49 protein-coding genes and 1 tRNA gene (1 of these 50 running past the window's edge) are annotated in these 57,098 nt (G+C 67.3%); 21 read left to right on the top strand and 29 right to left on the bottom strand.

What is annotated here, in order from left to right; translation table 11 throughout:
* The 6 genes from clpA to AC1RRV_RS13360 all read right to left on the bottom strand — a co-directional run.
* On the bottom strand, positions 1–1,057 hold the start of the coding sequence (gene clpA / locus AC1RRV_RS13385; RefSeq protein WP_492860153.1) for an ATP-dependent Clp protease ATP-binding subunit ClpA. The gene continues 1,274 nt to the left of window position 1, outside the view; only the first 1,057 of its 2,331 coding nucleotides appear in the window; it begins with the start codon at positions 1,055–1,057; the stop codon falls past the left edge of the window.
* A 10-nt stretch (positions 1,058–1,067) separates the two neighbouring features.
* Positions 1,068–1,397: an ATP-dependent Clp protease adapter ClpS gene (clpS, locus tag AC1RRV_RS13380; protein WP_013079900.1), complete on the bottom strand. Its 330-nt coding sequence runs from the start codon at positions 1,395–1,397 to the stop codon at positions 1,068–1,070.
* 273 nt (positions 1,398–1,670) lie between these two features.
* The gene (locus AC1RRV_RS13375; protein WP_492860152.1) at positions 1,671–2,174 is read right to left on the bottom strand and encodes a DUF3224 domain-containing protein; all 504 of its coding nucleotides are present in this window, start codon (positions 2,172–2,174) and stop codon (positions 1,671–1,673) included.
* Between the two features lie 51 nt (positions 2,175–2,225).
* Positions 2,226–3,482 carry a DNA polymerase IV gene (locus AC1RRV_RS13370; RefSeq protein ID WP_492860151.1) on the bottom strand — a complete coding sequence of 419 codons (1,257 nt, stop codon included), beginning with the start codon at positions 3,480–3,482 and terminating at the stop codon, positions 2,226–2,228.
* Positions 3,483–3,492: 10 nt separating this feature from the next.
* Positions 3,493–4,383, bottom strand: coding sequence for an ROK family protein (locus AC1RRV_RS13365; protein ID WP_492860150.1), 891 nt, complete (start codon positions 4,381–4,383; stop codon positions 3,493–3,495).
* On the bottom strand, positions 4,380–5,027 hold the full coding sequence (locus AC1RRV_RS13360; RefSeq protein ID WP_492860149.1) for a hypothetical protein: 648 nt from the start codon (positions 5,025–5,027) through the stop codon (positions 4,380–4,382). Before AC1RRV_RS13360 ends, AC1RRV_RS13365 begins: the two co-directional genes overlap by 4 nt.
* Before the next feature lie 121 nt (positions 5,028–5,148).
* Here AC1RRV_RS13360 and divK point away from each other — a divergent pair, with 121 nt between their 5' ends.
* The 5 genes from divK to AC1RRV_RS13335 all read left to right on the top strand — a co-directional run bounded on the left by divK (position 5,149) and on the right by AC1RRV_RS13335 (position 10,477).
* Positions 5,149–5,529, top strand: a complete 381-nt coding sequence (gene divK, locus AC1RRV_RS13355) for a cell-cycle response regulator DivK (RefSeq protein WP_125159340.1) — start codon at positions 5,149–5,151, stop codon at positions 5,527–5,529.
* Positions 5,526–6,890, top strand: coding sequence for a PleD family two-component system response regulator (locus AC1RRV_RS13350; RefSeq protein WP_492860148.1), 1,365 nt, complete (start codon positions 5,526–5,528; stop codon positions 6,888–6,890). The genes divK and AC1RRV_RS13350 overlap by 4 nt, the downstream gene beginning before the upstream one ends.
* Before the next feature lie 110 nt (positions 6,891–7,000).
* Entirely contained in the window at positions 7,001–8,395 is a 1,395-nt protein-coding gene (locus AC1RRV_RS13345; protein WP_492860147.1) for a glycoside hydrolase family 28 protein, read from the top strand.
* Positions 8,396–8,471: 76 nt separating this feature from the next.
* Entirely contained in the window at positions 8,472–10,133 is a 1,662-nt protein-coding gene (phoY, locus tag AC1RRV_RS13340) for an alkaline phosphatase PhoY (protein WP_492860511.1), read from the top strand.
* Positions 10,134–10,351: 218 nt separating this feature from the next.
* Positions 10,352–10,477, top strand: coding sequence for a hypothetical protein (locus tag AC1RRV_RS13335; RefSeq protein WP_492860146.1), 126 nt, complete (start codon positions 10,352–10,354; stop codon positions 10,475–10,477).
* 100 nt (positions 10,478–10,577) lie between these two features.
* Here AC1RRV_RS13335 and rpmG read toward each other — a convergent pair whose 3' ends face one another.
* The 3 genes from rpmG to AC1RRV_RS13320 form a co-directional block, all read right to left on the bottom strand.
* On the bottom strand, positions 10,578–10,745 hold the full coding sequence (gene rpmG, locus AC1RRV_RS13330; RefSeq protein ID WP_010920317.1) for a 50S ribosomal protein L33: 168 nt from the start codon (positions 10,743–10,745) through the stop codon (positions 10,578–10,580).
* A gap of 95 nt (positions 10,746–10,840) precedes the next feature.
* Entirely contained in the window at positions 10,841–11,305 is a 465-nt protein-coding gene (locus AC1RRV_RS13325) for a DUF6265 family protein (protein ID WP_492860145.1), read from the bottom strand.
* Between the two features lie 12 nt (positions 11,306–11,317).
* Entirely contained in the window at positions 11,318–12,046 is a 729-nt protein-coding gene (locus tag AC1RRV_RS13320) for an NUDIX hydrolase (RefSeq protein ID WP_492860144.1), read from the bottom strand.
* A 120-nt stretch (positions 12,047–12,166) separates the two neighbouring features.
* Here AC1RRV_RS13320 and AC1RRV_RS13315 point away from each other — a divergent pair, with 120 nt between their 5' ends.
* Positions 12,167–13,486, top strand: a complete 1,320-nt coding sequence (locus AC1RRV_RS13315; protein WP_492860143.1) for an amidohydrolase — start codon at positions 12,167–12,169, stop codon at positions 13,484–13,486.
* Between the two features lie 122 nt (positions 13,487–13,608).
* Here the strand turns inward: AC1RRV_RS13315 and AC1RRV_RS13310 are convergent, their stop codons facing one another.
* Positions 13,609–14,757: a pyridoxal phosphate-dependent aminotransferase gene (locus AC1RRV_RS13310; RefSeq protein WP_492860142.1), complete on the bottom strand. Its 1,149-nt coding sequence runs from the start codon at positions 14,755–14,757 to the stop codon at positions 13,609–13,611.
* A gap of 54 nt (positions 14,758–14,811) precedes the next feature.
* On the opposite strand from AC1RRV_RS13310, the gene AC1RRV_RS13305 reads away from it, so the two are divergent.
* A complete protein-coding gene (locus tag AC1RRV_RS13305) occupies positions 14,812–15,828 on the top strand; it encodes an SGNH/GDSL hydrolase family protein (protein ID WP_492860141.1) in 1,017 nt (338 codons plus the stop codon).
* Here AC1RRV_RS13305 and rnr read toward each other — a convergent pair.
* The 3 genes from rnr to topA are packed head-to-tail and all read right to left on the bottom strand — an operon-like array spanning position 15,825 to position 21,293.
* Positions 15,825–18,122 (bottom strand): ribonuclease R, encoded by a 2,298-nt coding sequence (gene rnr / locus AC1RRV_RS13300; protein WP_492860140.1) that lies wholly within the window; start codon positions 18,120–18,122, stop codon positions 15,825–15,827. The two genes, AC1RRV_RS13305 and rnr, sit on opposite strands and share 4 nt — an antisense overlap.
* 52 nt (positions 18,123–18,174) lie before the next feature.
* On the bottom strand, positions 18,175–18,543 hold the full coding sequence (locus AC1RRV_RS13295; protein ID WP_492860139.1) for a hypothetical protein: 369 nt from the start codon (positions 18,541–18,543) through the stop codon (positions 18,175–18,177).
* Between the two features lie 38 nt (positions 18,544–18,581).
* Positions 18,582–21,293: a type I DNA topoisomerase gene (gene topA / locus AC1RRV_RS13290; RefSeq protein ID WP_492860138.1), complete on the bottom strand. Its 2,712-nt coding sequence runs from the start codon at positions 21,291–21,293 to the stop codon at positions 18,582–18,584.
* A gap of 179 nt (positions 21,294–21,472) precedes the next feature.
* Here topA and AC1RRV_RS13285 point away from each other — a divergent pair, with 179 nt between their 5' ends.
* Entirely contained in the window at positions 21,473–21,643 is a 171-nt protein-coding gene (locus AC1RRV_RS13285; RefSeq protein ID WP_492860137.1) for a hypothetical protein, read from the top strand.
* 98 nt (positions 21,644–21,741) lie between these two features.
* Entirely contained in the window at positions 21,742–22,536 is a 795-nt protein-coding gene (locus tag AC1RRV_RS13280; protein WP_492860136.1) for a hypothetical protein, read from the top strand.
* Here AC1RRV_RS13280 and dprA read toward each other — a convergent pair.
* The 5 genes from dprA to AC1RRV_RS13255 all read right to left on the bottom strand — a co-directional run bounded on the left by dprA (position 22,533) and on the right by AC1RRV_RS13255 (position 27,165).
* Positions 22,533–23,630 carry a DNA-processing protein DprA gene (gene dprA, locus AC1RRV_RS13275; RefSeq protein ID WP_492860134.1) on the bottom strand — a complete coding sequence of 366 codons (1,098 nt, stop codon included), beginning with the start codon at positions 23,628–23,630 and terminating at the stop codon, positions 22,533–22,535. The genes AC1RRV_RS13280 and dprA overlap by 4 nt on opposite strands.
* Positions 23,627–24,283, bottom strand: coding sequence for a glycerol-3-phosphate 1-O-acyltransferase PlsY (gene plsY / locus AC1RRV_RS13270; protein WP_492860133.1), 657 nt, complete (start codon positions 24,281–24,283; stop codon positions 23,627–23,629). Before plsY ends, dprA begins: the two co-directional genes overlap by 4 nt.
* A gap of 79 nt (positions 24,284–24,362) precedes the next feature.
* A complete protein-coding gene (locus AC1RRV_RS13265) occupies positions 24,363–24,797 on the bottom strand; it encodes a hypothetical protein (protein WP_492860132.1) in 435 nt (144 codons plus the stop codon).
* A gap of 74 nt (positions 24,798–24,871) precedes the next feature.
* Complete coding sequence (gene pyrC / locus AC1RRV_RS13260; RefSeq protein WP_492860131.1) at positions 24,872–26,173, bottom strand: dihydroorotase; 1,302 nt, start codon at positions 26,171–26,173, stop codon at positions 24,872–24,874.
* Positions 26,170–27,165, bottom strand: coding sequence for an aspartate carbamoyltransferase catalytic subunit (locus tag AC1RRV_RS13255; protein ID WP_492860130.1), 996 nt, complete (start codon positions 27,163–27,165; stop codon positions 26,170–26,172). The genes pyrC and AC1RRV_RS13255 overlap by 4 nt, the downstream gene beginning before the upstream one ends.
* Positions 27,166–27,297: 132 nt before the next feature.
* Here AC1RRV_RS13255 and AC1RRV_RS13250 point away from each other — a divergent pair, with 132 nt between their 5' ends.
* Positions 27,298–27,696 (top strand): nuclear transport factor 2 family protein, encoded by a 399-nt coding sequence (locus AC1RRV_RS13250; protein WP_492860129.1) that lies wholly within the window; start codon positions 27,298–27,300, stop codon positions 27,694–27,696.
* Here AC1RRV_RS13250 and ruvX read toward each other — a convergent pair.
* Positions 27,693–28,175 carry a Holliday junction resolvase RuvX gene (gene ruvX, locus AC1RRV_RS13245; RefSeq protein ID WP_492860128.1) on the bottom strand — a complete coding sequence of 161 codons (483 nt, stop codon included), beginning with the start codon at positions 28,173–28,175 and terminating at the stop codon, positions 27,693–27,695. The two genes, AC1RRV_RS13250 and ruvX, sit on opposite strands and share 4 nt — an antisense overlap.
* A gap of 82 nt (positions 28,176–28,257) precedes the next feature.
* Here ruvX and gatC point away from each other — a divergent pair, with 82 nt between their 5' ends.
* Positions 28,258–28,545: an Asp-tRNA(Asn)/Glu-tRNA(Gln) amidotransferase subunit GatC gene (gene gatC, locus AC1RRV_RS13240; RefSeq protein WP_492860127.1), complete on the top strand. Its 288-nt coding sequence runs from the start codon at positions 28,258–28,260 to the stop codon at positions 28,543–28,545.
* Positions 28,545–30,017 (top strand): Asp-tRNA(Asn)/Glu-tRNA(Gln) amidotransferase subunit GatA, encoded by a 1,473-nt coding sequence (gene gatA / locus AC1RRV_RS13235; RefSeq protein ID WP_492860126.1) that lies wholly within the window; start codon positions 28,545–28,547, stop codon positions 30,015–30,017. Before gatC ends, gatA begins: the two co-directional genes overlap by 1 nt.
* A gap of 105 nt (positions 30,018–30,122) precedes the next feature.
* Here gatA and AC1RRV_RS13230 read toward each other — a convergent pair whose 3' ends face one another.
* Entirely contained in the window at positions 30,123–30,716 is a 594-nt protein-coding gene (locus AC1RRV_RS13230) for a hypothetical protein (RefSeq protein ID WP_492860125.1), read from the bottom strand.
* Between the two features lie 250 nt (positions 30,717–30,966).
* Between AC1RRV_RS13230 and gatB the strand changes: the two genes are divergently transcribed.
* The gene (gene gatB / locus AC1RRV_RS13225; protein ID WP_492860124.1) at positions 30,967–32,466 is read left to right on the top strand and encodes an Asp-tRNA(Asn)/Glu-tRNA(Gln) amidotransferase subunit GatB; all 1,500 of its coding nucleotides are present in this window, start codon (positions 30,967–30,969) and stop codon (positions 32,464–32,466) included.
* A 75-nt stretch (positions 32,467–32,541) separates the two neighbouring features.
* Here gatB and AC1RRV_RS13220 read toward each other — a convergent pair whose 3' ends face one another.
* Complete coding sequence (locus tag AC1RRV_RS13220; RefSeq protein ID WP_492860123.1) at positions 32,542–32,892, bottom strand: proteophosphoglycan 5; 351 nt, start codon at positions 32,890–32,892, stop codon at positions 32,542–32,544.
* Positions 32,893–33,085: 193 nt separating this feature from the next.
* Positions 33,086–33,571 (bottom strand): RcnB family protein, encoded by a 486-nt coding sequence (locus AC1RRV_RS13215; protein WP_492860122.1) that lies wholly within the window; start codon positions 33,569–33,571, stop codon positions 33,086–33,088.
* 206 nt (positions 33,572–33,777) lie between these two features.
* On the opposite strand from AC1RRV_RS13215, the gene AC1RRV_RS13210 reads away from it, so the two are divergent.
* Together AC1RRV_RS13210 and AC1RRV_RS13205 are read left to right on the top strand one after the other, a co-directional pair.
* Entirely contained in the window at positions 33,778–34,503 is a 726-nt protein-coding gene (locus AC1RRV_RS13210; protein ID WP_492860121.1) for a glutathione S-transferase N-terminal domain-containing protein, read from the top strand.
* Positions 34,504–34,676: 173 nt separating this feature from the next.
* A complete protein-coding gene (locus AC1RRV_RS13205; protein ID WP_492860120.1) occupies positions 34,677–34,955 on the top strand; it encodes a sel1 repeat family protein in 279 nt (92 codons plus the stop codon).
* A gap of 42 nt (positions 34,956–34,997) precedes the next feature.
* Here the strand turns inward: AC1RRV_RS13205 and AC1RRV_RS13200 are convergent, their stop codons facing one another.
* Positions 34,998–35,738, bottom strand: a complete 741-nt coding sequence (locus tag AC1RRV_RS13200; RefSeq protein WP_492860119.1) for a polysaccharide biosynthesis/export family protein — start codon at positions 35,736–35,738, stop codon at positions 34,998–35,000.
* Positions 35,739–35,823: 85 nt separating this feature from the next.
* Between AC1RRV_RS13200 and AC1RRV_RS13195 the strand changes: the two genes are divergently transcribed.
* The 3 genes from AC1RRV_RS13195 (at position 35,824) to AC1RRV_RS13185 (ending at position 39,357) form a co-directional block, all read left to right on the top strand.
* Complete coding sequence (locus AC1RRV_RS13195) at positions 35,824–37,329, top strand: GumC family protein (RefSeq protein ID WP_492860118.1); 1,506 nt, start codon at positions 35,824–35,826, stop codon at positions 37,327–37,329.
* Between the two features lie 73 nt (positions 37,330–37,402).
* A complete protein-coding gene (locus AC1RRV_RS13190) occupies positions 37,403–38,104 on the top strand; it encodes a P-loop NTPase family protein (RefSeq protein WP_492860117.1) in 702 nt (233 codons plus the stop codon).
* A gap of 8 nt (positions 38,105–38,112) precedes the next feature.
* Entirely contained in the window at positions 38,113–39,357 is a 1,245-nt protein-coding gene (locus AC1RRV_RS13185; protein WP_492860510.1) for an O-antigen ligase family protein, read from the top strand.
* Here AC1RRV_RS13185 and hfsH read toward each other — a convergent pair.
* From hfsH to hfsE, 4 genes are read right to left on the bottom strand one after another with little or no spacing between them, the layout of a single operon-like run.
* Entirely contained in the window at positions 39,354–40,127 is a 774-nt protein-coding gene (hfsH, locus tag AC1RRV_RS13180; protein WP_492860116.1) for an oligosaccharide deacetylase HfsH, read from the bottom strand. The two genes, AC1RRV_RS13185 and hfsH, sit on opposite strands and share 4 nt — an antisense overlap.
* Positions 40,127–41,056 carry a polysaccharide biosynthesis protein HfsG gene (hfsG, locus tag AC1RRV_RS13175; protein ID WP_492860115.1) on the bottom strand — a complete coding sequence of 310 codons (930 nt, stop codon included), beginning with the start codon at positions 41,054–41,056 and terminating at the stop codon, positions 40,127–40,129. The genes hfsH and hfsG overlap by 1 nt, the downstream gene beginning before the upstream one ends.
* Entirely contained in the window at positions 41,053–42,492 is a 1,440-nt protein-coding gene (gene hfsF / locus AC1RRV_RS13170) for a polysaccharide biosynthesis protein HfsF (protein ID WP_492860114.1), read from the bottom strand. The genes hfsG and hfsF overlap by 4 nt, the downstream gene beginning before the upstream one ends.
* A gap of 10 nt (positions 42,493–42,502) precedes the next feature.
* Positions 42,503–44,011 carry a polysaccharide biosynthesis protein HfsE gene (gene hfsE, locus AC1RRV_RS13165; RefSeq protein ID WP_492860113.1) on the bottom strand — a complete coding sequence of 503 codons (1,509 nt, stop codon included), beginning with the start codon at positions 44,009–44,011 and terminating at the stop codon, positions 42,503–42,505.
* Between the two features lie 131 nt (positions 44,012–44,142).
* Here hfsE and AC1RRV_RS13160 point away from each other — a divergent pair.
* Together AC1RRV_RS13160 and AC1RRV_RS13155 are read left to right on the top strand one after the other, a co-directional pair.
* A tRNA-Ser gene (locus AC1RRV_RS13160) sits at positions 44,143–44,233 on the top strand.
* A 601-nt stretch (positions 44,234–44,834) separates the two neighbouring features.
* Entirely contained in the window at positions 44,835–47,882 is a 3,048-nt protein-coding gene (locus tag AC1RRV_RS13155; protein WP_492860112.1) for a TonB-dependent receptor, read from the top strand.
* An 89-nt stretch (positions 47,883–47,971) separates the two neighbouring features.
* Here the strand turns inward: AC1RRV_RS13155 and AC1RRV_RS13150 are convergent, their stop codons facing one another.
* Together AC1RRV_RS13150 and AC1RRV_RS13145 are read right to left on the bottom strand one after the other, a co-directional pair.
* On the bottom strand, positions 47,972–50,335 hold the full coding sequence (locus AC1RRV_RS13150; protein ID WP_492860111.1) for a glycosyl hydrolase 115 family protein: 2,364 nt from the start codon (positions 50,333–50,335) through the stop codon (positions 47,972–47,974).
* A 350-nt stretch (positions 50,336–50,685) separates the two neighbouring features.
* Positions 50,686–52,281, bottom strand: a complete 1,596-nt coding sequence (locus AC1RRV_RS13145; protein WP_492860110.1) for a pectate lyase — start codon at positions 52,279–52,281, stop codon at positions 50,686–50,688.
* 992 nt (positions 52,282–53,273) lie between these two features.
* Here AC1RRV_RS13145 and AC1RRV_RS13140 point away from each other — a divergent pair.
* A partial coding sequence (locus AC1RRV_RS13140; protein WP_492860109.1) for an Ig-like domain-containing protein occupies positions 53,274–57,098 on the top strand: 3,825 nt, incomplete at its 3' end.

The raw sequence follows: 57,098 nt of genomic DNA, 5'->3' as shown, positions 1-57,098 counted from the left end.
AGCGACGGACCAGGGCCCGATCCTTCTCGAAGTGCTGACGGAACTCCTTGTAGGTGGTCGAGCCCATGCAGCGCAGGGTGCCCGAGGCCAGAGCCGGCTTCAGCAGGTTGGAGGCGTCCATCGCCCCGCCGCTGGTCGCGCCGGCGCCGATCACGGTGTGGATCTCGTCGATGAACAGCACCGCGTTGGGGTGGTTCTCGAGTTCCTTGACCACCTGCTTGACGCGTTCCTCGAAGTCGCCGCGATAGCGGGTGCCGGCCAGCAGCGCGCCCATGTCCAGCGAGAAGATGGTGGCGCCTTCCAGGACCTCGGGGACCTGGTGCGTGACGATCTTGCGAGCCAGGCCCTCGGCGATGGCGGTCTTGCCGACGCCGGGGTCGCCGACGAGCAGCGGGTTGTTCTTGGTGCGGCGGCACAGGATCTGGATCGCGCGTTCCACTTCGTTCGCGCGGCCGATCAGGGGGTCGACCTTGCCCTGGCGGGCCTTTTCATTGAGGTCGACGCAATAGGCCTCAAGGGCCTCGCCGCCGGTCTTGGTGTTCGGCTTTTCGCCGTCCTCCTCGGTCGCGTTCGAGCCGGTGCTGGCGCCCTTGACGCTCTTGGCTTCCGAGGCGCCGGCCTTCTTGGCGATGCCATGGGCGATGAAGTTCACCGCGTCGTACCGCGTCATGTCCTGCTCCTGCAGGAAGTAGGCGGCATGGCTCTCGCGTTCGGAGAAGATGGCGACCAGCACGTTGGCGCCGGTGACTTCTTCGCGGCCGGACGACTGGACGTGGATCACCGCGCGCTGGATCACGCGCTGGAAGCCGGCGGTCGGCTTGGCGTCCTCGTCGTCGTCGACGACCAGCGAGGCCAGTTCGACGTCGAGATAGTTCGAGAGGCTCTTCTTCAGCGCGGCGAGGTCCACGTCGCACGCCCGCATAACGCCGGCGGCGTCCTCGTCATCGGTGAGGGAAAGCAGAAGATGCTCCAGCGTCGCGTACTCGTGCTTACGCTGGTTGGCGTAGGCGACGGCGCGATGCAGGGACTCTTCCAGGGGGCGCGAAAAAGAGGGCAAGGGGGGCTCCTCAGTCCTTTTCCATGGTGCACTGCAGGGGGTGCTGATGGCGTCGCGCCGAGTCGATGACCTGGGCGACCTTGGTTTCTGCGACTTCGTAAGTGTAGACACCGCACACACCCACGCCGTTCTGGTGGACATGCAACATGATGCGGGTCGCATCTTCGCGCGACTTATTGAAGAACCGTTCGAGCACGTAGACGACGAATTCCATCGGAGTGTAGTCGTCGTTGAGAATCAGAACTCGATAGAGCGAAGGCTTCTGTGTCTTCGGCTTCACTTCCGTGACGACCGACGACCCAGCGCCGTTGCTTTGTCCGCCTTGCTTCCGCTCGGCCATCGACTTGGTCTCTCCCGGCGGCAAATCACCCGCCTCAATGAATTAGATATGGAAACGCGACGGCATTGGAAGAGGCCGATGCGCCGCTGCGCCGCTTTAGCACAGGGGCGCCTCGGAAATCGGCTTCACGTTTGGGAGAGCGAAGACCGAGCGCGAACGGTTCCGGGGGCGAGAGGCCCAAATGGTGCGCGGTAGGGTGTCGCGCAAGAGGGGTGTTCGCGTGGGAATAGGCCCCGACCGAACGAATCGGGTAGAGCCGCTCAGCGTCGCCGGTTAGCGCCCGGGGAGGGTGTATTCGAGCTCGTAGTGATGCTTGCCCTCGACGACCGTGATGATCAGCCGGCCGGTGATGCCGGCCAACGCCCCCGCGCCGGAGTCCGGCACGATGTCGATGATCATGCTGACGTCCTTGCCGCGCATGGATCCGCGATGGACGAGGGCGAAGCTTCCCGTCTGGCCGTCCAGGGTTCCGACCACGCGCTCGGTGGCCACATAGGCGGCCGAGCCCGGAACCTCGGTCCCGACGGTCAGCATCTCGCCCTTCCCGGTGGCGTCCAGGGCGCCGTGATAGATTTTATCCAGGGAGAAGCGGCCCAGGGTCGAGCCCTGGCTCTTGTCCTGTTCGATCGGCTTGGTGCTGACGTCGAACAATCCCTTGGCGTGGCGCATGGCGGTCTCCCCGACGATAGGCGCCGTGGCGACGGGCGCCGCGATCGCGGTGGAGGCGACAGCCATCGCCGCCGCGACGGCGGGAACGATGATGCGCAGCGCGGCCATGGTGATGATCTCCCTCGAAGATGGAGATGAGAACATAACGAGAACTTTGCGTCAACGCCCCTTGAGCGCGCGTCCACTGACCACTGCGGCCGCGCCGAACTTGCCGCGCAGGGCGTCGATGGCGGTCTCGTTCTTCAGGGTGCGGCGCTCGTCGTCGGCGAACATGTCCGAATCGGCGGTCTCGGCATCGACGAATTCGGTCAGGCCCGCGCCGATCAAGCGATAGGACAGGCCCTTAGGCTCCGCGGCCAGCAGTTCGCGCGCCACCTGGAACAGGGTGCGGGCCGTCTGGGTCGGCACGGCCAGGGTGCGGCGGCGGGTGTGGATCTTGAAGTCCGGTGTGCGCAGCTTCAGCGTCGCCACCCGGCCGGCGACGCCTTCCTTGCGGGCCTGTTTGGCGACCTTCTCGCACAGCGGCCAGAGTTCGTCCTCCAGGTCCCCGCGCTTGTGCAGGTCGTCGTTGAAGGTGGTCTCGGAGCTGATCGTCTTACGCGACTGGTCGGGATCGACCATGCGACTGTCCTGGCCGTGCGCCAGGCGGTGCAGGCGCAGGCCGCCCGACCCCAGGCGGTTGGCCAGCAGCTTCAGGTCGGCGGCGGCGATGTCACCCACCGTGCGCAGGCCGATGTCGGCGAGGCTGGAGACGGTGGCTGGGCCCACGCCCGGCAGGATGCTGACCGGCTTGCTCGCGAGGAAGGTCTGGGCCTCGGTCGCCCCGATCGCGGAAAAGCCGCGCGGCTTGTCCAGTTCCGAGGCGATCTTGGCCAGGAACTTGTTGGGGGCCAGGCCGATGGAGACGGTCAGGCCGATGTCGCGTTCGATCTCGGCCTGCAGGCGGGCCAGCATTACCGCCGGCGTCGCGCCGTGCAGGCGCTCGGTGCCGGTCAGGTCGATCCACGCCTCGTCGAGCGACAGCGGCTGGATCAGCGGCGTCAGCTTGTCGAGCTTCTCGTGGATCCGCCGGCTCTCCTCCTTGTACTTGGCGAAGTTGGGCTTGATGACCACGGCCTGCGGACACAGCTTCAGGGCCTTGTACATCGGCATGGCCGAGCGGGGGCCGCTCATGCGGGCGATGTAGCAGGCGGTGGTCACCACACCCCGCTTGCCGCCGCCGACGATCACCGGCTTGTCGCGCAGGGATGGATCGTCGCGCTTCTCTACCGAGGCGTAGAAGGCGTCGCAGTCCAGGTGGGCGATCGAGAGCGTCCCGAGTTCCTCGTGAAAGAGCGTGCGCGGCGAGGCGCAGGACGGGCAGCGCGCGGCCTTGGCCTCGCCCGTCCATCCGCAGTCGCGGCACAGGGACTTCATCGGAGCGCTCTTAGGACTCTGGTGGCCACAGCCAGACCGCGCCGCGTACGCCGGAGCTGTCGCCGTGCCTGGCCTTGCGAACGGGTGTCTCGAACACGTCGGAGAAGACATGGGGGGCGATGGCGGCCGGTAGACGAGCGTATAGCGCCTCGACGTTCGACATGCCGCCGCCCAGAACGATCACATCGGGATCGATCAGGTCGCAGACCACGGCGAAGCCACGGCCCAGGCGGTCGATATAGCGATCCAGCGCCGCCAGGGCCGCCGCGTCGCCGGCCTCGACGGCGTCCATGGTCGCCTGGCCGGTCGCGAAGCCGGCGTCCTTCGAGAAGGCCGGACCGGCGATCCAGGTTTCCAGGCAGCCGCTCCGACCGCACCAGCAATCGTGGCCGGGATACTCCTCGGGCCGAGGCCAGGGCAGGGGAGAGTGCCCCCACTCGCCGCCGACCCCGTTGTGGCCCTCGACGATCTTGCCGTCGACCACCACCCCGCCGCCGCAACCGGTGCCGAGGATGGCGGCGAAGACCACGCCTTCTCCGGCTCCCGCGCCGTCCGCGGCCTCGGACAGAGCCAGGCAGTTGGCGTCGTTGGCCAAGCGCACGGGACGGGCCAGGCGCTTTTCCAGGTCCTCGCCGAACCGCTGGCCGTTCAGATAGACACTGTTGGCGTTGCGGATGAGGCCTGTTCGGGGCGAGATCGAGCCGGGGATGCCCATGCCGAGCTTGGCGCAGGTCGCGCCCGCCATGGCCTCGGCGTCGGCGACGAGGCCGGCCACGACATCCAAGGCCGCCTCATAGCTTCCGGGATTGGGTTTGCGCACCCGCGCCACGAACTCGCCGGCCTCATTGAGCGCGGCGGCCTCGATCTTGGTGCCGCCGAAATCGACGCCGAAACGGATCATGAAAAGAGGCGCTCCTGGATGGCGATCTTCAGCCCATCCCACTCGTCGATGCGAAGGTGGCGATCGGGGGCGGACGGGGCGAACGGGCGCAGGCGCTCGTCGCTGACCATCTGGAACCGCCCGACGGCCGGCGCCTTTTCGGCCACCGATTCCAGCTGTGGCAAAAGGTCGTCGATGAAGACGGCCGGTCCAGAGGTGCGGGCCGAAAGCTCAGCCGCCGGCGGGCCCTTGGGGCCGCTGTTGATGATCAGCGGATAGTCGAAGCCGTGAGTTTTCAACCATTTGATGCGCGCGAGACGCCCGTGCTCGGGCGCGTTCGTCAGGATGACCACCTCGGCGCGGGTCGAAAGGTCGGCCAGAGCGTCAGCGGCGCCGACCGCCGGAATCAGGTCATCGGCCCCATCGCGGAAGAAATCGTCGAACAGGGCCTTGCCCGCGATCAGATCGAGGTGTTCCGTTTCACCGGGGCGATAGATGTTTTGGAACAAGGCGAAGCGATCGATCCTCAGCTCGAAGCCATGGCGCTCGATGAAGGCGCCGAAGCCGCGCATGAACTGGGCCAGGACCTCGTCGACGTCGACGATGACCAGCGGCGCGGCGGGCGAGATGGCGCAGGCCTGGAGGTCGGACAAACGCGGTTCCATGAGTTCGGATCGTTGGGTCTTAACGCGATTAGCGCGGGCTTAAGGATATTCGTGGCATCTGGTTCTGGAAGACGGCGCGAATCCCTAGGCGTCGCCACGTGACCTTTTGGTCGGGGTAAGGATGACGAAGAAGGTCCTCATCGTGGAGGATAACGAGCTGAACATGAAGCTCTTTCATGATCTGCTCGAAGCCCAGGGTTACGAGACCCTGCAGACCCGTGAGGGTCTGTCTGCGCTGTCTATTGCCCGTGACAACAAGCCCGATCTGATTCTGATGGATATCCAGCTGCCCGAGATCTCGGGGCTGGAAGTCACCAAGTGGCTCAAGGAAGACGACGAGCTGGCTCACATCCCGGTGGTGGCCGTGACGGCCTTCGCCATGAAGGGCGATGAGGAGCGTATCCGCGAGGGCGGCTGCGAGGCCTACATCTCCAAGCCGATCTCGGTGGTCCACTTCCTCGACACCATCAAGCGGCTCCTGGACAAGGTCCCGGTCGCATGAGCGCGCGCATCCTCGTCGTCGACGACATCGAGGCCAATGTCCGCCTGCTCGAGGCCAAGCTGACGGCTGAGTATTACGAGGTCTCCAGCGCCATGGACGGGCCGACCGCCCTGGCCATGGCCGCCCGCGACCTGCCCGACATCATCCTGCTGGACGTCATGATGCCCGGCATGGACGGCTTCACCGTCTGCCGCAAGCTCAAGGAAGACCCGATCACTCGCCACATCCCCGTGGTGCTGATCACGGCCCTCGACGGCCGCGCTGATCGCATCCAGGGCCTGGAATCGGGCGCCTCGGACTTCCTGACCAAGCCCATCGACGACGTCATGCTGTTCGCTCGCGTGCGCAGCCTGACCCGCTTCAAGCTCGTCATCGACGAACTGCGCCAGCGCGAGGCCTCGGGCCGCCGCATGGGCGTGATCGCGGGCGCGGCCGCTCGCCTTGACGGCCTGGGCGGTCGGGTGCTGATCGTCGACGACAACGAACGCCAGGCCCAGCGCATCGCCGCCGAGCTGGGCGTCGAGCATCGCCCGGTCATCGAGAGCGACCCCGAGAAGGCCAAGATCAGCGCCAGTGGTCCGGTCGACCTGGTCATCGTCAACGGCGCGGCCAAGGGCTTCGATGGCCTGCGCTTCACCGCGACCCTGCGGTCCGAAGAGCGCACGCGTCAGCTGCCTGTCCTGGCCATGGTCGATCCCGATGATCGCAACCGCATGGTCAAGGCGCTGGAAATCGGGGTGAACGACATCCTGCCGCGTCCGGTGGACCCGCAAGAGCTGTCGGCTCGGGTCAAGACCCAGATCCAGCGCAAGCGCTACACCGACTATCTGCGAAACAACCTCGATCACAGCCTGGAACTGGCCGTCACCGACCAGCTCACGGGCCTGCATAACCGTCGCTACATGACTGGCCAACTCGACTCGCTGGTCAAGCGCGCGGCCATGGGCGGCGAGCCGGTCTCGGCCCTGCTGATCGACATCGATTTCTTCAAGAAGATCAACGACACCTTTGGACACGACATCGGCGACGAGGTGCTGCGCGAATTCGCCCTGCGCCTGGCCTCCAACGTCCGGGCCATCGACCTGCCTTGCCGCTACGGCGGTGAGGAGTTCGTGGTGATCATGCCCGACACCGCCCTGGCCGACGCCCTGCGCATCGCCGAGCGGATCCGCAACCACGTCTCGGGCTCGCCCTTCCGGGTGGCCCAGGGCAAGGAAATGCTGACGGTCACGATCTCGATCGGCGTCTCGGCCACGGCCGGCGAGCACGACACCCCCGAAGCCCTGCTCAAGCGGGCCGATGAGGGCGTCTACCAGGCCAAGGCCTCGGGCCGGAACGCGGTGGTCGGCAAGGCCGCCTAGGCCTTTCCAGCTTCGATATTTGTGGATTGGCGGAGCGCTCGCGCCCTGTGCATCCTCGACGACAGAAACCGGTGTCATGACCGGTCGAGTTCGTTGGGGAGTGTCCGCCGATGTCCGCCAATCGTCGCGCCGTCTTGGCCATCGCCGGCCTTGGAGCCCTGGCCGCCGCGTCTCCAGCAAGCGCCGCACAAGCCAAGCCCACCAAACCCGTCCAACCCGCCAAGCCGGCGTTGCGCGTCGATCCGCGTGACTTCGGCGCGGTTGGCGACGGCGTGGCCAAGGACACCGGCGCAATCCAGTTGGCCCTGGACCGTTGCGCCGTCCTCGGCGGCGGCGAGGTCGTGCTGGGCGCGGGAACCTGGCTGGTCGGGGCCATTCGCATCGGCTCGAACACCACCTTGCGGCTGGACGAGGGAGCCACCCTGCAGGGTTCGCCGGACCTGACCGACTATCCCGTCGTCCAGGTGCGCTGGGAGGGGCGCTGGATTCCCGGCTATATCGGCCTCGTCTGGGGCCAGGGCGCGCGAAATGTCGCCATCGCCGGCAAGGGGCGCATCGTCGCTTCCAAGACGATCAAGGGGCGGGTCCAGAAGGAGACGGGTCTGCGCCATCCGGCTCTGCTGGAGTTCGTCGACGTCCAGAACCTCGCCGTCACCGACGTGCGGACCGAGCAGAACGACATGTGGTCGATCCACCCGGTCTATTGTGACGACGTGGTCTTCCGGGGCGTCGAGGTGCGAGGCGGCGCCGACGGCATCGATGTCGACTCCTGCCGCCGCGTGCTGATCGACCGCTGCGATTTCGACACGGTCGATGACTGCATCTCGCTGAAATCAGGTCGGGGCATGGAAGGTAACGTGCTGGCGCGGCCGACCGAGGACGTGGTCATCACCGACTGCGTGTTCCGCGATCATCGCTGGGCCTGTATCGGCATCGGCAGCGAGACCTCGGGCGGCATCCGCCGGGTGCGGGTCGAGCGTTGCCGGATGCTCGCGGCCTATACCTTCGCCGTCTACATCAAGAGCCGGCCGGGGCGCGGGGCGTTCATCGAGGACATCGTCATGCGCGACCTGGAAGTCTCCGGAGCCCGGAATGGCTTCCTCCGCCTGAACTTCCTGGACAGCGGCAAACAGGACCAATTCCCGGTCGCCGGCCTCGACGGCATCCCAACGGTCCGCAACTTCACCTTCGAGCGGATCAAGGTCACCGACGTCCCGGTGCTGGTCGAGGCGGTGAACATTCATCCCGACAAGCCGCTCGACGGCTTCACGCTAAAGGACATCACGGGAACGGCCGGGAAGGGGATGAGCCTGGCCAACATGCGCAACGTCACGCTGAAGAACGTCGATGTGGCTATCGCCGAGGGGGCGAAGCTTGCGGTCAGCAACGTCACTGGCCGTGGCCTGGACGGTGCGACGGCGCTGAAGCCGACGGAGCGCCCCGCGCCGGTGGCGGCGACCGAGCCGCCGTATCGGCTTGGGATGACCAGCGGCAAGCCAAACTAGGCTTCATTTCAACGCTGAAACCCTTCCTTCCTTGCACGGAGCACCCGTTCGGGCGAAATCGCTTCGGATGAAGAAGATGCTTACCTGCGGCGTCCTCGCCGCCGCCTTTTCGTCCGCGTTTGTCGCCCAGGCGTCCACGATCTCGGTCAAGCCGGATCCGAAACTGGTCGTGGTCATCTCGATCGACCAGTTCAGCGCCAATCTCTACGCCCAGCACCGGCCGGAATATGTTGGCGGGCTCGGCACGCTGAGCCAGGGGATCGTCTATCCGAACGGCTACCAGTCGCACGCCTTCACCGAGACGTGCCCGGGCCACTCGACCCTGCTGACGGGCAAACATCCCAACAAGACCGGCATCAGCGCCAACGACTGGTACGACAAGGCCACGGGCAAGCAGGTCTACTGTCTGGCCGACGCCAGCGTCACCCTGGCCGACGACCCGAAGGGCAGGGCGGTCAGCGCCGCCAACATGGTCGCCACCACCTATGGCGACTGGCTGAAGGCCGTCTCACCGACCAGCCGTGTGTTCGGCGTGGCCGGCAAGGACCGCGGCGCGATCACCATGTCGGGCCATAACGCCGACGGACAGTTCTGGTACCAGCCGGGCTTCGGCTTCACGACCTTCGTGCGGGAGGGACAGATGGCGGAAGCCCGCCTGAAGCCCGTCGCGGCGGTCAACGCCAAGCTGGCGGCGGACCTGAAGAAGCATCCGTTCGTCTGGAACTACGCCCCGGCCTCGGCCAAGCGCTGCAAGGCGCTGGAGACCGACTACGAGACCGGCGGCCGCAAGTGGCGCGCCGCCCTGCCGATCGCCCCCGTGACCAGCGAGGCCGACCAGCGCCGTGACCTCTATGCCAGCCCCTATACCGACCAGGCGACCCTGGAACTGGCCCAGAACCTGCGCGAAACCTACGGCCTGGGCGACGGGCCGCAGGTCGACGTGCTGACGATCAGCCTGTCGGCCACCGACTTCATCGGCCACCGCTACGGCACGCGCGGCCCAGAGATGTGCGATCAGATCGCCCGTCTCGACGACCGTCTGGGCGTGTTCCTGAAGAGCCTCGACAAGGTGAAGGGCGGCGTCCTGGTCGTCCTGGCCGCCGACCATGGCGGCGGCGACTTCGCCGAGCGCCTGCACGACGAGGGCTACGGCACCGAGCGCGTGATCGGCAAGGCGTGGCTGGCCAAGCTGAACGCCCAGCTGCGCGCCGATCTGGGCCTGACCTGGGACCCGCTCGTCGCCGATGGCGGCATCGACCAGCTGTATGTCGTCGGTTCCGATCGCAAGACGCCCTCGATCGTCGACCGCGCTCGTATCGCCGCCGCGACCCTGGCCCTGGTCAAGCGCGACACGGCGGTGGCCGAGGCCGTCGACGGCAACGCCGTTCTGACCCTGGAGCCCGCGCCGGCCGACGCCTCGCCCGAGGAGCTGTCGGTGGCCGAACGCATGCGCCGTAGCGCCTATCCGGGCCGCGTCGGCGACATCCTGGTCGCCTTCAAGCCGTATCGCGTACCGGCGACCCCAGGCGCGACCTATGTCTCGACCCATGGCAGCCCCTGGGACTACGACCGCCGCGTGCCGATCCTGTTCTGGTGGAAGGGTTCGACCCCGCACGAACGAATCCTGCCGCTCGACACCGTCGACATCGCCCCGACCATCGCCGCCGTCACGGGCGTCAAGCCGCCGGCCGATGTCGATGGGGTGTGTCGCCCGCTGGTCTACGGCCAGCATTGCTAACGAGGGTTAGGGCGGCTTCTTAAGCTTTGATGCACGTATGGCGCGCACTCTCTGCATACATCCGATGCGCAGGGGGCGTGGTGATGCGTGCGAGAACCAGGGTCAAGAAGCGTCCATTCCCGGCCGGCTGGCTCCTATTGGGCCTTCTGGCGTGCGGAGTGCTGTTCTGGTGGGGCGCGCAAGCGGCACCTTCGAGTTTGGGGAACGCGTCCGACCCCGTGTCGGTCATCGCCGTCCTCAGCGCCTTCGCCGCCGTTTGCGTCGGGCCCGTGCTGCTGATCGTCACCGTGCTGTGGGGTAGTGTCGCCTTCTTCCGCTGGTTCTGGATCGGCGGGCGGGAGTGACTGCCTAGGTCCCCCGAACGGGCGGCCAACCCATCCCGGAATCAAAAACGCCCGGCTATCGCTAGCCGGGCGTTTTAGTGTCGTAGCGCGTAAAGCGATCTTACTTGATCTTGCCTTCGCGGAATTCGACGTGCTTGCGGATGACCGGGTCGTACTTCTTCAGCACCATCTTTTCGGTCTTGGTGCGGGCGTTCTTCTTGGTGACGTAGAAGAAGCCGGTGTCCGCCGTCGAATTCAGGCGGATCTTGATGGAAGCCGGTTTGGCCATAGTCGAATCCCTGCGGTGGTCGCGCAGGTTCCCGCGCGTTGGAAATGAGAGGCGCGGAACATACTCATCGGCAGCTCAAAGTCAATTGCCGGAAGTCAGTTACCGGCGGGGCAACGCTTGTACGGAAAATCCGCCGAACGGGCCTGGCCGTTGATCGAGCCCTCGATCCTGGCCGCCAGGGTCTCTTTGTCGACGAGGCGATAGCGGATGCGCTGGGGAAAGTCGTGCTCGGGCGCCTCGAAGACCGCTGAGTCGGCGGCGACCTCCTTCAGCGGGAAGGTCGTTTCGGCCTGGCCCGAGGGAATCACCACATAGCGCAGCTTGCCGTCATCGCCCGGGACGATGCGCATGAACTCGTATTCGCGCAGCTTGCCGTCGCGGACCGTGCGGCTCATGCCCACCATCGCGCCGCCGGCCGGGGCGAACCACTGCTCCTCGACCTTGGCCCCGTTGGCGCGGGTGAACGTCCAGCAGCCGGCCATGAAGCCCAGCTTGTCGATGTCGGTCGACGGCGGGGCGGGTGTCGCGGCCAGGGCCAAGGCCAGGATCGAGGCGATCATCGGCGGCTCCCGCTAGAGATGCGTCAGATGACGCTTGCCGTTCAGGAAGCGCATGAAGGGCGCCGGGCGTCCAGTCTCCGCGAGCCGTTGGCCTACCTCGTGAAGCACGAAGCGCGTGATGTTTGGCAGGTCCAAGGCCATGGCCTCCTTGAAGTCGACCCAGGCGATCTCGTCCAATTCGCCGCAATCGGGGCGGCGATCCAGGGACAGCAGCGCCTCCGCCGGCGCCATGAAGAAGCGGGCGTCGAAGCGGCGGGGGCGATAGGGCGGGGTGATGGCCCGGGCCACGAAGGCGAGCGGCGCCAAGTCAGGTAGGGCGCCCTGGGCCAGGAAGGGGCGCCAGGGGCCCGCGGCGGGGCGGTCCGGGGCCTCCTTGGCCAGGAGCAGGCCTGTCTCCTCGAAGGTCTCTCGCACGGCCGCCAGGGCCAGGGCGCGGGCCAGGCGAGCGGGGCGGGGGTGGCGAGCCTCCAGCGACAGTCGCGCGGCGACCTCGGGCGCGAGTTCGCTGGCGCTGGGGGCGTCGTAGTCGGTGCGGTCGACCCGGCCGCCGGGAAACACCCACTTGTCGGGCATGAAGGCGTGGCCGCCGTTGCGCCGGCCCATCAGCAGGCGCGGTTCCGGACCGTCGGTGCGGGCGATGATCACGGTCGCCGCGTGCCGGGGCTTCAGCGCCGCGCCGGTCTCGCGCACGGCGCCGTCGTTGATCGTGTCGAATTTCGCGTCAATCGGCGGCAGGGACATGGGAGCAGGTTAGACCCGTATGCACGCTTGCATAGGGCTACGCGGCGTCAAACGGGGGAGGCGCTTGACCCTCCGCCACGACGCATCCCAAGCTCGCGCCGCATTTGTGAGGGGCTCTCCATGATCGTACGGATTTCGACGCTGGCGCTGGCGCTGGCCGCCGGCCTGGCCTTGGGCGCGCCGGCCCTGAACTCGCGAGCCATGGCCGCGCCCGCCCCGACCAAGATCGAGGCGGCGGTCAAGGCCGTCCAGCCGAAGGTCATCGCCTGGCGGCGCGACATCCACGAGCATCCTGAACTGGGCAACCAGGAGGTCCGTACCTCGGCCCTGATCGCCAAGGAGCTGAAGGCCCTGGGCTTCGAGGTCCGCGAGAACGTCGGCAAGACCGGCGTGGTCGGGATCCTGAAGGGCGGCAAGCCCGGCAAGGTCGTCGCCCTGCGCGCCGACATGGACGCCCTGCCGGTCGAGGAGAAGACCGGCCTGCCGTTCGCCTCCAAGGTCAAGGCGACCTGGGAAGGCAAGACCGTGCCGGTCATGCACGCCTGCGGTCACGACACCCATGTGGCCATGCTGCTGGGGACCGCCACGGTGCTGGCCGGCATGAAGGCCGACATCAAGGGTACGGTCGTCCTGATCTTCCAGCCCGCGGAAGAAGGCCCGCAGGCCGGCGAGGAAGGCGGCGCCAAGCTGATGATCCGCGACGGCGCTCTGGACCAGCCCAAGGTCGACGCGATCTTCGGCCTGCACATCGGCCCGGGCGACGCGCACCTGCTGAACTATCGTCCCGAGGGCTTCTATGCCGGCTCGGACCGCCTCACGATCACGGTGAAAGGCAAGCAGACCCACGGCGCGAGGCCCTGGGCCGGGATCGACATGGCCAGCATCGCCGCCGACATCGTCCAGGCCACCAACCAGATCGCGGCCCGCCAGGTCGACGTCGGCGTCCAGCCCTCGGTCGTCACCATCGCCATGATCAACATGGGCATGCGCCAGAACATCATCCCCGAGGACCTGTCGATGCAGGGGACGATGCGGACCTATTCGCCCGAGCGTAAGGCTCAGCTGATCGACAAAATCACCAGCAGCGTCACCGCCATCGCCGACCGTTACGGCGCCAAGGCCGAGGTGGCGTTCACCCAGCCCTATCCGGTGACCTACAACAATCCTGAACTGTCCAAGTGGGTGAAGGCGTCCCTGCTCAAGGCCTCGCCGGGCAAGGTCGACGACAACGCCGCCCTGGTGACCGGGGCCGAGGACTTTTCGATGTACGCCCAGAAGGTCCCGGGCGTGTTCGTCCAGCTGGGCGGACGCAAGGCGGACGTGCCCGCCGCCACCGCGCCGGCCAACCACTCGCCGTTCTTCGATGTCGACGAGGCGGTGTTCGAGACCGGCGTGAAGGCCGAGGTCTTCATGGCGCTGGATTATCTGGAGAAGAAGTAGGGGCGACCGAACCTCTCCTCCCCCTTTGGGGGAGGTGGCCCGGAGGGCCGGAGGGGGCAGCTCGGCGTTGGCGGTGCTGCCCCCTCAGTCGCTCCGCGACAGCTCCCCCAGCGGGGGAGCATCTATACCCGCGTCGCCGCCGCCCGCGCCTCGAACCACGGTGTGATCCGCTTCAGCGCCTCCTCGACCTCCGCCGTCGAGACCGCGAAGCTGAAACGGATGAAGTGGTGGCCCTCGACTGGGTCGAAGTCGACACCCGGCGCGGTCGCCACGCCGGTGTCCTTCAGAAGCTGCTGGCAAAAGCCCAACGAGTCGTCGGTCAGGTGGCCGATGTCGGCCCAGATGTAGAAGGCCCCGTCCGGCGGAGCGATCTTGCGCAGGCCCAGGGCCGGCAGGGCGTCCAGCATCAGCTGGCGGTTGGCGCGGTAGACGTCGATGTGGGCTTCCAGCTCGTCGATGCAGTCCATGGCCGCCAGGCCGGCGTGCTGCGAGAGCGACGGCGCGGTCAGGAACAGGTTGCCGACATAGGCCCGCGCCCGCTCCAGGTCCTCACCCTTCGGCGCCAGCAGCCAGCCCAGCCGCCACCCGGCCATGCTGAAGTACTTGCTGAAGCTGTTGACGATCAGGGCGTCGGGCGCGAACTCCAGCATCGAGGGCGTGCGGCCCGCATAGCTGAGGCCGTGATAGATCTCGTCGCTGATGATGCGGATGCCGCGCTCGCGGCAGACCTGGGCGATGGCCTCCAGTTCCTCGGGCGCGATGATCGTGCCGGTCGGATTGGCCGGACTGGCGACGATGACGCCGGCCGGGGCGGGATCGAGCTCGGCCAGGTGCTTGGCGGTCAGCTGGAAACGATCCTCCGGCCCCGCCGCGATCTCGACGGGTTCGAGGTGCAGAGCCTTCAGGCTGTTGCGGTAGGCCACATAGCCGGGGCGGGCCAGGGCGATGCGGTCGCCGGGTGTGAACACGCTGGACAGGGCCAGCACCAGGGCCGGTGAAGCGCCACAGGTCAGGATGATCCGCTCGGGCTCGACCACGACGCCGTAGAGGGTGTGGTAGCGCGCGGCGATCCGTTCGCGCAGCAGCGGACTTTCCCAATAGCCCATGGCCTCTGCGTCGAGGATCTCGTGGGCCTTGGCCAGCGCCTTGCTCGGCGCGCCGGTCGACGGCTGGCCGAACTCCATGTGAATGATGGAGCGGCCCTCGGCCTTCAACTGGTGGGCCAGGCGGCTGATGGCGATGGCGTGAAAGGGTTCGAGCTCGGCGCGCATGATCGTTGCTTAGCCAGGTTTGACGCGCCGCGCATCCCGCATGAGAAGAGGGACATGCGTTTCCTCACCCTCGCCCTTGCTCTGGCTTTCGCCACGCCCGCGTTGGCCCAGACCGCCCTGCCGCTGAACATCGGCGGCCGCGTCGTTCCTGCTCCGGCCGGCGCCTACGACTTCGGCTGGCCGGGCGTCTATTTCGAGGGTCGCTTCACCGGTCCCTCGGTCGAGGTGGCGGTCGACACGGGCGCGGACCATCTCGCGATCAGCATCGACGGAGCGCGCAAGGCTGAGCTGACCAAGTCCGGCGAGACGCGCCTGGCGATCGACGACCTTGGCCCCGGCGAGCATGTCGTGCGCCTGGACAAGCTGACGGAGAGCCAGATGGGCTCGGCGCGGTTCGAAGGCTTCTTTGTCGGGCCGAAGGGCAGGGCGCTCCCGGCGCAGACCCGGCCGCGCCGCATCGAGTTCATTGGCGACTCTCACACGGTCGGCTATGGCGTCCGCTCGACCAGCCGAGATTGCACCGAGCAACAGGTTCACGATCTCACCGACACCAGCCAAGCCTTCGGTCCGATCCTGGCCGCCCGGCTCGACGCCGACTACCGCATCGTCGCCTTTTCGGGGCGAGGCGTGGTGCGGAACTACAACGGCGTCGCGCCGGGCCAGCCGCTGCCGGCGCTGTTTCCGCGCTTGATCCCGGGCCAGGACCGGCCCCGCGTCACGTCGAGCGATCCGTGGAGGCCGGACGTGGTGGTGATCGGTCTCGGTACGAACGACTTCTCGACGCCGCTGCATGCCGGCGAGGCTTGGGCCGACGAGGCGGGGCTACGCGCCGCCTATCGCGAGGCCTATGTCGCCTTCGTCCAAGATCTGAAGGCGAGCCGTCCTGGCGCGCGCGTCTTCCTGATCGCCGGGGATACGTTCGCGGACGATGTGGGCGACGTCGCCGGCCGCGCGGGCGCGACAGCGGTGCGGATCACCGGCATGGATCGCGGCGCCTGCCACTGGCACCCCTCGGCCGCCGATCAACGGATGACGGCCGATCGGCTGGAAGCGGCTATCCGGGCGAACTAGCGCCGCTTGCCGCGCCGTACGCCCTTGGGCAGACCGCCGCGCGGCTTCACCGCCGCCTGGCGACGCGCACCGAGCCGCGGGCGCGGGGCGTTCGGATCCGGCGCGACGGGATCGCTGAGCATCTCGAACAGCAGGCCGCCGGTCACGGGCGTGGCCTCGACCAGCTTGACCTCGACGCTCATGCCCAGCGGCCAGCGCTTGCCGGTCCGCTCGCCGACCAGGGCGTGCATCCTGTCGTCGTGGACGAAGAATTCCGCGCCCAAGGTCGAGACGGGCACGAGGCCGTCGGCGCCGGTGTCGGCCAGCTTGATGAACAGGCCAAAGCGGGTGACCCCGGTGATCCGGCCCGCGAACGTCGCGCCCACGCGGTCGGCCAGGAAGGCGGCGATGTAGCGGTCGGTGGCGTCGCGCTCGGCGGCCATGGCCCTGCGCTCGGCGTGGGTGATGACCTCGGCCGTGTCCTTGATCTGGGAAATGTCCTGGTCGGTGAGGCCGTCCATGCCCAGGCCCAGGGCCCGGATCAGGCCCCGGTGGACGATCAGGTCGGCATAGCGGCGGATCGGGCTGGTGAAGTGGGCGTACTTGGCCAGGTTCAGGCCGAAATGGCCGATGTTGTCGGCGCTGTAGTGGGCCTGCATCTGGGTGCGCAGGACCACCTCGTTGATGATCGTCGCATTGGGACCTTCGCGGGTCTCGTCCAGCAGCTTGTTGAAGCGCGCGGTCTGCGGGGCCTGGCCCTTGTCCCAGCGGATTTCCAGCGTCTGCAGGAAGTCTGCGAGGTTCTGCACCTTCTCCAGGCTGGGCGTGTCGTGGACCCGATAGATCAGGGGCGAGCGCTTGGCCTCGAGGCTCTCGGCGGCGCAGACATTGGCCTGCACCATCATCTCCTCGATCAGCTTGTGGGCTTCCAGGCTGGGGCGCTTGGTGATCGAGAGGATTTCGCCCTCTCGGATGATGATGCGGCGCTCGTCGCTCTCGATGGCGAGCGGAGACCGCGCGTCGCGGCCGATCTTCATCGTGCGATAGGCTTCCCACAGCGGCTGCAGGATCGGCTCCAGCAGCGGGCCGCTCTTGTCGTCGGGCTGGCCGTCGATGGCGGACTGAGCCTGCTCATAGCTGAGCTTGGCGGCCGAGCGCATCAGGCCGCGCACGAACTTGTGGCCCTTCTTGCGGCCCGACTTGTCGAACACCATCCGCACGGCCAGCGTGGCGCGGTTCTCGCTCTCACGCAGCGAGCACAGGCCGTTCGACAGGGTCTCGGGAAGCATCGGCTCCACCCGGTCGGGGAAGTAGACGCTGTTGCCCTTCTCGCGGGCGTCGCGGTCCAGGGCCGAGCCGGGGCGGACATAGGCGGCTACATCGGCGATGGCCACCCAGACCACCCAGCCGCCCTTATTGGTCTCGTCCTCGTCGGGATGGGCGTAGACGGCGTCGTCGTGGTCGCGGGCGTCCACCGGGTCGATCGTCACGAACGGCAGGTCGCGCAGGTCCTCGCGGCCCGCCAGGGTCGGCTCGACGGCGGCCTTGGCCTCTTCCTCGGCCGCTTCCGAGAAGCCGGTCGGGATGCCGTGGCTGTGGATGGCGATCAGCGAGGCCGCGCGCGGGTCGTTCTCGTTGCCGACCACTTCCAGCACCTTGCCGGGCTTGGGACCGTAGCGGCCGCCGTGCGTGCCGACTTGGGCGACAACCAGGTCGCCGTCCTTGAGGTCGTGGGCGACGCTGGGGTCGAGGAGCAGGACATCCTTGGACTTGCGATCGACCGGCTCAACGCGGATCTCGCGGCGCTGCTTGCGGATCACGCCGAGGATCTTGTGGGCGCTCTGGCCCAGGCGCTTGATCAGGCGCGCCTCGACCTCGCCGGTCTCCAGGCGCTCGAAGCGGACCAGGAGGCGGTCGCCCATGCCCGGCGCGCCGCCGGCGGCCTCGCCCTTGCCGGGCGCGAGGCGAACGTTTGGCACATCGTCGTCGGACTTGGTCAGCTTCACATAGAGCTCGCCATCGGCGTCGCGCTCGACCACGTCGGCGACCCCGACAGGAGGAAAGGAGCCGGCCTCGGCGAAACCCTTGCGGCCGCGCTTGGCCAGGGCGCCTTGCGCCTCGAGCTCGCGGATCATTTCGCGCAGGGCGCGGCGGTCCGCGCCCTTCAGGCCAAAGTGGCGGGCGATGTCGGCCTTGCCGGTCTCACCAGCGTCCCGCAGGAACGCCAGCAGCGTCTCGCGGTCGGGCAGACCCGCGGCGGGCTTGGGCTTGAAGGTCTTGCTCTTGGCGCTCTGGGGCGGGCGAATTTTGGCCATGCCTTGCCTTACCCCGATCGAGGGGCGGATGGCCAAAGGAAACGCGCGGAACCTAGTACAGGTCCTCGATCGAGCGCGGGGGCGGAGGCTCGACCGGCTTGGGCGCGGCTTCCTGCGGCGGCGCCTGGGCGGCCACGGGCGGCGCCTGGATGATCGGCGGCGGAGCTTCTTGCTCGACGGTCTGGACCTCGACGGCCTTGGGCTTGGGAGCCTCCACCGGCGGGGGTTCGTAGGCGAGCGCGGGGGCGGCGTCCTTGACGGGCACGCCCGAGATCTCGGCCAGCGGGGCCTTCGACAATTCGGGGCCGCCGCGATCCAGCTTCATCGCATTGGTCACGCCCATGGCGAAGCCGCCCACGCAGCACAGGATCAGCGCGGACACCACGACATGCAGGGGCAGGGGACGTTCCAGCGTCGTCATGCTCGAAGTCTACTCCTGTCCTGGCCGGCTGAACAGATTTAGGCCTCGTCGTCCCACGGCGCGGCGCCGTCGTCCGAGGAGGCTTCGACCGCCACCTTGTCTTTTGAAGCCTTGGGCGCGGCCTTCTTCGCCGCCGGCTTCTTGGCGGCGGGCTTCTTCGCGGCCGCCTTCTTGGCCGGAGTGTCGCCTTCCGCCTTGGCCGTAGCTTTCTTCGGCGCGGCGGCCTTCTTCGCCGGTTTCTTGCCGCCGCCCTTGGCGGCGCGCTCGGCGATCAGGGCCACGGCTTCGTCCATGGTGATGGACGCCGGATCCTTGCCCTTCGGCACGTTGGCGTTGGTGTCGCCGTGCTTGATGTAGGGACCAAAACGGCCCGACAGCACCCGTACCGGCTTGCCGTCCTCGGGGTGATTGCCGAGTTCGGCCAGGGCCGCCGCGGTCCCCCGCTGCGGACGCCCGCCGCCGGCCCGCTTGTCGGCCAGGATCGCGACGGCGCGGTTCAGGCCCACGTCGAACACCTCGTCGGCGTTCTCCAGATTGGCGTAGGTCCCGTCGTGCAGCACGAACGGCCCGAAGCGTCCAAGGCCCGCCGTGATGACCTTGCCGTCGTCCGGGTGCTTGCCTACTTCGCGGGGCAGGGACAGCAGGCGCAGGGCCTTTTCCAGGTCCATGGCCGAGGCGATCCAGCCCTTGGGCAGGGACGATCGCTTGGGCTTGTCGCCGCTGTCGGCGGCCGCCAGCTCCTCGACATAGGGGCCAAAGCGCCCGTTCTTCAGCCACACGGCCAGACCAGTCGCCGGATTGAGACCCAGCTCCTTGTCGGCGCTTTCGGCGTCGCCGTCGCCCTCCGACACGCCCAGCTGGCGGGTGTAGCGGCACTCCGGATAGTTCGAGCAGCCGATGAAGGCGCCGAACTTGCCGGTCTTGAGGGACAGCTGGCCGCTGTTGCAGGTCGGGCAGAGGCGCGGGTTGGAGCCATCGCCCTTGTCCGGGAAGATGTGCGGGCCGAGGGCCTCGTTCAGGGCGTCCAGAACATTGGTCGTGCGCAGCTCGGCGATCTCGCCGACGGCCGCGTGGAAGTCCTTCCAGAAGTCGCGGAGGAACTGCTTCCAGTCCAGCTTGCCGTCGGAGACCAGATCCAGCTGCTCTTCCAGGGCGGCGGTGAAGTCGTATTCGACGTAGCGCTTGAAGAACTGCTCCAGGAACGCCGTGACCAGGCGACCTTTATCCTCGGGGACGAAGCGCTGCTTCTCCATCTTCACGTATTCGCGGTCGCGCAGCACGGTCAGGACCGAGGCGTAGGTCGACGGACGGCCGATCCCCAGCTCTTCCATCTTCTTGACCAGGCTGGCTTCCGAATAGCGCGGGGGCGGTTCGGTGAAGTGCTGGTCGGCGCGAGCCTCGATGACCTTGGCGCTGGCGCCTTCCTCGATCACCGGCAGACGGGCGCTGTCCTCGTCGCCCTCGTCGTCGCGGCCTTCCTCATAGACGGCCAGATAGCCGGGGAAGAGCACGACCTGACCCGTGGCGCGCATGCCGGTCTGGCCGTCGGCGCTCTCCAGGTCGACCGTGGTGCGCTCGATGCGGGCGCTCTCCATCTGCGAAGCGATCATCCGCTTCCAGATCAGCTCGTACAGGCGGCCAAGATCCGACTCCAGGCGCAGCGAGCCGGGGTTGCGGCCCAGGCTGGTCGGGCGGATGGCTTCGTGGGCCTCCTGGGCGTTCTTGGCCTTGGCCTTGTAGTAGCGCGGGGTCTCGGGGACGTAGGGCGCGCCGTAGACGCTGCCGATGACGCTACGCGCCTCGGCTATGCCTTCCGGCTCGACCGACACGCCGTCGGTCCGCATGTAGGTGATCAGGCCGACGGTCTCGCCGCCGATGTCGATGCCTTCGTACAGCTTCTGGGCGGCCTGCATGGTGCGCTGGGCGGAAAAGCCCAGCTTGCGCGAGGCTTCCTGCTGCAGGGTCGAGGTGGTGAAGGGCGGGGCGGGCGAGCGCTTGCCGGGCTTCTTCTCGACGGCGGCGACCTTGAACACGGCGGCGCCGACCGCGGCCTTGGCGGCCAGGGCAGAGGTCTCGTTGCCGAGGTCGAACTTGGTGAGCTTCTTGCCCTCGTGCTTGACCAGGCGAGCCAGGAACGGATCGGCGCCGGCCGAGACGTCGGCGTCGACGGTCCAGTACTCCTGGGTCTTGAAGCGCTCGATCTCCATCTCGCGCTCGACGATCAGCCGCAGGCAGACCGACTGCACGCGACCGGCCGAGCGGCTGCCGGGCAGCTTGCGCCACAGCACCGGCGAGAGGGTGAAGCCCACGAGATAGTCCAGGGCGCGGCGGGCCAGATAGGCCTCGACCAGCTCCATGTCGACGTCGCGCGGATTGGCCATCGCCTCGAGCACCGAGCTCTTGGTGATGGCGTTGAAGGTGACGCGCTGGATGGTCTTGTCCTTGAGCGCCTTCTTCTTGTTCAGCACTTCCAGCACGTGCCAGCTGATCGCTTCCCCTTCGCGATCCGGGTCGGTGGCCAGAATCAGGCGGTCGGCCTTCTTCAGGGCGTCGACGATGTCGCTGACGCGCTTGGAGGCCTTGGCGTCGACTTCCCAGGTCATGGCGAAGTCGTTGTCCGGCTCGACCGAGCCGTCCTTCGACGGCAGGTCGCGGATATGGCCGTAGGAAGCGAGAACCGTGTAGTCGGACCCGAGGTACTTATTGATGGTCTTGGCCTTGGCCGGGCTCTCGACGACGACGACGTTCATTCGGACTCTTGTTCAGGAAAGCGGATCGCCCGGAAGGCGAGCGCCGGGAAAGTGGGGGCTTGTATAGGGGTCTGTCAACGTGACGCCCCACAAACAGTCTCGCTTGGGGGCTGGTAGTCGGTTGTTAAGACGATCGCGTGATAGTGCGAAGGCTAGTTTTGTGACCGCAGTGACTCACGATGGACATGACCGTCAATCGGATCGCCACCGAGGCCTATGTCTCGCCGATCCAACCGATCAAGGCCGTGACCTCCAATGCCGAACGCGCGCAGATCGCCGATCGGCTGAAGGAAGCCGTGCGCGCGGCTCCGGCGGCCGGGACCGGCCTGCTGGTCGACCTTTCGGTCTGATCCAAACTCCAAACTTCACTAATCGCCACGTTCCTGACGCGGGGACGTGATTTGCAAAGCGCTTGGGCCGGCGCTTCGGCCCGTGGCATGGCGGACTGATGTCGCACTGGAGACGACGCGGCGCGAAGGGCGCGGCCCTAGCCGTGAGCATCGGCGCGCACGTCGCCGCCGTGGCGGTCCTGTTCGCGACCCATGTGACGCCGTCACCGCCCGAGCCACCGCATGTGATGGTTTCGCTGGTCGATCCGCCGCCGCCTCCGCCGCCTCCGCCACCCCCTCCGCCGCCGCCCGCGCCGCACGAGGCGCCCAAGTCGCCGGTGAAGGCGCCGGCCAAACCGCCTTCGCCCGAGGAGCCCAAGGCGGCGCCCAAGGCCGCGCCGCGCGCTCCCTTGCGGGTTTCGAAGCTTCCGCCGCCCAAGGACATGACGCCGCTCCCGGCCAGCCGGAACCCAGGACCCAGCCCCGTGCTCGGCCTGGGCGAGTCCGAACTGATGGGCGCGGCGACCGCCGGCTCGGGTTCAGGCGGCGGTGGCGGCGGAGCCGGCTGCGACATGGTTCGGCTGCTGCAGGAAGGCCTGCGCAAAAACCCTCGCGCTCGCGCCTCGCTGATGCGGGCTCATAGCGCCACGGTCGGCGCGGGCCGCGCGCCCCTGGTCTGGAGCGGCGATTGGGCCCGGGTCAGCGGCGAGGAGGGCGACGGCCTGGCCGGCCTGCGCGAGATGATCATGATGGAAGTCGCCTTCGCGCCCGCTGCCTGCCGCGCCGAACCTATGCGAGGCCTGGTGCTGATCTCCCTGAACGACGGTCCCCGCTCCGCCCGCTTCGCCCTGGGTGGCGGCCATTGGCGATGGTCGGACCTGCTGTTCGCCAAGGGCGCGCGGCGGGGCGGCTAGAGCGTGGCAGCCAGCCCGCCGTCCAGCAGCTCCGCTCGGCCGGCGAGGCTGAGCTCCACCAGCGCCGCCATCACCGCCGAGGCCGGGGCGGCCGCGGCGCGGACCAGGTCGTTGCGCGAGACGGGGGTGGGCGAGAGCAGTGCGGCGACGCGCTCGCGCAGAGCGTCGTGGTCGATGTCGGTGTCGGGCAGGGGCTCGTAGCCCCGATCGCGTTCGCGCAGGTGGACCTGGCCCGACAGCGAACGCAGCACGTCCTCGGCGCCCTCGCACAGGATCGCGCCCTGGCGGATCAGGTCGTTCGTGCCTTTCGAACGCGGGTCCAGCGGCGAGCCGGGCACGGCGAAGACGTCGCGACCCTGCTCGGCGGCCAGGCGGGCGGTGATCAGCGAGCCGGACTTTAGCTCGGCCTCGACCACGACCACGCCCAGGGACAGGCCGGAGATGATGCGGTTGCGGCGCGGGAAGTCCTTGGCCTGGGCCCGGCGATCCGGCGCGCTCTCGGAGACCACGCAGCCCTCGGCGGCCAGACGGGCGTGCAACTTGTCGTGCTCGGGCGGATAGACGTCGCCGACCCCGCCGCCCAGGACGGCCACGGCGCCGGTGGCCAGGGAGCCTTCATGCGCCGCGCCGTCGATGCCGCGCGCCATGCCCGAAACCACGACATAACCGGCGGTCCCGAGCTCCGTGGCCAGCAGGCGGGCGAAGCGCTGGCCGGCGGCCGAGGCGATGCGCGCCCCGACGATGGCCAGGCTGGGCTCGGAGAGCAGTTCGGCCCGGCCCAAGGCCCACAGCACGGGCGGTGGCGGGTCCAGGGCCGCGAGGCGAGGCGGAAAGTCGGGCTCGCAACCGCACAGCAGGCGCGCGCCCAGCTTGGCGCCAGCTTCCAGTTCCTGCTCGATCGCCTCGCGCGGCGGCAGGGACAGGGGCACGGCGCGGCCGCCACGTCTCGAGAGGTCGGGAAGCGCGGAGAGCGCCCGCTCCGGCGTGCCGTAGCGGGTGAGCAGGTGGTCAAAGGCGACGGGGCCGACCGTCTCGGTGCGCGCCAGGCGTAGCCAGGCGAAGCGCTGGATGTCCGAGAGGCGGCCTGGCGTCACGGCGCGTCGACAACGGGAGGGGTTTCCTCCGCGCTCTTTTTCTTGCCGATGCGGGGCTCCTGGCCCTTCAGCAGTCGGGCGATGTTCTCGCGGTGGCGGATGAAGATCAGCACGGCCATGAACAGGCACAGGCCCAGGATGGGATAGGGCTGATCGGTGGCCAGGGCGAAGGGCGCGGCGAGGACGGCGGCGGTCAGGGCCGCCAGCGAGCTGATGCGGAACACGGCGGCCATGGCCAGCCAGGTGGCGCCGGCCAGCAGGCCCACGGGCCAGCAGGCGCTGAGCAGCACGCCGTAGAAGGTAGCCACGCCCTTGCCGCCCTTGAATTTCAGCCAGACGGGAAACAGGTGGCCCAGGAACGCCGCGCCGCCGGCCAGGGCGATCACCGCCGGATTGCCGTGGGTGAGGAAGCGGGCCAGCAGCACCGCGACCACGCCCTTGCCGGCGTCGCCCAGCAGAGTGATCAGGGCCAGGTCCTTGCGGCCCGAGCGCAGCACATTGGTCGCGCCGATATTGCCCGAGCCGATCTGCCGGATGTCGCCGGCCCCGCCCAGCCGCGTGGCGATCAGCCCGAACGGGATCGACCCGAGCAGGTAGCCGCCGACGATGGTGATGGCGAGCGTCAGATAGGTGGCGGCGGCGAGATCTTGCACGTTTCGACCCTAAGGCGAGTTGCGCGCGAATTCAACCGCTGCGCAAGCGAGAGTTGTGGATCTTACGTGTAGTGCAGACTCAGGAGCTGGGCAAAAGGTCGGGGCTGGGGCGTCTTCCGACCCTGGCCAGCAATGCTGGGAGCAGGGCGGCAATCGCGCCTTCGGCAATGGCCGTAAGATCGGGGAACCCGCCCAGCAGGCCCATGGTCAGCAGGAGGAGCGTGGCGCCGGCCAGTGTGCAGGCGGCGATGAAGCGCGCACCGTCCACGCGGCCTTCAAGCTTCAAGGCGAGAAGGCCCGTGAGCGAGAAGGGCAGGATCAGGATGGCCCAGGCGATAGCCAGGCTCAGTGGGTTGAGGAAGAAGAAGGCGGTCATCACGGTGATCGTCATATCGCCCTGAACCAGCGCCCCCTTGATCAACGCCTCGGCGACGGCGAGCGCCAGCACGAGCGGGGGTCCCAGCAGAGCGAAAATCCAGAAGACAAAGCCGCGAGACTGGCGGGCCTCGACCATGAACGCCTCCGCAATTGAGCGCGACCTTCGCCACGGCCACGGGTGCAATCATAAGTCGAGATTGTCGATGGGGGCTACCCCTCCGCCCGGTGCACTACCCGTCCGTCGACCACGGTCATCAGCACCTGGCCCTGTAGCCTACGTCCGTCGAACGGCGAGTTCTTCGACTTCGACAGCAGCCGAGCAGCGTCGATGATGATCGGGGCGTCGATGTCGCAGAGCACCAGGTCGGCCGGCGCGCCGGGGGCGATGCGGCCGCCGCGCAGGCCAAGCAATTCGGCCGGAGCCAGGGTGACGGCGCGGATCAGGTCCACCAGGGCGATGCGCTCGTCGTGATACAGCGACAGCAGGGCCGGCAGCAGAGTTTCCAGCCCGACGGCGCCGGGAGCGGCCTCGTCGTACGGCAGGCGCTTGTCCTCGGCGGGAGCCGGGTTGTGGGCCGAAACAACGACGTCGATCAGGCCGCTGGCCAGCGCCTCGATCAAGGCCTGGCGATCGTCCTCGCCGCGCAGGGGCGGGTTCAGCTTCGCGAAGGTGCGGTAGTCGCCGATGTCGAGCTCGTTGAAGGACAGGTGGTTGATCGACACCGAGGCGCTGATCCGCAGACCCTTGCCCTTGGCCCGCGCCAGGGTTTCCAACGCTTGGGCCGAGGTGATCTGGTCGACCAGCAGCTTGCCGCCGGTGGCTTCCAGCAGGGCGACGTCGCGCTCGAGCATGATCCGCTCGGCCATCGGCGAGATCGAGGGCAGGCCCATGCGGCCGGCGAACTCGCCGCCGGTCGCCGCGCCGCCCTTCGCCAGCCACGGGTCCATCGGACGGTGGGCCAGCAGGGCGTCGAAGCCCTTCGCGTAGGTCAGGACCCGCTGCATGACCTTGCTGTCGACGATCGGCTTGCCGGCGTCGGTGACGTAGACGCAACCGGCTTCGCGCATCAGGCCGATCTCGGCCATCTGCTCGCCCGCCAGGCCCTTGGTCGCCGCGCCGGCCACGAGGATGCGGGCGCTGTCGATGTCACGGGCCCGGCGCAGGATGAAGTCGACGACGCTGGGATCGTCGATGGCCGGGTTGGTGTCGGGCTGGACGACCATCGAGGTGACGCCGCCGGCCGCCGCCGCCTTGGCGGCGCTGGCCAAGGTTTCCTTGGTCTCCGCGCCCGGCTCGCCGGTTCGGACGCGCAGGTCGATCAGGCCGGGCGCTAGCAGCGCCCCACCACAATCCACAACCCGCACGGCCTTCGACAGCTTGCCGAACTCGCGGCCCTTGGCGACGTCCGAGATGACGCCCTCGGAGACGATCACGCCGCCGGGGCCGTCATAGCCGCTTTCCGGATCGACCAGGCGGGCGTTGACGAGGGCGAGGGGCTGGGCGGCGGTCATTGCTTGGCCTCGATGCGAGCCGCGAGGCTGGTCAGCACCGCCATTCGGGCGGCGACGCCCATCTCGACCTGATCCTGGATCAGGCTGACGGCCGGATCGTCGGCCACGTCGGAATCGATCTCGACACCTCGGTTCATCGGGCCCGGGTGCATGACCTTGGCGCCGGGCGCGGCGCGGGAAAGCTTTTCGCGATCAAGGCCGTAGAAGCGGAAGTACTCGCGGGTCGAAGGCACGAAGGCGCCCTGCATCCGCTCCAGCTGCAGGCGCAGCATCATGACGACGTCCGCGCCGGCCAGGCCCGACTTCATGTCGTGATGGACAGTGACGCCCCAACGCTCGGCCTGGGCCGGCATCAGGGTGGGCGGACCGACCAGGCGCACGCTGGCGCCCAGGGTGTGCAGCAGGGCGACGTTCGAGCGCGCCACGCGGCTGTGCAGCACGTCACCGCAGATCGCCACGGTCAGGCCCGAGACCCGACCGAAGGCGCGGCGGATCGACAGGGCGTCCAGAAGGGCCTGGGTCGGGTGCTCGTGCTGGCCGTCGCCGGCGTTGACCACGTGTCCGCTGACCTTCTGGCTGAGCAGGCTGGCGGCGCCCGACGAGGCGTGGCGCACCACCAGCAGGTCGGGCCGCATGGCGTTCAGGGTGACTGCGGTGTCGATCAGGGTCTCGCCCTTGGCCACCGACGAGGTCTTGGGGTTCATGTTGATGACGTCGGCGCCCAGCCGCTTGCCGGCCAGCTCGAACGAGCTCTGGGTGCGGGTGCTGTTCTCGAAGAACAGGTTCATCAGCGTCCGGCCGTGCAGGATGTCCAGGCTCTTGGACGGCTGGCGGTTGAAGGCGACGAAGGCGTCGGCCAGGTCCAGCAGATCCGTCGCCTGGGGGGCGTTCAGGTCGCCAGCTGACAAAAAGTGGCGTTTTGGGAAGGCAAAGACGCGGGCGCGGATCGCATCGATGGCCGCGCGGGCAGGATCATGGGCTGAAGCCGTCATGAGCCCGCGTCTTAGGCGGCTTTGGCGGGGAAGGGAAGCGCGGGGCGGACTATTCGGCGCGCGCACCGTAGCGGCGCCCTAGGAACCGTCCTCCGAACGGCTGGTTTTGATAGCGTCTGGAAGGAGACCACCATGCCCGACCATGCCAAGCCGACCCGCGACGAGGTCATCGCCCTCGAAAAATCCTACTGGGACGCCATGAAGGCCAAGGACGGCGGCAAGACGGCCAAGCTGTCGGGCCGGACCAGCCTGGTCACGGGCGCCCGAGGGGTCATGAGCATCTCCAAGGACAAGATGGGCGCGATGACCGAGGAAGGCGATTGGGAGCTGGAATCGTACAGCTTCGACGATGTCGAGGTGTCCACCCCCGCGCCGGACGTGGCGATCATCGCCTACACAGTGCGCCAGACGGTCAAGATGAAGGGCAAGTCGCAGGAAATGCGCGCCGCCGACAGCTCGACCTGGATCCGTGGCGAAGACGGCTGGGCCTGCCACGCCCACAGCGAGACCTTCCTGCAGGACGCGGCCTAGCCTTCTCCGCGAAGGGTCCTGATCCGCTCCAGCGCGCCTTGCAGGATCCAGCCGGCCGCCATCTTGTCGACGACCTCGGCCCGGCGCTTACGGTTCACGTCGTGCTCTTCGATCAGCACGCGCGTCACGGCGGCCGTCGACAGGCGCTCGTCCCAGAAGGTGATCGGCAGCTCAGGCTTGATGCGCAGGAGGTTGCGCGCCAAGGCCCGGTTTGACTGGCATCGCACGCCCTCCGTCCCGTCCATGTTCATCGGCAGGCCGACGACGATGCCGATCGCCCCACGGCTATCCATCAACTTGAACAGCGCTTCGGCGTCCTGGGTGAACTTGGTCTTCTCGATCAAGGCCAGGGGGCTGGCGACGGTGCGGGTGACGTCCGAGACGGCCACGCCGAGGGTCTTCTCGCCGGGGTCCAGGCCCACGATCGGAGCGTACTGGGGGAGGGCGGCGGCGAAGGCTTCGATGTCGAGAACGGGCATGTCTCTCCATAACAGGAGCCGGCGCGCTTGAAACCTCGCGTCTGGCCGGGTAACCGACGCACTCGAATTTCAGGAGATCCCCATGGCCATTGACGCCGCCACCGTGCGGAAGGTCGCCCGGCTCGCCCGCATCGCCGAGCCCGAAGAGCGCCTGGAAGGGCTGGCTCAGGAACTGAACGGCATCATGACGTGGATCGAGCAGCTGGCCGAGGTCGACACCGACGGCGTCGAGCCGCTGACCAGCGTCGTGGCCGCCGGCCTGCCGCTGCGCGAGGACGCCGTGACCATGGGCGGCGATCCGGCCCGCGTGACCAGCAACGCGCCCAAGTCGATCAACAACTTCTTCGTCGTGCCGAAGGTCGTCGAATAATGAGCACGCTGACGAAGCTGACCCTGAAGGCCGCCGTCGACGGCCTGGCCGCCCGCGAGTTCACCTCGGTCGAACTCACCCAGGCCCACGTCGAGGCCATCGAGGCCGCGCGCGGCCTGAACGCCTACATCCTGGAGACCCCGGAAAAGGCGCTCGACATGGCCGCCAAGTCCGATGCCCGCCGGGCGCTGGGCGAAGCCGGCCCGCTGGAAGGCGCTCCCCTGGGCGTCAAGGACCTGTTCTGCACCGAAGGCGTGCGGACCACGGCCTGCTCGAAGATCCTCGAGACCTTCATCCCGACCTACGAGTCGACCGTGACCAGCCAGCTGTGGCGCGACGGCGCGGTGATGCTGGGCAAGCTGAACCTCGACCAATTCGCCATGGGCTCGTCGAACGAGACCTCGTACTTCGGTCCGGTGACCAACCCTTGGCGCTCGACCGCCAGCAACAAGGCCCTGACCCCGGGCGGCTCGTCCGGCGGTTCGGCCGCCGCCGTCGCCGCCGACCTGTGCCTGGGCGCCACGGCCACCGACACCGGCGGCTCCATCCGTCAGCCGGCCGCCTTCACCGGCACCGTCGGCATCAAGCCGACCTACGGCCGCTGCTCGCGCTGGGGCGTCGTGGCCTTCGCCAGTTCGCTGGATCAGGCCGGCCCGATCGCCAAGACCGTCGAGGACGCGGCCCTGCTGCTGACCTCGATGGCCGGTCACGACCCCAAGGACTCGACCAGCCTCGACATCGCCGTTCCGGACTTCACCCAGTTCGTCGGCAAGTCGGTGAAGGGCCTGCGCATCGGCATTCCCAAGGAATACCGCGTCGACAACATGCCGGCCGAGATCGAGAAGCTGTGGGCCGATGGCATCGCCTGGCTGAAGGACGCGGGCTGCGAGATCGTCGACATCAGCCTGCCGCACACCAAGTACGCCTTGCCGGCCTACTACATCGTGGCTCCGGCCGAGGCGTCCTCGAACCTGGCCCGCTATGACGGCATGCGCTACGGCCTGCGCGAGGACGGCGCCAACCTGACCGACATCTATGAGAAGACCCGCGCGTCGGGCTTCGGCGACGAGGTCAAGCGCCGCATCCTGATCGGCACCTATGTGCTGAGCGCCGGCTATTACGACGCCTACTATCTGAAGGCCCTGAAAGTGCGTCGCCGCATCGCCGAAGACTTCGACAACGCCTGGGAAAAGTGCGACGCGATCCTCACCCCGACCGCGCCCTCGGCGGCGTTCGGTCTGGGCGAGAACAGCAACGACCCGATCGCCATGTACCTGAATGACGTCTTCACGGTGACGACCAACCTGGCGGGCCTTCCGGGCCTGTCGCTTCCCGCCGGCCTGGACGCCAACGGTCTGCCGCTGGGCCTGCAGATCATCGGCAAGCCCCTCGACGAGGCGACGGTGTTCTCGGTCGCCGGCGCGGTCGAGAAGGCCGCGAACTTCTCGGCGAAGGCCGAAAAGTGGTGGTGAGACCAAGGCTCCTGGCGAAAGCCGAGACTTGGCGATGACGTGAAAAGGGCGGCTCCTGGCGGAGCCGCCCTTCTTCTTGGGTTCTCTCTGAGAGGCGAGAGTCGATTACATCGGCGCGCTAGGGTCAGGCTGCGGCGTCGGCTGCGGGGCGGCCGGCGGCGGGATGACCAGCGGGGCGGGCTCCGGCACGGCCGGGGCGCTCACCGCCGGCGGCGGGGCGGGAACCGTGGCGCTGACATTCGACGAGGCGCTCGAGACGTCCGGCGCGCTCTCGCGGACCGGAGCAACGCGACGGGCGGTGGCCCGGGCCGGAGCGGCGGCGCGCGGCGCGGTCGAACGGGCGACCGGAGCCGGCTCGTTGGCGGCGATTTCGGTCGGGGCCGGGATCGGGGCGGGCGTGGCGGCGATGTTCGATGGCGCCGGCGTGGTGGCCGGAGCCGGGGTGTCGGCGACGGCGGTCTGCAGAGATTGCGGATCGGTCGGCGCTTCGGCGCGATTGGCGCTCATGGCCCAGAGCAGGCCGCCGGCGGCGATGGCGACCACCGGCAGGCCGACCATCAGCGGCAGATTGCCCGACGCCTTCTTCTTCGGCGTGCGAGCATAGACCGGCTGGGTCGGAAACAGAGCTGAAGCATTCGGATCGGTCGTGGTGACCGGTTCCGGGGCGTCGAAATTGAGAGTCGGACGAGCGGTGGGCATTTCTACCTCCGTGAGTGAGCTGTTCGGGGAATCGAACGGCGCGATAACTCAGCGGTTCCCTTGCCCCGCAATGGTGCGTGTTTTGACGAATTGTCGCCTTATTTCGGGAAATCAAAAGCGAACGGTTCCGCTTGCTTGAAAAAGACTTCAGGCTCCGGCCAGCGCGGGTTCGCCGTCAAAGCGCAAACATGCTCGTGACAGGCATCCGAAAGCTTTTCCGGCCCGGCCCCCTTGATGTAGAGAGACGGCCATGACGCAAGATTCCAAAGTGATCCAAGGCCGCACCGGCCCCTGGGAAATCGTTCTGGGCCTCGAGGTCCACGCCCAGGTCGCCAGCAAGTCGAAGCTGTTCTCGGGCGCCGCCGTCGGTTTCGGCGCGGGGCCGAACGAGCAGGTCAGCCTCGTGGACGCGGCCATGCCGGGCATGCTGCCGGTCCTGAACAAGTTCTGCGTCGAGCAGGCCGTGAAGACGGGCCTGGGCCTGAAGGCCCAGATCAACCTGAAGAGCCGCTTCGATCGGAAGAACTACTTCTATCCGGATCTGCCGCAGGGCTATCAGATCAGCCAGTTCGACCAGCCGATCGTCGGCGAGGGCGTCGTGGTCGTCGAGCGCGACGACGGCACGACCTTCGAAGTCCGCATCGAGCGCCTGCACCTGGAACAGGACGCCGGCAAGTCGCTGCACGACCAGGATCCGAACGCGACCTATGTCGACCTGAACCGCGCGGGCACGGCCCTGATGGAGATCGTCTCCAAACCCGACATGCGCACCTCGGAAGAGGCCGCCGCCTACGTCAAGAAGCTGCGGACGATCCTGGTCTATCTGGGCACCTGCGACGGCGACATGGAGAAGGGCAACCTGCGCGCCGACGTCAACGTCTCGGTGTGCCGCCCCGGCGACTACGAGAAGTTCCGCGAGACCGGCAGCTTCAGCCACCTGGGCACGCGCTGCGAGATCAAGAACGTCAACTCCTACCGCTACATCCAGCAGGCCATCGAGTACGAAGCGCGCCGCCAGATCGAGATCCTGGAAGATGGTGGCAAGATCGACCAGGAAACGCGCCTGTTCGACCCGACCAAGCTCGAGACCCGCTCGATGCGATCGAAGGAAGAGGCGCACGACTATCGTTACTTCCCCGATCCGGACCTGCTGCCGCTGATCCTGGATCCGGCTTGGGTCAAGGACCTGGAAGCGACCCTGCCGGAGCTGCCGGACGCCAAGAAGGCGCGCCTGCAGAGTCAGTATGGCCTGTCGGCCTATGACGCCGGCGTGCTGATCATCGAGAGCGATCGCGCCGATTACTTCGAAGCCGCCGCCAAAGGCCGCGACGCCAAGCTGGTGTCGAACTGGGTGACCAACGAACTGCTGTCGAAGCTGTCGGCGAACGGCCACGAGATCGCCGCCTCGCCGCTGCCGTCATCGGACATCGCCCAACTGGTCGAGCTGATCGAGAACGGCACCATCTCGTCCAAGATCGCCAAGGAGGTCTTCGAGCACATGTGGGCCGGTGAGGGGCGTCCTTCCGAGATCGTCGAGAAGCGCGGCCTGGTGCAGATCAACGACACGGGCGCCATCGAGAAGGCCATCGACGACCTGATCGCCGGCAACCCCGACAAGGCCGAGGCCGTGAAGGACAAGCCGCAGGCCCTGGGCTGGTTCGTCGGCCAGGTCATGAAGGCCACCGGCGGCAAGGCCAATCCGGGCACGGTCAACGAGTTGCTGCGCAAGAAGCTCGGCGTCGCCGAATAGCGCGATAGGCCACGCCGAAACGACGAGGGCCCGCGGCGGAAGCCGCGGGCCCTTCTTCGTTGATGCGAACTTTTCTTATTGCGGCTGGGCGGGAGCGGTGGGCTCCTCGGCCGTCTTCTTGTGCTTTTTGGCCTTCTTGGCGGCCTTGTCGTCGGTCGGAGCCGGCTTGGCTTCTTCTGTCGCCGGAGCCGTGGCCGAACTCGGCGTGCCGGCGCTGGTCGCGCTATCGGCCGGCGGGGTGGTTTCGGGCGAAGCCTGGGTCGCCGGATCGGTGCTGGTGGCCGGCGGCAGGGTGGTCGACGGGGTCGTCGTCTGGGCCGGATCCGTGGGCGGGGGCGTCGTCGTCGTCTGCTGAGCCAGGGCCGAGCCGGCATAGGCCGCGGCGGCCAGGGCCAGGGCGGCGGTGGTGATGCGCAGGGTCGTCATTGCGTGGGGACCATGTTGCTGCAGCGTCGGAGAGTGACGCGGCGCGAACGCTGGCTTGGCAATGCGGTCGAAATGACTTCGCAATCGGGCGCTTACGCCTCACACGCGGCGAGGTTGCGGCGGATATGGCCGCAAAACGGCGCCCCAGGCAAAGCCCAGGACGCCGTCTTCGAACGCCGGAGAGCGTTCAGGTCTAGTGGTTGGCGATAACGTCGAAGATCAGGCCGGTCGCGATGGCGGCCAGGATGTAGTCATTGCCGCTACGGTACCAATAGTAGCCACGCGGCGGCTGGCGCAGCTGGTAGCGGTGGTAGTCGCGCACCACATAGTAGTCGCCGCGATAGTAGCTGGGCAGATAGGCGCCACGACGCCAGGCGTTGTAGCCGGGGCGGTAGCCAGGGTTGCCGTAGTAGGCGGCCGGGGGCGGGCCGTAGGACCAGCGATTGTTGTAATAGTAGCCGTTGTGGCGGCCACGGTCCCAATCACCGCGACGGTTATTGTCCCAACCGCCTCGATCGTGGTCACGGCCGCGGTTCCAGTCGCCGCGATCGCGGTCGCGACCCCGGTCGTCGCGATGATCCCAACGACCCCGATCCTGGGCCGCGGCGTCGGTCGCCGTCATGGCCATCGGGCCGGCCACGGAGGCCACGGCGGCGATGGTGAGCAGCAGACGTTTCATGTCGTCTTCTCCTACTGGTCGGGCGGCTGTCGAAGCGCCGCCTAGAAACTTCCCTCGACCTTGAAACGCACGATGGTCGCTTTCGGCTGAACCCAGGCTGAATGGCGCTGTCAGGCATTTCGCATCGATCCCGCAGCGTCACCCTTGGCGCGACAGGGCGCCGCGACCATGTTCTGGAACAAGCACGATTACGGGAGGGAAGGCCGATGAGCCGTCCGATCGAACTGCACTACTGGCCGACGCCGAATGGCTGGAAGATCTCCATCGCCCTGGAGGAGATGGGACTGCCCTACGAGATGATCCCCGTGAACATCGGTAAGGGCGAGCAGTTCAAGCCGGAATTCCTGGCGATCAGCCCCAACAATCGCATGCCGGCCATCGTCGATCCCGAAGGTCCCGATGGCGGGCCGATCTCGATCTTCGAGTCCGGAGCCATCCTGCAGTATCTCGGACGCAAGACCGGGCAATTCTACGGCGAGACCGAACGTGATCGCGTCGACATCGACCAGTGGGTGATGTGGCAGATGGGCGGCCTCGGGCCCATGGCGGGCCAGACGCACCATTTTCGCCAGTATGCGCCCGCCCTCATCGCCGATCAGCGCCAGATCGCGTACGGCGCCATTCGCTACACGAACGAGACCCATCGCCTCTATGGCGTGCTCGAAAAGCGCCTCGAAGGGCGTGATTTCATCTGCGGCCAATTGTCCATCGCCGACTTCATGAGCTGGCCGTGGGTTGTTCCGTGGAAAAACCAGGGCATCATTCTCGAAGAATTCCCCAATCTGAAAGCATGGTTTGAGCGCGTCGGCGCCCGCGAGGCCGTCCAGAAGGGTTTCAAATTGGGCGCGGAATTGCGGTCCGGAGGGCTGCAAGCGTCTGGAAAAGCTGCGGAAGAGGCTCGCAGAGTCCTTTTTGGCCAGCGAGCGCGTTAACACGCTGTATACTGGCGTTTACGCGCAGTAATGACCTTGAAGAACTAGTATACAGGGTGCGACATTCATGATGTTCGCGCGCTTAACTATATGTTCAGTGGCGGTGGACTTTTCTTCTCTCAGGCTCTGATCCGGCAGAACGTCGGGGCGAGCACTGAGAGAGGAGATGAGCCATGATGTTGATGAACGAACCGCCGGCCGTCGTCGCCACGCTGCCGCTGCCTTCCGCCGCCTCGACCGGGGACGAACTGTTCCGGATGGGCCTGCTGTATTCGACCGGCCAGGGCGGCGCCCCGCTGGACTACGTCTCGGCCCACATGCTGTTCAATCTTGCCGCGATGCGCGGTTCGGTCGAAGCCAAGGTCTATCGCAAGGAGCTGTCGCAAGAGATGGCCAGCGATGAAGTCGCCGAAGCCCAGCGTCAGGCTCGCGAATGGCTCGCCCACGGCTGAACCCGGTCTCCCGGGTTCACGCTACCGTTTTGAGGCGCCGTCCTAGCGGATGTTGCCGCCCACCGCGTAGCTGAAGCTGACCGGCAGCAGGTCCCTGAAATACTGCTGCATGAAGAGCCCGGCCTCCGACACGCCGCTCCGCGGCACGTAGACCACGTCGAAGCGGCGCAGGGGCACGAGATCCGCGTTGCCCGGGCTGGTGAGCCCCTGCAGCAGATTGGCCGTGCGCATCATGGCCCGCCCGTCGACCCCGCGACGAATGACCACAACCTGATTGCGCTTGGCGCCATTGGTGAAGCCGCCGGCCTGGATGATGGCCCGCAGGGCGTCACCGTCACCGGCCATGTCGAAGACGCCCGGATTCTTGACCTCGCCGCCGACGAACACCTTGAGCGGCGTCGTCGACTTCACCGAAACCTGAACCTGCGGCCGCAGCAGCGTGCCGGTATAGGCCTGGCCGATCGCGCCTTGCAGTTCTTCGACCGTTCGGTCCGCCGCCATGACGGGGCTGACCAGGGGCAGGCTGATCCGGCCATCCGGCTGCACGACGGCCGCCTTGCTCAGCTCGGGCGCCGACGGCACGGTCACCTCGACCTCGTCGCCTGGATAGAAGCGGTAGGACGGTTCTTCCTCCGACCAGTCGGCGTAACCGATATTAGAGAAATTCGCCGTAGGCTTGGGGCCAGGCGTGACCGGTTCCGCGTCGATATGGCCGCAGGCGGAAATCCCGCCGGCCATCAGGACCACGGCCAAGGCCGTCATGAAATGCGTGCGGCTCTGCATGCGACAAGTCTTAACAGGAATGGGTAACGAACCCTTAAGGCCGCCCGCCCCAGGGTGCGAGGCAGATTGAACCAACTGGATTCGCATGTCGACGAGCGCCTGGACCAGCGTGCCTCATGACTCGCCGCCTCGCATGGCGGTGGTCGGCGCCGGCGCGCGCCCGCGTTACGCGCCCACCGATTTCGTGACCCTGCTGTGGCGCGAGCGGTTCCTGATGCTGGGCGTCTTCCTGATCATCGCGGCCCTGGGCTTCGCCTTCGCCCTGACGCTGAAGAAGAGCTACACGGCCGAATCGAGCCTGTTCGTTCGCCTGGGCCAGGAATACGTCTACGAACCTCGCGCCGGCGACGCCGGGCGTGGCGCCGTGCCGACCAATGACGAGGTCATCCAGTCGGAAGCCGAGATTCTGGGCAGCGGCGAGCTGCGCGAACGCGTGATCCGCAAGATCGGCTTCGCCAAGATCTTCCCGGATGCGGCGCAAAAGTACGCCAGCGCGACGCCCGAGGGGAAACGCAAGCTGATCGCCGAGGGCCGCGATTCGATCGGCAAGAACCTCAAGATCCAGACCGCGCCCGACAATTCGATCATCCGCCTGGGCTTCGAGCACAACGATCCCGAAGTCGCCGAGCGGGTGCTGAACACCCTGCTCGAGGAATATCTGATCTATCGCCGCAGCCTGCTGATCGGCGGCGACAACCGTGTCCTGGAACGCCAGCGCGACATCTTCGCGCAGAAGCTGGGTGAGGCCGACACCGCCTACCAATCGTTCCTGACCACCAACGACATCGGCGACTTCACCGCCCAGAAGGCCGCCCTGACCCAACTTCAGGCGCAGGTGGAGCAGCAGAAGTATCAGGTGGACGCCCAGCTGGGCGATCGCGTGAGCCGTTTGTCGGTCGTCGAGGCCGAACTGGGGCGCACGCCGGCGGAATCGGTGATGTATCGCGACGTCGACATGACGGCCGCCACGAAGCTCACTCAGCTGAAGCTGGACCGGGAAAACCTGATGGCGCGCTACACGCCGAACGCGGACCCGGTGAAAGAGATCAACGCCCAGATCGCTCAACTGGAGCAGGGCCTCGCCGCCGGCCGCGCGGCGGGCGAAGGCGCGCGCCGGAGCGGCCCTAATCCGATCTGGCAGACCCTGACGACCACCCGCAACGACCTGCGGGCCGAGGTCGCCGCCCTGCAGCAGACCCAGCTGGCCTATGCCCAACAGATCCAGGACGTGAACGACCGCCTGCTGCGCCTGGCCGGGCTGGAGCCGCAGTTCAACGAGCTGACCCGCGACCGTGACGTGCTCTCGACCAACGTCCGCGACTTCACGGTCAAGGAACAGCAGGACGAGGCCCAGCGTCAGATGTCGGCCGATGGCAGCGACAATATCCGCATCGTCCAGCGCGCCGTGGCTCCGTCGACCGGGAAGAGCCTGAAGAAGCCCGTCCTGGCGCTGGCGATCATGTTCGGGGCCTTCTCGGCCCTCTGTGTCGGGCTGGTGCGCATGTTCCTGCGGCCGGGCCTGCAGACGCCGGCCTCAGCCTCGCGCACCCTGGGCATGCCTGTGCTGGCCACGGCCGGGGTCAAGCGGTGAGCGCTTTCGTCGCCTTTCGTCGACAAGGTTAATATCGCAAGTTGCGAGCCTCTGAGTGCGCGGCGATTCGGTAATGGTGGATTTGAACGTCGAGATGACGGAGTTGTGGGGGGCGCTGGGAGCGCCACCCGTCGGCCGTCCGCACGTCATCCAGTTCGTTTCCGCGCGACGCGGCGAGGGGACCTCGACGGTCGCTCGCGAGTTCGCCCGCTTCGCCTCGCGTCGCGCCGGGCGCAAGACCTGGCTGATCGACCTGGATCTGGCCAACCCCAGCCAATTGCGTGAACTGACCGCCGACCCGAACCGTTTCGGACCGCTGGGCCCGCCGGTCGCGGCCTCGCCCGACGGATCGGCCTTCTTCACCGTCCAGCCGCCCGCGCCCCGGGCCGAGGGTGGTGTTTGGCCGGACTCGAAGTTCCTGGTCGGCCACAGCGTCGGCGGACCGCGCCTGTGGGTCGCGCGTTTCAATCGCGAAGCCCTGCGCGGCCGCCAGCAAGCCCATGTCATTCCGTCGGCTGACTATTGGCGCGCGTTGCGCAAGCACGCCGAGGTCATCGTCGTCGACTGCCCCTCGATTGATCGCTCCCAGGCCGGGCCCACCATCGCCCAGCACATGGACCAGACGGTGCTGGTCGTCGCCGCCGATCAGCCCGACGTGCGCCAGCCGGCGATGCTGCGGGACGCCATCTCGGCAGCCGGCGGTCGCTGCGCGGGCATGTTCTTCAACCGCGTCACGGTGCAGCCGCCCGCCTTCCTGAAGGCGATCCTGCCGTGACGTGGGACATGCCGAGGGAAGGGGAGCGTGAGGCGCTCTCGCCCTCGATGCTGACCATGGCCGCGGCCGTGATCATGCTGCTGATCTACACGGGTGGGTGGCAGTTGCCCCTGTTCGGCGAGGAAGCCGACGAGTCCGCTTCGGGCCTGCTGCGCGTGGCGTTCCTGCCCGCCTACGCCCTGGGCTTCTTTCTCGTCATGGGCCGGCCGTGGAACATGATCCGGGCCACGATCCGCCAGCCGTTTCTGATCATCCTGATGTGTGTCGTGGCGGCGTCGATCACCTGGTCGATCCAGCCCGATGTCTCGATCCGGCGCGGCTTCGCGGTCGCCTGCACGACGATCTCCGGACTGGCGCTGGCCAGCCGCTTCCGTTGGGTCGAGCTGGCGCGGGTCTTCTCGATCACCTTCTGTGTGCTGATCGTCGCCTGCTACATAGCCTGCATCGTCTTTCCCTCGGTCGGGATCATGACCGAGCTGTTCCCCGGCGCCTGGCGCGGCCTGTGGCTGGAGAAGAACTCGCTGGGCGGAATGATGGCCCTGGGCTGCTGCCTGCTCAGCGCAACCGCCCTGCTGGATAAACCTCGCGCGGGGCTTTGGGTCTCGTTCGCGGTTCTGGCGGTCGGCCTAGTTCTGATGTCGCAGTCCAAGACCTCGCTGGCCTCGCTGCTGCTGGGCCTGATGGCGCTGGGCTTTGTCTGGATCTGCCAGCGCGGTCCGGCCTATGGCGCGGCGGCGACCTGGGTCGGGGTGACCGGCTTCGTGATGCTGGCGATGTTCATCGTCTTCGCCTCGGACGTCTTCTTCGCGATCCTCGGCAAGGACGCCACCCTGACCGGCCGCACCCAGATCTGGACGGCTGCGATGCGTCAGATCGAGCAGCGGCCGTGGCTGGGCTACGGTTATGCGGCGGTGTGGAGCGACAAGTCCGGCTGGGGGCCGCTGGCCTGGGTCGTTCACGACGCCAAGTTCACGCCCCAGCACGCCCACAACTCGTGGATCGAGCAGCTGATCGGCATCGGCGTCGTTGGGCTGGTGGCCTGGGGCTTCTTCTACCTGCAGACCATGGCCGTGGCCTTGATCGCGGTGTTCCGCGAGCGGGGCGCGATGCTGGCGTTCCCGTTCCTGATCGTCTTCACCCTGGTCAGCCTGACCGAGAGCATCGCCGTGGTTTACAACGACTTCCGCTGGGCGGTGTTCGTGGCCCTGGCGGCGAAGCTGGCCTTCTCGGACCGCGCCCAGGCCGAGGGCTAGAGCCCGATCCGTTTCGCCCCTTCGGCCACGGTGACGACGTCGAAGCCTTCCGCCACCGCCCGATCGATCAGCCGCTCCAGCGCGCCCGTGGTGCAGCCCCATTGCGAGGGCTCGGTGGCCACGTCGTGCGTGAAGAGGATCAGCCAGGCCTTGCGAGCCTTGGCCTTGTCCAGCCAACCGTTGGCGACCGCCTCGCCGTCCTCGCCCTCTATGCCCACGGCCGGGGCCTGGTTGAGGTCCGCGCCGTCGGCGATCAGGCCGTGGTGCAGGGCGCGCAGGGTCTTGAAGCGTCCGGCCAGGGCCGTCTTGGCCGGCGCGCCGACGTCGCCATAAGGATAGGCGAAGCTGACGGGATCGCCGGCCCCCCAGGCCGCGAGGCTTTCGGCGTTCTGGTCGACATCGGCCAGGGTCGTCGTTCGGGACGACTGGCCGCAGTCCAGGTGCGAGAAGGTGTGGCAGGCGATCTCGTGGCCGGCCTCGTGGAGACGGCGCGCATCGTCGCCGGTGGCGAAGCGACCCATCGGGCCGTCACGGCCAGCCAGACCGGCGGCGAAGTAATAGGTGCCGCGCAAGCCTCGGGCTTCCAGCGCCAGGGCGCCGGCTTCACAGGCCGTGGCGGGCGCGTCGTCGAAGCTGAATGAGACCATCGGGCGTTCCAGCGCCACCTTGGCCGGGCGGCGATAGGCCAGACGGATCAGCCGCCGGCGCAGCTTGCCCTTCAGGGTGCGGTCGGGCTCGTAGGCGTCGACCTTCTCGAATTCGACCTGCATCAGACGGCCTCGATATAGAGCGCGGCGCGATAGAGCCGCATGGCGAACGCGCGAAGGGAAACGGGAGCGGCCTCGGCCAGGGCGATGCGCTTGAGCAGAGGACGCCAGACGTCCCGCATGGGGAACGGCTTCAAGGCCTTGGCGACCTTGTAGCTGGGATAGGCGCTGACGATGTCGCGGTGACTGGCGACCACGCGCGCGAAGTTGGCCGCCGACTGCTCGTACTTGGCGGCCATGGTCGGGGCGGCGTCGAGGCCAAGGTGGGTGGCGGTGTTGTCGATGTGCAAGATCGGATGCCGGCGAACGACCCGCATCGCCCATTCCACGTCCTCCCAACCCCAGCCCGAGAAACCTTCGTCGAAGCCGATGGTCTCGAAGACGTCGCGGCGGACCAGCAGGTTGGAGGTGAAGACGTGCTTTTCCGGCGCCTTGGCGCGCTCGGGGGCCGGGGTGCAGTCGCTGCGCAAGGCCATGGCCCGATGCAGGGCGTGTTCTGGCCTCAGAGGCGTCTGGTCCAGGGTGAAGCCGCCGAAAGCCACCGGCGTGCCGCTGTCGGCCACCGCTGCCCAGCGACCTAGGAAGTCTTGGGTGTCGGGCAGCATGTCGCTGTCCAGGAACAGGAAGTGGCCGCCGCGCGCGTGACTGGCCAGCCGGTTGCGGCCCTTGGCGCGACCTTCGTTGCTGGACAGGCGCACGAAGCGGATCGGGACGCGCATTTTCTCGACCCGACGGGCGATGCGCTCGGCGAGAGCGTCGTCGCCGCCGCCGTCGTCCAGGACCACGATCTCGGCGCCCGCGCTGGGATCGTCCAGGGCCTTGAGCAGGGCGACGGGGTCGTCGCGGAAGGTCGGGATCAGGACCGACAGCCGCGGCTGGGCCTGGGCCCAGGCGGCGTTCTCGATGCGGATTTCGGTGATGGGCATGGTCATAGGGCCGGCGCCCTCCGACGGAGGATCAGGGAAAGTTTGCCGCGCAAGCCGCCGACGTCGAGGCCAAGGACCAGCACGCCATAAACCAGGGCGCCGACGCCGGCCTTCAGGACCAGCTCGGTGACGCCGCCTGGAGCGGGCAGGGCTCGGACACAGAGGACCATGACCAGGCTGGCGCCGCCGGCCTTGGCCAGGATGCCCCAAGGGATCGGCAGGGGACAGGCGCGACGGCCCAGGGCCCAGGCGGCCACGGCGCCGAGGCCGTAGCTGATAGTCGTCGCCCACAGAGCGCCGTCCAGGCCTACCATCGGGATCAGGACCAGGTTCAGGATCACATTGGCCGCCGCCGGCGCGATCATACTGGCGATCAGCAGCGTCGTGCGACGCGCCAGAGTGAAGGCCTGCAGCAGGTAGTAGGTGGTCACGCCCGACAGCCAGCCGCTGGCGGCGATCCAGGGCGTCACGTGGCTGGCGCCCTCGCGCAGGGCTTCACCGACCATCAGATCCGCCAGCGGGCGGGCGACCAGGGCCAGGCCCACGGCGGCGGGCAGGGTCAGCAGGATCATGAAACCGGCCTGTTCGCGGGCGGCCTCGGTCAGGGCGGGCTGGCCGCCACGCTCGAGCGCCGAGATCAGAGCGGGCGCCCCGGCCATGCCGAGCCAGATGAAGACCACGTCCAGGGTGCGGCTGCCGAGCGAATAGCCGGCGTGGTAGACGCCGACGGTCGCCTCGTCGAGAAATGCGCCCAGCAGCAGGCGGTCGGTGCTGGCCAGCACCAGGGCCAGGATCAGCGACAGGGAAACCGGGAGGCCGTAGGCCGCGTAGGTCTTGGCCAGGGCCTTGTCGAAGCGGCCGCCGACCATGTGCTTGAGCTCGCCCGGCAGGACCAACGCCATGCTCAGCGCTGAGATCAGGCCCACGCCCAGGATCGGCGCGGCGCCGCCGAGGCCAGCGAGGGCGAGGCCCAGGCCGAGCGCGAAGCCGCCTGCCGTCTGAGCTATGGTCAGCAGCGCCGCGCCCGAGACCTCCCCGGCGGCGCGGCGGCGCTCCTGCGCCAGCTTCATCAGGCTGTTGGCCAGGGTCGAGCCCAGGGCGGCGATCACGGCGATCTTCAGGGGCGGGTTCAGCGGCAGCAGCGCCACCACGGCGCAGACCGCGGGCACCGCAACGGCGGCCGCGATCCAGAGGCGATAGAGCGTGGCGAAGTGGTCGGCGACCCGTCCGTCTTCCGTCCGCGTCGCCAGGAAGCGGGCCATGGCGGCCTCGGTCCAGGTCAGCAACACCGTCTGGGTCAGGCTGCCGACCGAGAAGGCGAGGGCGTAGACGCCGTATTGCGCCGGATCCAGCATGCGCGTGAACAGGACGATGGTGAGCAAGCCCACCACGCCCTGCACGATATTGACCGGCAGATAGCCGAGAACCCCGCGCCAGAACATCGCCGGCCGCCTAGCGCACCGCCGACCGATCCCCCAGCAGGCAGGGGATCGTCATGGCGATGACATAGAGGTCCAGCCACAGTGACTGGCGCTCGATATATTCGACGTCGAGGGCCACACGCAGGCGGACGCTCTCGGGCGTATCGACCGGGCCGCGCGAGCCCTTGATGGCGGCCCAGCCGGTCAGGCCGGGTTTCATGCGGTGACGGTGGGCGTATTGGGCGACCAGCTTGGCGGACTCGACGCCGCCGGTCTTCATGCCGATGGCGTGCGGGCGAGGACCGACGATCGACATCTCGCCGCGCAGCACGTTGAACAGCTGCGGCAGCTCGTCCAGGCTGGTCTTGCGGATGAACTTGCCGACCTTGGTGACGCGGTCGTCGTTGGCCGAGACTTGGCGCGCGGCGGTGGCGTCAGCCATCTCGTGGCGCATCGAGCGGAACTTCCAGACGAGGATTTCCTCGTTGTTGAAGCCGTGGCGACGCTGGCGGAAGAAGATCGGGCCGGGGCTGTCCAACTTCACGGCGATGGCGACGGCGATCATGATCGGGCCGGCGACGACCAGGCCCGCACAGGTGACGACCAGGTCCTGGGCGCGCTTGACCCAGGCATGGCGCGCGCCGGTGGCGGCGCCCGACAGCTCGTTTTCACCGCCGGCGGCGATACGGGCCAGGGCGGCGTCGTCTTCGGCGGGGCCTCCGACGTCGATGAAAAGGTTCAGCGGGTTGGGCAGGATCCCCAGCTTCTCGACCAGCTGGCGCACCCGCGCCTGGGCGGTGGACTGCACCGCGATCACCACGCGATCGACATACGGCATGATGCGATGGTCGAGCAAAGCGGCGGTGTCGCCCAGCACGGGCACTCCGCCGATGTTTTCGGGCGCGCGATCCAGGCGGTCGTCGAACACCCCCAGCACATTGACCTCGCCGGTGCGCATGGCCGCGCGGATCAGGCGCTCGGCGTTGGCCGTGGCGCCGACCACGACGATGTTGGGCGTCAGCCGGCCTTGATGGCGGCCGGTCGCGATGATCGTCCACCAGAGGGCATGCAGCGTGGCGAAGGCGGCCGTGGCGGTCGCCAGGGTCCAGAGTGTCGTCGCGTCCGAATGACCGGACGTCAGGACGACAGCGGCCGCGCCGAGGGCGGCGGCGGCGAGCGCGAGCGCGACACGGCCTAGATGGCGGGCGAAGTCCTGCCTGCGGGGAAAGGCGTAGGCGTCGAGGGCGCGCAGGGCGATCAGGACGGTGATCGCCCAGACGCCGGCCGCGATCGGATGGCCCTCGATCGTCACCGCCACCGCGAGAATCGCCGCGACCAGGATGTCGACCCCGCGGAATGTGCGAGCCAGGACCCGCGCCTCGACGCGCGCCCGAGAGGGGATCAGCTGACCAGGACGGAACGGACCACGCCGGGCGCGACCAGGATCACCGCCGCCTGTCGCGCGCGGCGAGGCGGCCGCCGGAGCGACGAAAGCGACGGTGGATTCGGCGTTGGCGGCGGATGGGGGCGCGGTACGCATGGCGCTCGACTTTGAGAAAACCATGTTCAACTTAGCGTGGCCGTCTGAGCGCCGCGTTAACGGCGAGATTTTCCTTACATCGCCGTTGTCATGTCGAAGCGAACAGGCTATCGAACCGCTCCCTCTCAGGAGGAGACGTGGCCGAGAGGCTGAAGGCACCGCTTTGCTAAAGCGGCATACCTCAAAAGGGTATCGAGGGTTCGAATCCCTCCGTCTCCGCCACCCCCTCAATGCATTGATTTAATTGTAAAATCGCAACGAGGTCGCTTTTCGGGCGATCGAGCGGCGGTTCTTCCCTGCGTCGTGAGCGAGCGCCGGAAGAGGCCGGGGCTTTTCTGTCCCACCCTGGACCCCGAACTGCCTGCCTAGGGCTATGGAGCGCCGCTCCCTGCGCCTAGCCAGACCAGGCGGGGGCGGACTTCGGTTTCTCTTCTTGCGCCGCGCGGGGCGCCAACGGCCTGGGCCCCAGCCCGGGACCTTCACCTCGTTGACCAGAATCGGGGCGTCGCTTGCCGCGCCATCACGGATGCCGTCGTTTCGACATCCGGCCTATTTGGTAGATAAATTGGTCGACCATTTCGGCATCGCTGAAGGGTAGGCCTGTATTTGAAATTGATCGAGATAGATGGCCCCTTTGAGTCGTAGGCGCCGGGCGGGTAGGCCTGAGGTTTCGGGCCATCGGGGTCGCGAGAGGCGCTTCCATCGCTAAAATTGGCTGACCACTTGGCCGAGCAATCAGCTGGCCAAATGGTTGACAATGTGCCGCCAATCGGCAAGCCTCTCTGTAAACCCGCGTATCGACGGGTCGTAGGAGGGGAAACCGATGATCCACCAGCCACGCCTGGCCCGACGCGCGCTTCGCGCGTCTCTCCTGTGCGGTATCGCTCTGCCGCTGACCACGATCGACGCTCACGCACAGGCGAGGCCCGCCGCGGAGGCGGTCGCGACCCAGAGTGTGGAGCAGGACAAGGGCGTAGCGACGGTCGAGGAAGTGGTCGTCACCGGGATTCGGCGCTCGCTGCAGAGCGCGCTCGTGGAAAAGCGCGACGCCGACAATCTGGTGGAGGTGATCAAGGCCGAGGATATCGGCAAGCTTCCGGACCAGAATCTGGCCGAGGTCCTGGAGAATGTCACCGGCATCCAGATTACCCGCGAGGCTGGCGTCGGCAACGCCGTCCAGATCCGGGGGACAGACGCCAACCGGGTCGAGATCAATGGCGTCTCGACGGTCGGCTCCGGTTCCGGCCGCTCCGGGATCAGCTTCGATGATCTCCCGGCGGCGCTGATCTCCTCCGTCGAGGTGACCAAGGTTTCAACCGCCCAGACGGTCGAGGGCTCGGTTGGCGGCACGATCAATCTGCGCACCATCCGGCCCCTCAGCCTGAATGGGCCCCTGATCGCGGCTCGGGCGCAAGGCGAGCGCAGCGACCTGTCTCGATCGACCTTGCCGCGGCTGTCGGGCACCCTTGGCGATCGGTGGGATACGCCCGTCGGCGAGATCGGCCTCGTCGTGAGCGGCAGCTATGCCCGGCAGGACGTCGCCAGTTTCAACCCTCGGGTCGATCGTGACGCCCTGGTGACGCCAGGCTCCAGCCCGAGCGCCAAATCCTTTCCGTTCCTGCGGATCCAGTTCTTCCAGCAGGGGCAGGAGAACTATGAGTATGAAACCTACAATGGCACGGCCGCGCTGGAGTGGAAGCCGACCGATAATCTGAGGCTCTATCTGGACAGCACGCTCAACAATCAGGAGCGCGCGCAACACAGCTACAGAGTTCAGATCTCCGGCGTTTCAGCCACGGGCGTGGTCGATACGACCAACAATACAGACTTCGAGACCGTCGACTTCGGAACGCTCGACGGCCCCGGCGGGCCGCTGGATCTTGGGTCCGTGCAGGCGGCGCTGGCCGGCACGATGGGCATCGCCGGCGTCACCGGGGCGGTGGTTGACCCGAACATGCGCACATCGAGCGACACCGGCTCACGCGTCACCAAAAGCCGTGTTCTGGATTTCGGCGCGGAGTGGCAGGCCAGCGACCGCCTGACGGTGCGCGCTGAAGCGGCGTTGTCGACGTCCAAGTCCCACTTCCCCAATTTCTCGACGACCCTGGACTTCATCAATCCAAGAGGGCCTCAGCCTGCCTTTGCCAGGAGCCTCGACAACGGCGTGCCGTTGGCCTTCGACCTGAGGAACGGCACGCTGCAATTTGGGATGGATCAAGCCAGCCCGTTCGCGCCGACGAAGGCGGAACTGCTGGATCCGAAGAACTACAAGCTTCAACAGGTCGCGCAAAACGACGACAGGGCCGACAACGAGGAGAAGGCCGCGCGCGCTGACCTCTCTTACGAGACGTCGCACATCCTGCCGTTTGTCGCCTCGATCGACGCGGGCTACCGCTGGAACAAGACGTCGGCGATCAAGGACGTCGTCACGAACAATGTGAGCTACACCAACACGACGACGGCCTGGAACCGACCGTCCGGAAACCTGTTCTCCGGCGTCCTGAGCCCCGGGCCGAACAACTTCAACGCGGCTGACGACCGGACGCTGTTCTTCCCGGACTTCCTGCTGATCGATCCCAACGCCTCCTTCAAGGATCCGGCCAAGGTCCTGGCCGCGCTCAATTCCGCGATCGTCGCGAGCAACAGCGCCAAGACGACCGGATCCGATCTCCCATCGCTGGCCGCGCCGACGGAGTCCGCCGCCGGCTATTTCAAGATCAGCGAAACCACGAACGCCCTCTACGTCCAAGCCAACATCAAGACCGAAATCGCCGGCGCGCCGGTGCGGGGCAATGCGGGCCTGCGCTGGGTCAGCACCAAGATCACCTCGATCGGCAACAACGTGTCGAGCGCTACATCGGCCACCCAGATCGTCGAGAACAGCTCGTACGACGTCTACCTGCCGCGCTTCAGCCTGGTGGTGGAGCCCTCCGAAAAGCTGCTCGTCCGCCTCGGCGCGGCGCGCGACATCCGCCGTCCGGACTTCGATAAGCTTTCGACGTCGCTGTCCTTCGGCACGGGCGCCAACACGCCGGTGGCCGTCGGCAATCCGAAGCTGGTGCCGGAGACCGTCTGGTCCTTCGACATCTCGGGCGAATACTATTTCGCGCCGTCGAGCCTGGTGAGCATCGGCCTGTTCCACAAGATCCGCGGCAATCTGTTCGCCGCGAGACAGGAAGACCCGGCGCCCAACCTGATCAACGGTCAGCTCAATATCGACATCACCCCGCCGTGCGAAAACGGCGGCATCTACAACCCCATCGCCAATCGCAACATCAACAGCCCGATACAGGGCGTTGGTATCTGCGTCCCGCTGAGCTCGACCTTCAACGTGCAGGGCGAGACGACGCAGTCGGGTATCGAGCTGGCCTTCCAGCACGACTTCTCGGCCTGGGAGGACCGGATCGGCTGGGCTTCGGGCTTTGGTGTCATCGGCAACGTCACCCTTCAGAAGTCGGGCGGCAATGCGAAGGAGTATCGCGCGGCGGATGGTCCGAGGACGATCTTCACCTTGCTGGGCAAGCCGAATTCCAAGGACTTGATCACGCTGACCAATCTGTCGAAGACCGCGTACAATGCGACGCTGTTCTATGACAAATACGGGCTCAATGCTCGGGTGCGTTACACTTGGCGCTCCAGCTACGTGTCCGACGACCCGTTCTACTTCGGCCTGCCGCTTATCAACGGCGCCCGAGGACAGCTCAACGCCAGCCTCAACTATGCCCTCGGCAATCGCTTCACCTTGGGCCTCGAGGGCGCCAATCTTCTTCGCGGCGACCAGGTGCAATACTGCGTGAACAACAAGGCGCTCCTGTGCTTCCAAGGGCTTACGGATCGCCGGATCACCGCCGGGCTAAGCATGCGCTTCTAGGCGTTGGTGCGACATCCCATGCGCGCGGCGAGGTCGATCCTACGCCGCGCGCACAGCGTTGTTCTCCGTCCCGATCGCGGCGGGCGAACCTATCGCGCCGAGCAGCCTGGGTCGGGTTTGGCGTCAGGCGGAATGAGCGTGATGCGATCGATGACCATCCCCTGCGACAGCCCATACAGCGCGACTGTGTGATTGCCCGCCGTGACCGATGGCGTCTCGATGATCGCGCTGGCGAGATTGTCCAGCACTTCGCAGGCCCAGCGCGGACCGCCGACCTTTCGTGCGAAATCCGCCGAGTGTTTCTCCCCGCCGTCAAAAGCGATCGCCGCCGACAGCGACGCCTGATCCGCCAGGGGGAAGGTGGGCAGTATGTCGACCCGCACCCGCCAGGCGCCGGGCCGATCGAGCTTGACCCGATAGGTGAGGGGCGTCGAAGCTCCTGACGCACGCATCGCGCCGGCGCCGCGACCCAGGCCTGGGACGAGCGTCCAGTCTTTTGTCGCGCCCCCCATCGGTGTGAAGTCCTCCGCTTCGATCACAAGACCTGGGCGCTGGGCGGCGTCTCCAGGCAGGCGCGGCGACCGCCCATCGGCGGGAGCTTCGGTCAGTCCGGGGGCGGGCAAGGCCAGGGGAGAGGTCCGAAAGCTCGGCCATAGCGGGTCGGCCGGCTCCTGCGCCATCAGGTGACGCCATTTACCGCCCGCCACCTCTTCGTTGTAGCGCCGGGTGAGCGCCGCGATCGTTTCATCCGCCTGGCGCGCGGCGAAGGCGTGGACGCGCGCCGCGTGCAGGTCGCTCTCCATCATCTTTCGATAGGCTTCAAGCTGGAGCACGCGGGTGTTGGCGAGCGCCGCGGCCTTGACCGGGTAGGCGACCAGTTCGAAGAACGCGTCCCGCTGTTCCGACGGGGTCAGGGCCTCGAGCTTAGAGACCTTGTCGGTCAGGGCGTCGAAGCGATCCAGCCGCGCCTGGGCTTCCTTGCTCGTCCAGCTGCTCATGCGCGGCCGTTCGCCAGGCAGCCACCACTGCAGGTGCTCGGGGCGGCGCTCGAAGTTGAGCTGATGGTGTTCGGCGAGGATCTGGCCGATTTCGAGGGCGTGGGCCGGGCCGAACTGTGTGGCGCTCCACTGCGTGAAGAAGGCCGGAAGCGTCTCGGCGGTCCAGCGTTCGTGGTCCCAGGCCATCTGCAGGAAGAAGTCCAGTGAGAGTTCGCCCGGCTTGATGTCGCCGACATTGGCGATCCAGAGCCTCCGCGCGCCCTGCTCATAGGCCTTCGACATCTCTTCCCAGATCAGGGCCGGAGGCGTGCTCGACAGCCAGAGGTACGACAGGGGCGCGCCGAGGTAGGACAGGTGGTAGTAGACGCCCGACCCGCCGGGCCGGGCCCTCTCGGCGGCGTTGGGCAGGCGGCGGATGTAGCCGAAGTTGTCGTCCGGCCAGACCAGGGTCACGTCCGGCGGCACGTTCAGGCCCGCGTCGTAGATATCCAGCACCTCCTTGTACGGCGTGAAGACCTGCGGGGCGCGCTCGATCCTGGGGTCGACGTGGGCGGCGATCATGGCGCGCTGGTCCACGAACACCTGCTCGAGCACCGCGCGCTTCTCCTCCACCGTCTTGGGTCCGACGATGCCGCTGTCGTGGATGCCGCGCATGCCCAGGGTGTAGATGTTCTCGAACTTGGCATTCAGGCGGACGCGCTCGTCCCAATAGGCCCGCACGCCGTCGCGGTTCTTGGTGTAATCGAAGGCGTCCGCGCCGGCTTTCCATTCGCCGACATTGTTGCGCAGCATCGGTTCGGCGTGGGACGAGCCCATGACGATGGCGTAGCGCGCGGCCAATGCGGCGTTCTCGGGGCGATTGTTGAAGGCGCCGCTGACCGCGTGCATGGCCGGCCACAGCGTGTTGGCCTTCAGGCGCAGCAGCAGCTGGAAGACGCGTTCGTAGGTCTTGGGTCCGATATCGCCGAGCTCGGGATCGAAGGTGCGCGCCGCCCAGGGATGCAGGCCCCAGTCCTCGTCGTTGATGAAGATCCCCCGGTACTTCACCGAGGGCGGGCCAAAGCGATGCGAGCCCTCGGGTGCGTAGAGGCTCGTCCGGACCTTGGCGGGCACGTCGGCCCACCAGTTCCACGGCGAAACGCCGACGGCCTGCGAAAGCTCGTAGACGCCATAGGCCGTGCCGCGCGGGTCGCTGCCCACGACGACAAGAGCCGAGCTCACGCCAGGCGCCGGAGCCGGAACCGTGGCGATGACATAGCTCTCCCAGGCGCCCTTCAGGTCGTGGGTTTTGAGTTTGCCGGTGGCGATCAGTCGGTCGATACGCGGGTCCGCGCCCAGCGTGCCGATCCAGATTTCGCTCGCGCCGATGGCGGGATCCTTGCCGCCCAGGATCGTGGGGCGCAGGCCGGTGACGGCGTGGAGGTCCTCGGCCAGGTCGTTCGCGGCGATGGCCACGACGGGATGAGCGCTCCGCTCGACCCGGATTTCAGCCACTTGGGCCCGGTCAGCGATGCGGGTGGCCCCGCGCGACGGCCTCTCTTCCAGTAGGGGGGCAGCCTGGGGACCAGCCTGAGCTTCAACCCAACACGTGGCGCTCGCGGTTGCGGCCAGCGCCGACAGCAAGGCGATGCGCACCAAGCGGCGGGCGTAGGACCGAAACGACATCAGGGCCGACCGAGCTTCGCGCCGGAAGGCGCTCCCATAAAATGAACAGTACATCCATCTTGTGGGAGCGCAATCGACGGGCGGTCGTTCTCACTTTAATAGCGGCGCCGCCTTCGTTCGCCGGCCGGTCGGCATTGCCCTCAATCCGTGGCTGTCGCGACGTGGCGTATCAGAGCGCTCATGTTGTTGATGTAGGTACCGGTCGAGATGCCGATCGGACCCGTAGGCTCGGTGAAGGGCGAGGTGTCCCAGGCGTCGCCAACCTGTCCCCGATCGACGAAGCCCGTGAGCGGAGTCGACGGACCGTCGCCTCGGTACGGATGGCTGGTCGTGCGCAGTTCCACGGGCCAGTAACCCTCGGCGTTCAGCCCCGAGACCAGGTTCGCCACGGTCGCCGCCCGGGAGGTGTCGATGTTGAGATCCGAGCCCGCCACGCGCACGACGACATAACGCGGCAGCAGACTGGGTCCGCCGCCTTTCAGCGGCGAGTTACGCGTGGCGACCTCGGGCGCGGTGGCGGCCAGGCGCTCATAGCGGGCCCGAAGGGCGGCGGTGTTGACGTGCTTCTCGGCCATCGCGCCGCGCATGTCGTAGTCGGCATGGTACTCGCCGTTCTGGGCGTTGGAGCCTCGCCGATGCACGGCGATGAAGCGATTGGTCCCTTCCTCGACATAGCGGAAGTGGTTGCGGCCGCCGCTCCAGGCCGCCTTCGGGGCCTCGACCTTGGTCAGCCAATCGATCGCTTCCGGCACGCGCGCCAGATATTTGCGATCCCCGGTCAGCTGATAGAAGTCCATCAGCTTGACCAGCGCCGCGCCCGTGGTGTGGGGCGAGATCGCGCGCGGCTCGTAGGTGCGGGCGGCGGCCGGCTTGAGATCGTCGGGAGTGTATTGCAAGGCGAAGCCGGGCGTCGGCGCCGGCTGCTGCAGCTTGATGTAGCAGTCCATGGCCCGCTGGATCGGCTCGCGCACCCGCTCCTCGCCGAGTTGCTGCAAGACCAGTAGGAGGAAATCGATGTTCTCCTCGGCCACTTCGTCGTTGAGGGTGACGTAGCCGGTGTAGTCGGGGCGGCCGTGGTTCTTGAATTCGGCCGCGCGGGGATAGCGCTGCGGCCATCCGCCGGACGGATACTGGGCGGCCAGGACGAAATCGATCGCTCGGTCCAGCGCGGCCTTGTAGCGAGCATCGCGCTTCTCGAGATAGAGCCGCAGCAACAGGCGCGCGCACTCGACCGTGGCATGGTCGTCGAAGGTGGCGTTGCCGTAGTAGTGCTGGAATTCCTCCAGGCGCCAGCCGTTCTTGCCGATGGTGGCGTACCAGCGTTTCAGCGAGGCTTCGCCCGCGAAGTCGATGATGTAGTTCCAGCCGCCCGAGGGGTGTTGTCCGCGTATCAGCGCCTCAGCGGCCTTCGCGGCGGCGTCGTAATAGAGCTCATCGCCGGTGGCGTGATAGGCGTCCAGGAAGATCTGGCCCATCTCGGGCGTGCCCGGGGCCTGGGTCCAGATCATGGAGGGGGAGGCCTCCATCTCGCCCCAGCGGCGCGACATGTCCGCCAGGTAGCTCCAGACATAGCCGCCTTCGACCGCGACTTTCTCGGTCATGAACCGGGTCGCCCTGCGCATGGCGTCGAGGACGTCAGAGCGATTGACCCCGGACGTCGCCTGGGCGTGAGCGCTCGAGGCTAGATTGATGGCGGCCAGGGCGGCGCCGGCGAGCCATTGGCGGCGGTCGAGCAAGGTGCACCTCGGGGGTCGAGTTGGAGCCGGTCGTGATCGACCCTTAACGCGCCTGATCCAGGCGGGCGAGCGACGATCACGTCGACGACCCCAAGCGTCACTTTATGGGTCAGATTCTCGCTAGGCGGGTGGTGTTGTCCTGAAAAGGCGACGGCTTCCTCCGGCGCGGCCGTTCGTTTTCATATCGAACCGATGCGGGCGATCGAATCCCGGGGAGGTGGCGAACGGGGGAGGGCGTCTTGGCTCATCTGATCGTCGCGAAGATCGTTGCAAGCTTTGCCTTTGGCGCGACACCCACTCGATGGCGAGCATCATTTATTTGATCACCGCTGCCCGTCCAAAGGCCAGTTAGAGGCAGAGTGCGCCGCGGCTGTTCGATCCGGAGACTTACCGGTGATTAGATTGAAAATGACCTGATCAAATGTGGTGCTATCGCCAGGGTTGAAGCTGGCGCGACCGATCCAGACTATGTCGCGCCACTACAGAAATAATGTCAGGTGACAATTTAAAGCGGTTCGATCCCGTTTTTGGGTTCTACAGAACATAACCAAGATAAGCGCACGTATATTGTTCCGCTATCCCGCATATGTTCGCCTATGTTGGGAAGGGATGAATTCTTTCGTCGGCATGTCGACTTTATTAACTATTAACTATCTGTAAATTTTAAGGATTGATTAACGACGCCTTCAGCGGCATAACGTCGATCGACTAAGCTTTGGCGTGAGCTGGGGCGGGGGTGTCACTGTGGTTCTGGGAAACCTGGAACGAGGCCGTTGAGGCCTGCCGTTTCGGGGGCCACGCGAAATCTCCCTCCCTTGCTTTCCGCGACCCGAATTTCCCGGCCCCAAGCCGGAGCTTCGCCGTCGTGGCACGGCCCTTGCCTAGGGTTGAGTACAACAGGGTCCCCGATGTCCCATTTTGGAACAGGGGATTTGGCGCCGGTGGGGCGCGGGTTAGCGCCCACTGCGCAGGTGGGAAAAGGGGATTAAGAGATGAGCGTTTCGATCACGAGCGTTACCGACAGCGTCAGCCCGAACACCGGTGTCCTGTCTTCCGGCGCAAGCACCAACGACACCACGCTTGCTTTTGTGGTCAATATTAACACCAACGGGTCCAACACGCGCACCTATGCGCTGTACGACGGCGGCTCCCTCATCGCCTCTCAAACCCTCTTCAACAACAACGGCGACTGGATCTTCACCGCGCCGGCGCTCTCGTCGGGCCTCCATAACCTGACCGTGAGAGAATATAGCGGAACCGGGACCGGCGGCACGCTGCTGAACACCACCGGCGCCTTCACGGTCACTGTCGACACGGCTGCGCCGGGCGCGCCTGTCATCACCAAGGCCGTCGACAACGTCGACGCCCTCACGGGTGACCTGATCGACGGCAACCTGACCAACGACCAGACGCCGACCTACCACGGCACCGGCGAAGTCGGCGCGACCATCACCCTGTACGAAGGCGCCACGGCGCGCGGCACGGGCACCGTCGCCGGCGACGGCACCTGGTCGATCACCACCAATGTTTCGCTGGCGGCTGGTTCGCACACCCTGACGGCCAAGGCGACCGACGCCGCCGGCAACGTCAGCGGCTCGTCCAACAGCTTCACGCTCGACATCGGCACCACGAACCCGACGGGTACGGTCTCGATCAGCAACGGCACCGACGACGCGGGCATCTATACCGGCACGATCAATGACAACGGCGTCAGCGACGACACCACCCTGACGCTGCATGGCACGTACGCCAACGGCAAGGCGGGTGACATGATCGGCGTGTACGACGGCAGCACGCTGCTCGGCTACACGATCTTCGAAGCGGGCAACACCTGGACGTTCACCACGCCCACGCTCTCTGAAGGCGACCACGACCTCTACGCCTACATCGTGAACTCGTACGGCGAGAAGGGCCCGGCCAGCGGCAAGTTCGACTATGAAGTCGACACCACCGGCCCCGGCGCCAACAACGTGTCGATCACCACGGTCGCCGACGACTTCGGCCCCAGCAAGGGCAATCTGAAGAGCGGCGACACGACCGACGACGCGAACCTGAAGGTCTCGGGCACCATCGATTGGAGCGTTGGCGGCCGTACGGTCGCGATCTACGATGGCTCGACCTTCCTCGGCACCGCCGGCACGGGTATTTTCAACGACAGCTGGAATTACACGACCTCGACGCTGGCGACGGGCACGCACACCCTGACCGCCTACCAAGTCGACGCCTCCGGCAACAAGAGCGCCTCGGGCAGCTCGTTCACCGTCACCGTCGGCGCCGGCGACACCACGGCTCCGGACGCCCCGGTGATCACGGGCGCCCAGGACGACTTCGCTCCGGTGACCGGCGCGGTCGCCAACGGCAGCTGGACCAACGACACCACCCCGACCCTGAGCGGGACCGCCGAGGCCAACTCGACCGTCGACATCTATGACGGCGCGACCAAGCTGGGCTCGGTGACGGCGAACGGCGCCGGCGCCTGGACCTACACGACCAGCGCCCTGTCGCAGGCGACCCACACCCTGACGGCCAAGGCCACGGACGCCGCCGGCAACACCAGCGTCGCCTCGGCGGGCTACGTGGTCAAGGTCGACACGACCGCTCCGACCACGCCGACGATCACCGGCGCCGAGGACAACGTCGCCCTGGCCACCGGCAACATCGCCAGCGGCGGCAAGAGCAACGACGCCTCGCTGCTGCTGAGCGGCGCGACCGAGGCCGGCTCGACCGTCGAGGTCTTCGACGGCGCGACCTCGCTGGGCCTGGCCACGGTGACCGGCTCGACCTGGACCTTCCAGACCACCGGCCTGTCGCAGACCGCCCACGGCTTCACCGTCAAGGCCACGGACGCGGCCGGCAACAACGCCACGTCGGGCGCCTACACGGTCACCGTCGACACCACGGCTCCGGTCGCCCCGGCGATCACGGGCGGCACGGACAATGTGGGCCCGGTGACGGGTCCGGTGGTCACGGGCGGCTGGACCAACGACAACCAGTTGGCCCTGGCCGGCACGGCCGAGGCCAACGCGACCGTCGAGATCTTTGACGGCGGGGCCCTGCTGGGCACGGTGTCGGCCGATGGCGCCGGCGCCTGGACCTACACGACCAGCACGCTCTCGGACGCCGCCCACACCCTGACCGCCAAGGCCACCGACGCGTCGGGCAACACCAGCGTTGCTTCGGCCGACTTCGTGGTCAATGTGGACACGGCCAAGCCGGCGACCCCGTCGATCACCGGCGTCCAGGACGACGCCGCGCCGGTCATGGGCGGTGTGTCGGACAACGGCTATACCAATGACACCAGCCTGCTGCTCAGCGGCTCGGCCGAGACGGGTTCGACCGTCGCCATCTATGACAACGGCTCCAAGGTGGCCGAAGTCGTCGCCACCAGCGGCGGCTGGTCGTACACGACCAGCGCTCTGAGCGACGCTCCGCACGTCTTCACCGTCACGGCCACGGACCTGGCCGGCAATGTCAGCGACGCTTCGGCCAGCCATACGGTCAATGTCGACACGGCCGCGCCGACGGGTACGACGATCACGGGCGGCCTGGATGATGTGGGCCCGGTGACGGGTTCGCTGAGCACGGGCGTCTGGACCAACGACAACCAGGTGGACCTGGCCGGCAAGGCCGAGGCCAATTCGAGCGTCAGCGTCTATGACGGCGCGACCCTGCTGGGCACGGTCACGGCCGACGCCTCGGGCGACTGGACCTACAAGACCACGGTCCTGTCGGACGCCACCCACACCCTGACCGCCAAGGCCACGGATGCGGCCGGCAATGTCAGCGCCGCCTCGGCCGACTTCGTGGTCAAGGTCGACACGGTCTCGCCGATCGCGCCGACCATCGCCACGGCGGGCGACAACACCGCCCCGGTGACGGGCAATGTCGCGACCAACGGCTGGACCAACGACACGACCCTGGACCTGGCCGGCACGGCCGAGGCCAACGCCACCGTCGACATCTATGACGGCGCGACCAAGCTGGGCACGGTGACGGCGGACGGCGCCGGCGCCTGGACCTACACGACCACGGCCCTGTCGGACGGCGACCACACCCTGACGGCCAAGGCCACGGACGCGGCGGGCAATGTCAGCGCGGCCTCGACCGACTACGTGGTCAGGGTCGACACGGTCTCGCCGACGGCTCCGGCGATCACCGGCGCGGTGGACGACGTGTCGCCGGTGACCGGTTCGGTCGCCAACGGCGGTCCGACCAACGACACCACCCCGACCCTGTCGGGCACAGCCGAAGCCAATGCGGTCGTGAAGATCTATGACGGCTTGACGCTGGTGGCCACGACCACGGCGAACGGCGCGGGCGCCTGGTCGGTGACGACCTCGGCCCTGAGCCAGGCGGTCCACACCCTGACGGCGACGGCCACGGACGCGGCTGGCAATGTCAGCGTGGCCTCGGCCGGCTACGTCCTGGCGGTGGACACCACCCCGCCGGTGGCCCCGACCCTGACCAGCGTGATCGACAACACCAACCCGCAAGCGGGCGTGGTGGCCAACAACGGCTTCAGCAACGACACCGAACTGGCCCTGAGCGGCATGGCCGAGGCCAACTCGACCGTCAGCGTCTATGACGGCGCCACCCTGCTGGGCACGACGACGGCCAACAACTCGGGCCTGTGGTCGTTCACGACCCCGACCCTGGCGACGGGCGCGCACAGCTTCTCGGCGACGGCCACGGACGCGGCGGGCAATGTCAGCACCGCCTCGGGGACCTACGGCGTCACCATCGACCTGGTGGCCCCGGACGCGCCGTCGATCACGGGCGTGGCCGACAATGTCGACCCGGTCAGCGGCGCTGTGGCC

Source organism: Caulobacter sp. GW821-FHT11E10, assembly GCF_058808375.1.
Note: the sequence above shows the minus strand (reverse complement) of the source record. Positions and strands in the feature narration are given on the sequence as shown.

Bases quoted from the DNA above. Each gene is read 5' to 3' on its own strand.
- AC1RRV_RS13210 (WP_492860121.1), top strand. From the start codon at position 33,778: ATGAGCCGTCCGATCGAACTGCACTACTGGCCGACGCCGAATGGCTGG.
- AC1RRV_RS13250 (WP_492860129.1), top strand. From the start codon at position 27,298: ATGCCCGACCATGCCAAGCCGACCCGCGACGAGGTCATCGCCCTCGAA.
- rpmG (WP_010920317.1), bottom strand. From the start codon at position 10,745: ATGGCCAAACCGGCTTCCATCAAGATCCGCCTGAATTCGACGGCGGAC.
- phoY (WP_492860511.1), top strand. From the start codon at position 8,472: ATGCTTACCTGCGGCGTCCTCGCCGCCGCCTTTTCGTCCGCGTTTGTC.
- AC1RRV_RS13190 (WP_492860117.1), top strand. From the start codon at position 37,403: ATGGTGGATTTGAACGTCGAGATGACGGAGTTGTGGGGGGCGCTGGGA.
- AC1RRV_RS13255 (WP_492860130.1), bottom strand. From the start codon at position 27,165: ATGACGGCTTCAGCCCATGATCCTGCCCGCGCGGCCATCGATGCGATC.
- hfsH (WP_492860116.1), bottom strand. From the start codon at position 40,127: ATGCAGGTCGAATTCGAGAAGGTCGACGCCTACGAGCCCGACCGCACC.
- AC1RRV_RS13195 (WP_492860118.1), top strand. From the start codon at position 35,824: ATGTCGACGAGCGCCTGGACCAGCGTGCCTCATGACTCGCCGCCTCGC.
- topA (WP_492860138.1), bottom strand. From the start codon at position 21,293: ATGAACGTCGTCGTCGTCGAGAGCCCGGCCAAGGCCAAGACCATCAAT.
- AC1RRV_RS13280 (WP_492860136.1), top strand. From the start codon at position 21,742: ATGTCGCACTGGAGACGACGCGGCGCGAAGGGCGCGGCCCTAGCCGTG.
- AC1RRV_RS13285 (WP_492860137.1), top strand. From the start codon at position 21,473: ATGGACATGACCGTCAATCGGATCGCCACCGAGGCCTATGTCTCGCCG.
- AC1RRV_RS13310 (WP_492860142.1), bottom strand. From the start codon at position 14,757: ATGCGCGCCGAGCTCGAACCCTTTCACGCCATCGCCATCAGCCGCCTG.
- AC1RRV_RS13325 (WP_492860145.1), bottom strand. From the start codon at position 11,305: ATGATCGCCTCGATCCTGGCCTTGGCCCTGGCCGCGACACCCGCCCCG.
- gatC (WP_492860127.1), top strand. From the start codon at position 28,258: ATGGCCATTGACGCCGCCACCGTGCGGAAGGTCGCCCGGCTCGCCCGC.
- rnr (WP_492860140.1), bottom strand. From the start codon at position 18,122: ATGGCCAAAATTCGCCCGCCCCAGAGCGCCAAGAGCAAGACCTTCAAG.
- AC1RRV_RS13305 (WP_492860141.1), top strand. From the start codon at position 14,812: ATGCGTTTCCTCACCCTCGCCCTTGCTCTGGCTTTCGCCACGCCCGCG.
- AC1RRV_RS13345 (WP_492860147.1), top strand. From the start codon at position 7,001: ATGTCCGCCAATCGTCGCGCCGTCTTGGCCATCGCCGGCCTTGGAGCC.
- AC1RRV_RS13360 (WP_492860149.1), bottom strand. From the start codon at position 5,027: ATGGAACCGCGTTTGTCCGACCTCCAGGCCTGCGCCATCTCGCCCGCC.
- AC1RRV_RS13220 (WP_492860123.1), bottom strand. From the start codon at position 32,892: ATGACGACCCTGCGCATCACCACCGCCGCCCTGGCCCTGGCCGCCGCG.
- divK (WP_125159340.1), top strand. From the start codon at position 5,149: ATGACGAAGAAGGTCCTCATCGTGGAGGATAACGAGCTGAACATGAAG.
- ruvX (WP_492860128.1), bottom strand. From the start codon at position 28,175: ATGCCCGTTCTCGACATCGAAGCCTTCGCCGCCGCCCTCCCCCAGTAC.
- clpS (WP_013079900.1), bottom strand. From the start codon at position 1,397: ATGGCCGAGCGGAAGCAAGGCGGACAAAGCAACGGCGCTGGGTCGTCG.
- AC1RRV_RS13205 (WP_492860120.1), top strand. From the start codon at position 34,677: ATGATGTTGATGAACGAACCGCCGGCCGTCGTCGCCACGCTGCCGCTG.
- AC1RRV_RS13350 (WP_492860148.1), top strand. From the start codon at position 5,526: ATGAGCGCGCGCATCCTCGTCGTCGACGACATCGAGGCCAATGTCCGC.
- AC1RRV_RS13315 (WP_492860143.1), top strand. From the start codon at position 12,167: ATGATCGTACGGATTTCGACGCTGGCGCTGGCGCTGGCCGCCGGCCTG.
- AC1RRV_RS13320 (WP_492860144.1), bottom strand. From the start codon at position 12,046: ATGTCCCTGCCGCCGATTGACGCGAAATTCGACACGATCAACGACGGC.
- AC1RRV_RS13215 (WP_492860122.1), bottom strand. From the start codon at position 33,571: ATGAAACGTCTGCTGCTCACCATCGCCGCCGTGGCCTCCGTGGCCGGC.
- AC1RRV_RS13295 (WP_492860139.1), bottom strand. From the start codon at position 18,543: ATGACGACGCTGGAACGTCCCCTGCCCCTGCATGTCGTGGTGTCCGCG.
- AC1RRV_RS13265 (WP_492860132.1), bottom strand. From the start codon at position 24,797: ATGGTCGAGGCCCGCCAGTCTCGCGGCTTTGTCTTCTGGATTTTCGCT.
- gatA (WP_492860126.1), top strand. From the start codon at position 28,545: ATGAGCACGCTGACGAAGCTGACCCTGAAGGCCGCCGTCGACGGCCTG.
- AC1RRV_RS13200 (WP_492860119.1), bottom strand. From the start codon at position 35,738: ATGCAGAGCCGCACGCATTTCATGACGGCCTTGGCCGTGGTCCTGATG.
- hfsG (WP_492860115.1), bottom strand. From the start codon at position 41,056: ATGACCATGCCCATCACCGAAATCCGCATCGAGAACGCCGCCTGGGCC.
- AC1RRV_RS13185 (WP_492860510.1), top strand. From the start codon at position 38,113: ATGCCGAGGGAAGGGGAGCGTGAGGCGCTCTCGCCCTCGATGCTGACC.
- AC1RRV_RS13365 (WP_492860150.1), bottom strand. From the start codon at position 4,383: ATGATCCGTTTCGGCGTCGATTTCGGCGGCACCAAGATCGAGGCCGCC.
- AC1RRV_RS13230 (WP_492860125.1), bottom strand. From the start codon at position 30,716: ATGCCCACCGCTCGTCCGACTCTCAATTTCGACGCCCCGGAACCGGTC.
- AC1RRV_RS13375 (WP_492860152.1), bottom strand. From the start codon at position 2,174: ATGGCCGCGCTGCGCATCATCGTTCCCGCCGTCGCGGCGGCGATGGCT.
- gatB (WP_492860124.1), top strand. From the start codon at position 30,967: ATGACGCAAGATTCCAAAGTGATCCAAGGCCGCACCGGCCCCTGGGAA.
- AC1RRV_RS13370 (WP_492860151.1), bottom strand. From the start codon at position 3,482: ATGAAGTCCCTGTGCCGCGACTGCGGATGGACGGGCGAGGCCAAGGCC.
- hfsF (WP_492860114.1), bottom strand. From the start codon at position 42,492: ATGTTCTGGCGCGGGGTTCTCGGCTATCTGCCGGTCAATATCGTGCAG.
- pyrC (WP_492860131.1), bottom strand. From the start codon at position 26,173: ATGACCGCCGCCCAGCCCCTCGCCCTCGTCAACGCCCGCCTGGTCGAT.
- AC1RRV_RS13155 (WP_492860112.1), top strand. From the start codon at position 44,835: ATGATCCACCAGCCACGCCTGGCCCGACGCGCGCTTCGCGCGTCTCTC.
- hfsE (WP_492860113.1), bottom strand. From the start codon at position 44,011: ATGCGTACCGCGCCCCCATCCGCCGCCAACGCCGAATCCACCGTCGCT.